The sequence below is a fragment of the Streptomyces sp. NPDC088810 genome (genome assembly GCF_044750305.1).
Taxonomy (GTDB): Bacteria; Actinomycetota; Actinomycetes; order Streptomycetales; family Streptomycetaceae; genus Streptomyces.
Genome location: NZ_JBIVJQ010000003.1, coordinates 306,437 through 360,132, shown reverse-complemented (window position 1 = coordinate 360,132; position 53,696 = coordinate 306,437). Strand labels below are relative to the sequence as shown.

Annotated in this window: 58 protein-coding genes (2 of these 58 running past the window's edge); 28 read left to right on the top strand and 30 right to left on the bottom strand. The window is 72.9% G+C overall.

Features of this window, described 5'->3' with window-relative positions:
• Positions 1-290, bottom strand: partial view of an ROK family protein gene (locus tag ACIP4Y_RS12485; RefSeq protein ID WP_401391479.1) — the 5' end (the start) only. The gene continues 958 nt to the left of window position 1, outside the view; 290 of the gene's 1,248 nt are visible here — the first part of the coding sequence; the start codon lies at positions 288-290; the stop codon falls past the left edge of the window.
• A 47-nt stretch (positions 291-337) separates the two neighbouring features.
• Positions 338-988, bottom strand: a complete 651-nt coding sequence (locus tag ACIP4Y_RS12480; RefSeq protein WP_401391476.1) for an alpha-ketoglutarate-dependent dioxygenase AlkB family protein — start codon at positions 986-988, stop codon at positions 338-340.
• A 67-nt stretch (positions 989-1,055) separates the two neighbouring features.
• Here ACIP4Y_RS12480 and ACIP4Y_RS12475 point away from each other — a divergent pair, with 67 nt between their 5' ends.
• Entirely contained in the window at positions 1,056-2,189 is a 1,134-nt protein-coding gene (locus ACIP4Y_RS12475; RefSeq protein ID WP_401391474.1) for a methyltransferase, read from the top strand.
• Here the strand turns inward: ACIP4Y_RS12475 and ACIP4Y_RS12470 are convergent, their stop codons facing one another.
• Both ACIP4Y_RS12470 and ACIP4Y_RS12465 read right to left on the bottom strand, forming a co-directional pair.
• Complete coding sequence (locus ACIP4Y_RS12470; protein ID WP_401391471.1) at positions 2,190-3,050, bottom strand: ketose-bisphosphate aldolase; 861 nt, start codon at positions 3,048-3,050, stop codon at positions 2,190-2,192. It lies immediately after the preceding gene.
• A gap of 33 nt (positions 3,051-3,083) precedes the next feature.
• Positions 3,084-3,965, bottom strand: a complete 882-nt coding sequence (locus ACIP4Y_RS12465) for an SIS domain-containing protein (protein ID WP_401391468.1) — start codon at positions 3,963-3,965, stop codon at positions 3,084-3,086.
• Positions 3,966-4,095: 130 nt separating this feature from the next.
• Here ACIP4Y_RS12465 and ACIP4Y_RS12460 point away from each other — a divergent pair, with 130 nt between their 5' ends.
• Entirely contained in the window at positions 4,096-4,875 is a 780-nt protein-coding gene (locus ACIP4Y_RS12460) for a DeoR/GlpR family DNA-binding transcription regulator (RefSeq protein WP_358645827.1), read from the top strand.
• 15 nt (positions 4,876-4,890) lie between these two features.
• Here ACIP4Y_RS12460 and ACIP4Y_RS12455 read toward each other — a convergent pair whose 3' ends face one another.
• Complete coding sequence (locus tag ACIP4Y_RS12455) at positions 4,891-5,286, bottom strand: luciferase family protein (RefSeq protein ID WP_401391464.1); 396 nt, start codon at positions 5,284-5,286, stop codon at positions 4,891-4,893.
• A gap of 459 nt (positions 5,287-5,745) precedes the next feature.
• Here ACIP4Y_RS12455 and ACIP4Y_RS12450 point away from each other — a divergent pair, with 459 nt between their 5' ends.
• The 3 genes from ACIP4Y_RS12450 to ACIP4Y_RS12440 all read left to right on the top strand — a co-directional run bounded on the left by ACIP4Y_RS12450 (position 5,746) and on the right by ACIP4Y_RS12440 (position 9,238).
• A complete protein-coding gene (locus ACIP4Y_RS12450; protein WP_401391461.1) occupies positions 5,746-6,942 on the top strand; it encodes an MFS transporter in 1,197 nt (398 codons plus the stop codon).
• Between the two features lie 139 nt (positions 6,943-7,081).
• Positions 7,082-8,443, top strand: a complete 1,362-nt coding sequence (locus ACIP4Y_RS12445; RefSeq protein WP_401391458.1) for an aminopeptidase C — start codon at positions 7,082-7,084, stop codon at positions 8,441-8,443.
• A 54-nt stretch (positions 8,444-8,497) separates the two neighbouring features.
• On the top strand, positions 8,498-9,238 hold the full coding sequence (locus ACIP4Y_RS12440) for a maleylpyruvate isomerase family mycothiol-dependent enzyme (protein WP_401391455.1): 741 nt from the start codon (positions 8,498-8,500) through the stop codon (positions 9,236-9,238).
• Between the two features lie 7 nt (positions 9,239-9,245).
• Here ACIP4Y_RS12440 and ACIP4Y_RS12435 read toward each other — a convergent pair whose 3' ends face one another.
• Positions 9,246-9,644 (bottom strand): MarR family winged helix-turn-helix transcriptional regulator, encoded by a 399-nt coding sequence (locus ACIP4Y_RS12435; protein ID WP_401391452.1) that lies wholly within the window; start codon positions 9,642-9,644, stop codon positions 9,246-9,248.
• Between the two features lie 85 nt (positions 9,645-9,729).
• On the opposite strand from ACIP4Y_RS12435, the gene ACIP4Y_RS12430 reads away from it, so the two are divergent.
• Together ACIP4Y_RS12430 and ACIP4Y_RS12425 are read left to right on the top strand one after the other, a co-directional pair.
• Complete coding sequence (locus tag ACIP4Y_RS12430) at positions 9,730-11,220, top strand: MFS transporter (protein ID WP_358645839.1); 1,491 nt, start codon at positions 9,730-9,732, stop codon at positions 11,218-11,220.
• Positions 11,221-11,293: 73 nt separating this feature from the next.
• Positions 11,294-11,578, top strand: coding sequence for a DUF6332 family protein (locus tag ACIP4Y_RS12425; protein WP_401391449.1), 285 nt, complete (start codon positions 11,294-11,296; stop codon positions 11,576-11,578).
• On the opposite strand, the gene ACIP4Y_RS12420 is transcribed toward ACIP4Y_RS12425, so the two are convergent.
• The 3 genes from ACIP4Y_RS12420 to ACIP4Y_RS12410 form a co-directional block, all read right to left on the bottom strand.
• Positions 11,539-12,204 carry a response regulator gene (locus ACIP4Y_RS12420; protein WP_401391446.1) on the bottom strand — a complete coding sequence of 222 codons (666 nt, stop codon included), beginning with the start codon at positions 12,202-12,204 and terminating at the stop codon, positions 11,539-11,541. The two genes, ACIP4Y_RS12425 and ACIP4Y_RS12420, sit on opposite strands and share 40 nt — an antisense overlap.
• The gene (locus ACIP4Y_RS12415; protein ID WP_401391443.1) at positions 12,201-13,421 is read right to left on the bottom strand and encodes a sensor histidine kinase; all 1,221 of its coding nucleotides are present in this window, start codon (positions 13,419-13,421) and stop codon (positions 12,201-12,203) included. The genes ACIP4Y_RS12420 and ACIP4Y_RS12415 overlap by 4 nt, the downstream gene beginning before the upstream one ends.
• Before the next feature lie 82 nt (positions 13,422-13,503).
• Positions 13,504-14,199 carry a TetR/AcrR family transcriptional regulator gene (locus ACIP4Y_RS12410; RefSeq protein WP_401391440.1) on the bottom strand — a complete coding sequence of 232 codons (696 nt, stop codon included), beginning with the start codon at positions 14,197-14,199 and terminating at the stop codon, positions 13,504-13,506.
• 145 nt (positions 14,200-14,344) lie between these two features.
• Between ACIP4Y_RS12410 and ACIP4Y_RS12405 the strand changes: the two genes are divergently transcribed.
• Positions 14,345-14,800: a nitroreductase family deazaflavin-dependent oxidoreductase gene (locus tag ACIP4Y_RS12405; protein WP_401391437.1), complete on the top strand. Its 456-nt coding sequence runs from the start codon at positions 14,345-14,347 to the stop codon at positions 14,798-14,800.
• Here the strand turns inward: ACIP4Y_RS12405 and ACIP4Y_RS12400 are convergent.
• Positions 14,790-16,040: a geranylgeranyl reductase family protein gene (locus ACIP4Y_RS12400; RefSeq protein WP_401391434.1), complete on the bottom strand. Its 1,251-nt coding sequence runs from the start codon at positions 16,038-16,040 to the stop codon at positions 14,790-14,792. The genes ACIP4Y_RS12405 and ACIP4Y_RS12400 overlap by 11 nt on opposite strands.
• Positions 16,041-16,170: 130 nt before the next feature.
• On the opposite strand from ACIP4Y_RS12400, the gene ACIP4Y_RS12395 reads away from it, so the two are divergent.
• Positions 16,171-17,526 (top strand): dipeptidase, encoded by a 1,356-nt coding sequence (locus ACIP4Y_RS12395; protein ID WP_401391431.1) that lies wholly within the window; start codon positions 16,171-16,173, stop codon positions 17,524-17,526.
• A 62-nt stretch (positions 17,527-17,588) separates the two neighbouring features.
• Entirely contained in the window at positions 17,589-18,317 is a 729-nt protein-coding gene (locus tag ACIP4Y_RS12390; protein WP_401391428.1) for an MBL fold metallo-hydrolase, read from the top strand.
• On the opposite strand, the gene ACIP4Y_RS12385 is transcribed toward ACIP4Y_RS12390, so the two are convergent.
• Positions 18,287-19,330 (bottom strand): NUDIX domain-containing protein, encoded by a 1,044-nt coding sequence (locus tag ACIP4Y_RS12385; protein ID WP_401391425.1) that lies wholly within the window; start codon positions 19,328-19,330, stop codon positions 18,287-18,289. The two genes, ACIP4Y_RS12390 and ACIP4Y_RS12385, sit on opposite strands and share 31 nt — an antisense overlap.
• Positions 19,331-19,484: 154 nt before the next feature.
• Positions 19,485-19,676 (bottom strand): hypothetical protein, encoded by a 192-nt coding sequence (locus tag ACIP4Y_RS12380; protein WP_401391422.1) that lies wholly within the window; start codon positions 19,674-19,676, stop codon positions 19,485-19,487.
• A gap of 89 nt (positions 19,677-19,765) precedes the next feature.
• On the opposite strand from ACIP4Y_RS12380, the gene ACIP4Y_RS12375 reads away from it, so the two are divergent.
• The 3 genes from ACIP4Y_RS12375 (at position 19,766) to ACIP4Y_RS12365 (ending at position 22,924) form a co-directional block, all read left to right on the top strand.
• On the top strand, positions 19,766-20,158 hold the full coding sequence (locus ACIP4Y_RS12375) for a hypothetical protein (RefSeq protein ID WP_401392502.1): 393 nt from the start codon (positions 19,766-19,768) through the stop codon (positions 20,156-20,158).
• A 162-nt stretch (positions 20,159-20,320) separates the two neighbouring features.
• Positions 20,321-20,650 (top strand): hypothetical protein, encoded by a 330-nt coding sequence (locus tag ACIP4Y_RS12370; protein ID WP_401391420.1) that lies wholly within the window; start codon positions 20,321-20,323, stop codon positions 20,648-20,650.
• Positions 20,651-20,884: 234 nt separating this feature from the next.
• Positions 20,885-22,924, top strand: coding sequence for an NPCBM/NEW2 domain-containing protein (locus tag ACIP4Y_RS12365; RefSeq protein WP_401391417.1), 2,040 nt, complete (start codon positions 20,885-20,887; stop codon positions 22,922-22,924).
• Positions 22,925-23,076: 152 nt separating this feature from the next.
• Here the strand turns inward: ACIP4Y_RS12365 and ACIP4Y_RS12360 are convergent, their stop codons facing one another.
• A complete protein-coding gene (locus tag ACIP4Y_RS12360; RefSeq protein ID WP_401391414.1) occupies positions 23,077-24,030 on the bottom strand; it encodes an ROK family protein in 954 nt (317 codons plus the stop codon).
• Positions 24,031-24,229: 199 nt separating this feature from the next.
• Here ACIP4Y_RS12360 and ACIP4Y_RS12355 point away from each other — a divergent pair, with 199 nt between their 5' ends.
• Complete coding sequence (locus ACIP4Y_RS12355) at positions 24,230-25,279, top strand: LacI family DNA-binding transcriptional regulator (protein ID WP_401391411.1); 1,050 nt, start codon at positions 24,230-24,232, stop codon at positions 25,277-25,279.
• 75 nt (positions 25,280-25,354) lie between these two features.
• On the opposite strand, the gene ACIP4Y_RS12350 is transcribed toward ACIP4Y_RS12355, so the two are convergent.
• The 5 genes from ACIP4Y_RS12350 to ACIP4Y_RS12330 form a co-directional block, all read right to left on the bottom strand.
• Positions 25,355-26,653 (bottom strand): DUF6986 family protein, encoded by a 1,299-nt coding sequence (locus ACIP4Y_RS12350; protein ID WP_401391408.1) that lies wholly within the window; start codon positions 26,651-26,653, stop codon positions 25,355-25,357.
• A gap of 175 nt (positions 26,654-26,828) precedes the next feature.
• Positions 26,829-27,791 carry an electron transfer flavoprotein subunit alpha/FixB family protein gene (locus tag ACIP4Y_RS12345; protein WP_358643049.1) on the bottom strand — a complete coding sequence of 321 codons (963 nt, stop codon included), beginning with the start codon at positions 27,789-27,791 and terminating at the stop codon, positions 26,829-26,831.
• Between the two features lie 53 nt (positions 27,792-27,844).
• Positions 27,845-28,630, bottom strand: a complete 786-nt coding sequence (locus ACIP4Y_RS12340; RefSeq protein WP_401391405.1) for an electron transfer flavoprotein subunit beta/FixA family protein — start codon at positions 28,628-28,630, stop codon at positions 27,845-27,847.
• A gap of 228 nt (positions 28,631-28,858) precedes the next feature.
• Positions 28,859-29,368, bottom strand: a complete 510-nt coding sequence (locus ACIP4Y_RS12335) for a flavin reductase family protein (RefSeq protein ID WP_401391402.1) — start codon at positions 29,366-29,368, stop codon at positions 28,859-28,861.
• A gap of 207 nt (positions 29,369-29,575) precedes the next feature.
• Positions 29,576-29,989, bottom strand: coding sequence for a thioredoxin family protein (locus tag ACIP4Y_RS12330; protein ID WP_358643064.1), 414 nt, complete (start codon positions 29,987-29,989; stop codon positions 29,576-29,578).
• 76 nt (positions 29,990-30,065) lie between these two features.
• On the opposite strand from ACIP4Y_RS12330, the gene ACIP4Y_RS12325 reads away from it, so the two are divergent.
• The 4 genes from ACIP4Y_RS12325 (at position 30,066) to ACIP4Y_RS12310 (ending at position 32,698) form a co-directional block, all read left to right on the top strand.
• On the top strand, positions 30,066-30,485 hold the full coding sequence (locus tag ACIP4Y_RS12325; protein WP_401391400.1) for a DUF4395 domain-containing protein: 420 nt from the start codon (positions 30,066-30,068) through the stop codon (positions 30,483-30,485).
• A gap of 188 nt (positions 30,486-30,673) precedes the next feature.
• A complete protein-coding gene (locus ACIP4Y_RS12320; protein WP_401391397.1) occupies positions 30,674-31,402 on the top strand; it encodes a lysophospholipid acyltransferase family protein in 729 nt (242 codons plus the stop codon).
• Positions 31,403-31,478: 76 nt separating this feature from the next.
• Positions 31,479-31,988 (top strand): RNA polymerase sigma factor, encoded by a 510-nt coding sequence (locus tag ACIP4Y_RS12315; protein ID WP_401391395.1) that lies wholly within the window; start codon positions 31,479-31,481, stop codon positions 31,986-31,988.
• Positions 31,988-32,698 (top strand): hypothetical protein, encoded by a 711-nt coding sequence (locus tag ACIP4Y_RS12310; protein WP_401391392.1) that lies wholly within the window; start codon positions 31,988-31,990, stop codon positions 32,696-32,698. Before ACIP4Y_RS12315 ends, ACIP4Y_RS12310 begins: the two co-directional genes overlap by 1 nt.
• A 61-nt stretch (positions 32,699-32,759) precedes the next feature.
• On the opposite strand, the gene ACIP4Y_RS12305 is transcribed toward ACIP4Y_RS12310, so the two are convergent.
• From ACIP4Y_RS12305 to ACIP4Y_RS12280, 6 genes are all read right to left on the bottom strand, one after another.
• The gene (locus ACIP4Y_RS12305; protein ID WP_358643035.1) at positions 32,760-33,431 is read right to left on the bottom strand and encodes a hypothetical protein; all 672 of its coding nucleotides are present in this window, start codon (positions 33,429-33,431) and stop codon (positions 32,760-32,762) included.
• Entirely contained in the window at positions 33,428-33,958 is a 531-nt protein-coding gene (locus ACIP4Y_RS12300; protein WP_358643033.1) for a hypothetical protein, read from the bottom strand. Before ACIP4Y_RS12300 ends, ACIP4Y_RS12305 begins: the two co-directional genes overlap by 4 nt.
• Before the next feature lie 335 nt (positions 33,959-34,293).
• Positions 34,294-34,884, bottom strand: a complete 591-nt coding sequence (locus ACIP4Y_RS12295; protein ID WP_401391388.1) for a transglutaminase family protein — start codon at positions 34,882-34,884, stop codon at positions 34,294-34,296.
• Between the two features lie 78 nt (positions 34,885-34,962).
• Positions 34,963-36,033 (bottom strand): threonine aldolase family protein, encoded by a 1,071-nt coding sequence (locus tag ACIP4Y_RS12290; protein ID WP_401391385.1) that lies wholly within the window; start codon positions 36,031-36,033, stop codon positions 34,963-34,965.
• Positions 36,030-36,785 (bottom strand): SDR family oxidoreductase, encoded by a 756-nt coding sequence (locus tag ACIP4Y_RS12285; RefSeq protein WP_358643027.1) that lies wholly within the window; start codon positions 36,783-36,785, stop codon positions 36,030-36,032. Before ACIP4Y_RS12285 ends, ACIP4Y_RS12290 begins: the two co-directional genes overlap by 4 nt.
• 38 nt (positions 36,786-36,823) lie before the next feature.
• Entirely contained in the window at positions 36,824-38,221 is a 1,398-nt protein-coding gene (locus ACIP4Y_RS12280; protein WP_401391382.1) for a DUF6421 family protein, read from the bottom strand.
• Between the two features lie 404 nt (positions 38,222-38,625).
• Here ACIP4Y_RS12280 and ACIP4Y_RS12275 point away from each other — a divergent pair, with 404 nt between their 5' ends.
• Positions 38,626-39,309: a glycerophosphodiester phosphodiesterase gene (locus tag ACIP4Y_RS12275; RefSeq protein WP_401391379.1), complete on the top strand. Its 684-nt coding sequence runs from the start codon at positions 38,626-38,628 to the stop codon at positions 39,307-39,309.
• A 24-nt stretch (positions 39,310-39,333) separates the two neighbouring features.
• On the opposite strand, the gene ACIP4Y_RS12270 is transcribed toward ACIP4Y_RS12275, so the two are convergent.
• Positions 39,334-39,873 carry a GNAT family N-acetyltransferase gene (locus tag ACIP4Y_RS12270; RefSeq protein ID WP_401391376.1) on the bottom strand — a complete coding sequence of 180 codons (540 nt, stop codon included), beginning with the start codon at positions 39,871-39,873 and terminating at the stop codon, positions 39,334-39,336.
• Between the two features lie 70 nt (positions 39,874-39,943).
• Between ACIP4Y_RS12270 and ACIP4Y_RS12265 the strand changes: the two genes are divergently transcribed.
• Together ACIP4Y_RS12265 and ACIP4Y_RS12260 are read left to right on the top strand one after the other, a co-directional pair.
• Entirely contained in the window at positions 39,944-40,336 is a 393-nt protein-coding gene (locus tag ACIP4Y_RS12265; protein ID WP_401391373.1) for a VOC family protein, read from the top strand.
• A 1,145-nt stretch (positions 40,337-41,481) separates the two neighbouring features.
• Entirely contained in the window at positions 41,482-42,246 is a 765-nt protein-coding gene (locus tag ACIP4Y_RS12260; RefSeq protein ID WP_401391371.1) for a VOC family protein, read from the top strand.
• Positions 42,247-42,508: 262 nt separating this feature from the next.
• On the opposite strand, the gene ACIP4Y_RS12255 is transcribed toward ACIP4Y_RS12260, so the two are convergent.
• Together ACIP4Y_RS12255 and ACIP4Y_RS12250 are read right to left on the bottom strand one after the other, a co-directional pair.
• Entirely contained in the window at positions 42,509-43,090 is a 582-nt protein-coding gene (locus ACIP4Y_RS12255) for a MarR family winged helix-turn-helix transcriptional regulator (RefSeq protein WP_401391368.1), read from the bottom strand.
• On the bottom strand, positions 43,087-44,787 hold the full coding sequence (locus ACIP4Y_RS12250; protein ID WP_401391365.1) for an FUSC family protein: 1,701 nt from the start codon (positions 44,785-44,787) through the stop codon (positions 43,087-43,089). The genes ACIP4Y_RS12255 and ACIP4Y_RS12250 overlap by 4 nt, the downstream gene beginning before the upstream one ends.
• A 162-nt stretch (positions 44,788-44,949) precedes the next feature.
• Here ACIP4Y_RS12250 and ACIP4Y_RS12245 point away from each other — a divergent pair, with 162 nt between their 5' ends.
• On the top strand, positions 44,950-45,501 hold the full coding sequence (locus tag ACIP4Y_RS12245) for a DUF5134 domain-containing protein (RefSeq protein ID WP_401391362.1): 552 nt from the start codon (positions 44,950-44,952) through the stop codon (positions 45,499-45,501).
• 67 nt (positions 45,502-45,568) lie between these two features.
• On the opposite strand, the gene ACIP4Y_RS12240 is transcribed toward ACIP4Y_RS12245, so the two are convergent.
• Positions 45,569-46,552, bottom strand: coding sequence for an aldo/keto reductase (locus tag ACIP4Y_RS12240; RefSeq protein ID WP_401391359.1), 984 nt, complete (start codon positions 46,550-46,552; stop codon positions 45,569-45,571).
• Positions 46,553-46,674: 122 nt separating this feature from the next.
• Entirely contained in the window at positions 46,675-47,520 is an 846-nt protein-coding gene (locus ACIP4Y_RS12235; RefSeq protein ID WP_401391356.1) for an SDR family oxidoreductase, read from the bottom strand.
• 130 nt (positions 47,521-47,650) lie between these two features.
• Between ACIP4Y_RS12235 and ACIP4Y_RS12230 the strand changes: the two genes are divergently transcribed.
• The 6 genes from ACIP4Y_RS12230 (at position 47,651) to ACIP4Y_RS12205 (ending at position 53,265) form a co-directional block, all read left to right on the top strand.
• Positions 47,651-48,241: a TetR/AcrR family transcriptional regulator gene (locus ACIP4Y_RS12230; protein ID WP_401391353.1), complete on the top strand. Its 591-nt coding sequence runs from the start codon at positions 47,651-47,653 to the stop codon at positions 48,239-48,241.
• Positions 48,242-48,492: 251 nt separating this feature from the next.
• On the top strand, positions 48,493-49,428 hold the full coding sequence (locus ACIP4Y_RS12225; protein WP_401391350.1) for a M56 family metallopeptidase: 936 nt from the start codon (positions 48,493-48,495) through the stop codon (positions 49,426-49,428).
• A gap of 46 nt (positions 49,429-49,474) precedes the next feature.
• On the top strand, positions 49,475-50,194 hold the full coding sequence (locus ACIP4Y_RS12220) for a phosphatase PAP2 family protein (protein ID WP_401391348.1): 720 nt from the start codon (positions 49,475-49,477) through the stop codon (positions 50,192-50,194).
• Positions 50,195-50,204: 10 nt separating this feature from the next.
• Positions 50,205-50,894, top strand: a complete 690-nt coding sequence (locus tag ACIP4Y_RS12215; protein ID WP_401391345.1) for an HAD family hydrolase — start codon at positions 50,205-50,207, stop codon at positions 50,892-50,894.
• A gap of 162 nt (positions 50,895-51,056) precedes the next feature.
• Positions 51,057-51,725 (top strand): TetR/AcrR family transcriptional regulator, encoded by a 669-nt coding sequence (locus ACIP4Y_RS12210; RefSeq protein ID WP_401391342.1) that lies wholly within the window; start codon positions 51,057-51,059, stop codon positions 51,723-51,725.
• A gap of 205 nt (positions 51,726-51,930) precedes the next feature.
• Positions 51,931-53,265 (top strand): FAD-dependent oxidoreductase, encoded by a 1,335-nt coding sequence (locus ACIP4Y_RS12205; protein ID WP_401391339.1) that lies wholly within the window; start codon positions 51,931-51,933, stop codon positions 53,263-53,265.
• A 164-nt stretch (positions 53,266-53,429) separates the two neighbouring features.
• Here ACIP4Y_RS12205 and ACIP4Y_RS12200 read toward each other — a convergent pair whose 3' ends face one another.
• Positions 53,430-53,696, bottom strand: the 3' portion of a protein-coding gene (locus ACIP4Y_RS12200) for an ArsR/SmtB family transcription factor (RefSeq protein ID WP_401391336.1). It continues 144 nt past the right edge of the window; only the last 267 of its 411 coding nucleotides appear in the window; the start codon falls outside the window, past its right edge; its stop codon occupies positions 53,430-53,432.

Genomic DNA, 53,696 nt, shown 5'->3' with positions numbered 1-53,696 from the left:
ACGGGCCCGTCCTCGGCGACCTGGAGCCGGTGCGAGGGGCGACCCTGGGAGCCGGCCGCCGCGCCGGGCCGGGCGTCCACCCGGATCAGGCCCAGCGCCTCCAGCTCGGCGGCCACCGCGCCGGCCGTCGCCCGGGTGACGCCGAGTTCGGCGGTGAGCACGGCCCGGGTCGGTGCCCGTCCGGTGTGCACCAGCTCCAGCGCGGGCCCGAGCGCGCCGCGCCCCCGGTCCAGCCGAGCCCTCGAGGTGGTCCTCTCCCCCGCTGTCCGGGGATCCGCCTTGCCGCTCATGAGGGCGAGTCTCCCATGATCCGCACCCGGTGTGGCCGCGCCGCCGACTACAGGCCGCTGACCCGCAGGGTGATGTTCAGCCGGCCGGCGAGGCCCAGCCGGGCCGGGCCCGTGCCCGGGCGGACGCGGGGCACGCCGTGGTAGGCGAACCGGGACGGGCCGCCGAAGACGAACAGGTCGCCGCTGCGCAGCTCCACGTCGGTGTACGGCTGCCCGCGTGTCGCGGTGTTGCCGAAGCGGAACACGCAGGTGTCGCCGAGGCTGAGCGAGACCACCGGCGCGTCCGTCTTCTCGTCGCCGTCGCGGTGCATGCCCATCCGGGCGTCGCCGTCGTAGAAGTTGATCAGCGCGATGTCGTACGGCGCGGCCGGTACGGCGTCCGGGCCGAGCGCGTCGGACACCGCACGGCGGCCCAGCTCCCCGAGCCGGTCCGGGAAGGGCTTCACCGGGCTGCCGTCACCGTCGACGACGGTGCGGGCGTAGGCGTACGGGTACCAGTGCCAGCCCAGGCAGACCTGCCGGGCGGTCATGGTGCCGCCGCCCGGGGTGCGGACGGTGCGCAGCCCGGCGGGCGGCCGCGCCCAGTCCCGGCAGGCGGTGAGCAGGGCGCGCTGCCGCTCGCCGTCCAGCCAGTCCGGGACGTGCACGGCGCCCGGCGCGACCTCCGTGCGCTCCCGGCCGAACAGCTCGTCCTCCATGCCCCCATCCTGCCCCACGGCCTCTGATCTGCGGCTCCGCTAGCCTGGACGCACGATGAGCGACCGTATGACGACACCGTGGGGCGAGGTCGAGCTGACCCGCTTCCCCGAGGACCCCCGCGACCCGCTGCGCGCCTGGGACGCCTCCGACGCGTACCTGCTGCGGCACCTGGACGAGGAGAAGGTGCCGCTCACGGGCACGGTCGTGGTGGTCGGGGACCGCTGGGGCGCGCTGGCCACCGCGCTGGCGGAGCACCGGCCGGTGCAGATCACCGACTCCTTCCTCGGCCAGGAGGCGACCCGGGCGAACCTGGCGCGGGCCGGCGTGGAGCCGGGTGCGGTGCGGCTGCTCACCACGCAGGACCCGCCGCCGGAGCGGGTGGACGTGCTGCTGGTGCGGGTCCCGAAGAGCCTGGCGCTGCTGGAGGACCAGTTGCTGCGGCTGGCGCCCGCCGTGCACGCGGACACGGTCGTGGTCGGCACCGGCATGGTGAAGGAGATCCACACCTCGACGCTCCAGCTGTTCGAGCGGATCCTCGGGCCGACCCGGACCTCGCTGGCCCGGCAGAAGGCCCGGCTGATCTTCTGCACCCCCGACCCGGCGCTGGAGCGGCCCGCGAACCCGTGGCCGTACAGCTACGCCCTGCCGGACGGCGTCGGCGCGGTGTCGGGGCGCACGGTGGTGAACCACGCGGGCGTGTTCTGCGCGGAGCGACTGGACATCGGCACCCGTTTCTTCCTCCGGCACCTGCCCGGCCCCGGCGCCGGGCGCGTGGTGGACCTCGGCTGTGGCAACGGTGTGGTCGGTACGGCGGTGGCGCTGGCCGATCCGGCGGCCGAGGTGCTGTTCGTGGACGAGTCGTTCCAGGCGGTGGCCTCGGCCGAGGCGACGTACAAGGCGAACGGGGTGCCGGGGCACGCCGAGTTCCGGGTCGGGGACGGGCTGGCCGGGGTGGCGCCCGGCAGTGTGGACCTGGTCCTGAACAATCCGCCGTTCCACTCCCACCAGGCGACCACGGACGCCACGGCGTGGCGGATGTTCACCGGGGCGAAGCGCGCGCTGCGGCCGGGCGGCGAGCTGTGGGTGATCGGCAACCGCCACCTCGGTTACCACGTGAAGTTGCGGCGGTTGTTCGGGAACAGCGAACTGGTGGCCTCGGACCCGAAGTTCGTGGTGCTGAAGGCGGTCAAGAGAGGGTGATCAGCGCCCCGTCCGGGACAGCACTCCGATGATCCGCCGTACCTCCGAAGCCATCGCCTCCCGCCCCACGCTGAGGTACTGGCGCGAGTCGACGGCCTCGGGACGCGCGGCGAGGAATTCCCTGATCGCACCGGTCATGGCCGCATTGAGCGCCGTGCCGATGTTGACCTTGGTGATGCCGCCGCCGACGGCCGCGACGAGTCCGCCGTCCGGCACCCCGGAGGAGCCGTGCAGGACGAGCGGCACGGACAGCGCGGCGGACAGCCGCTTGAGCAGGCCGAGGTCGAGCACGGCGGTGCGGGTGGTCATGGCGTGCACGCTGCCGACGGCGACGGCCAGGGCGTCGACGCCGGTACCGGCCACGAAGTCCCGCGCCCGGGCCGGGTCGGTGCGGGCGCCGGGCGCGTGCGCGTCCAGCGGGGGTCGGCCGTCCTTGCCGCCGATCTCCCCCAGCTCTGCCTCGATCCACAGGCCTCGGGCGTGCGCCCAGTCGGCGGCGGCGCGGGTCGCGGCGAGGTTGCCGGCGTACGGCAGGCGGGCCGCGTCGAACATCACGGAGCTGAACCCGGCGTCGGACGCCTGGCGCAGCAGGTCGTCGCTCTGCACGTGGTCCAGGTGCAACGCGACGGGTACGGCGGCCCGTTCGGCGGCGGCGACGGCGGCGCGGGCCAGCGGCAGCAGCCGTCCGTAGCGGAACTTGACGGCGTTCTCGCTGACTTGGAGGACCACGGGGGAACCGGCGGTTTCGGCGCCGGCGATGACGGCCTCGATGTGTTCCAGGGTGATGACGTTGAACGCGGCGACGGCGGAGCGGGCGGCGGCGGCCCGGGTGATCAGCTCGCCGGTGGACGCGAGGGGCACGTGAGGTGTCCTTCCGGGACGGGGCCGGCGGGTTCAGGGGGCGAGGATCACCGAGCGGGTGAGGTGCCGCGGCCGGTCGGGGTCGAGGCCCCGGGCGGCGGCGACGGCGACCGCGAGCCGCTGTATCCGGACCAGTTCGGCGAGCGGGTCGAGTGCGCCCTGGAGCCAGCGCCCGCCGGTGGCGCGGACCTGTTCGGCCAGCCCGTCGGGCGCGGTGCCGAGCATCCAGGTGGCCGTGCCCGCGGTGGTGACGCTGATCGGGCCGTGCCGGTACTCCATCGCCGGGTAGGCCTCGGTCCAGGACAGGGAGGCCTCGCGCATCTTCAGTCCGGCCTCCTGGGCGAGACCGACGGTCCAGCCGCGCCCGAGGAAGGTGAACTGCGTGCAGGCCACGAGGCCTTCGGGCAGTGGGGTGGCGAGGGCGGTGCGCGCGTCGGCGACGACGGTGTCCGTGTGCAGGCCGAGGTGGGCGCGCAGCAGGGTGAGCGCGGTGGTCGCGAACCGGGTCTGGACGACGGAGCGTTCGTCGGCGAAGTCCAGGACGACGAGGTCGTCGGCGGCCGGCCCGACCGGGGTGTGGGGGTCGGCGGTGACGGCGGTGGTACGGGTCCGGCCGCTCAACCGGTCCAGCAGCTCCAGCACTTCGGTGGTGGTGCCGGAGCGGGTGAGGGCGAGGACCCGGTCGTACGACCGCCCGTACGGGAACTCGGAGGCGGCGAACGCGTCGGTCTCGCCCTGTCCGGCGCCCTCGCGCAGGGCGGCCACCGCCTGGGCCATGAAGTACGAGGTCCCGCACCCGACGACGGCGACCCGCTCCCCCGGTTCCGGCAGCGCGCCCCGGTGCCGCCCCGCCTGCTCGGCCGCCCGTGTCCAGCACTCGGGCTGGCTGTTCAGCTCGTTCTCGACATGGGTCATGGCCCACACCCTCCCCTAGCTGATTGTTCCTGCAAGATATAGCGATCTTTCGAGCACAATCAAGCATTCGCGCGCAGGGACGGGTGCGCTAGGGTCACCGCAGAGAGATCGGGGAACGGAGGGCCACGCGATGTCCCGGGACGCCCGTTGGAAGGCGCTGCTGGAACTGCTCGTCGAGCGCGGCCGCCTGGAGGTCGAGGAGGCGGCGGCCGAGCTGGAGGTGTCGGCGGCCACGATCCGCCGCGACTTCGATCAGCTCGCCGAACAGCAGATGCTGGTCCGCACCCGGGGTGGGGCGGTGGTGCACGGGGTGTCGTACGAACTCCCGCTGCGCTACAAGACGGCCCGGCGCGCCTCGGAGAAGCAGCGCATCGCCAAGGCGGTCGCCGAACTCGTCGCCCCGGGCGAGGCGGTGGGGCTGACCGGCGGCACGACCACCACGGAGGTGGCCCGCGCCCTGGCCGTGCGCGGGGACCTCGGCACCGGCTCACCGGCCCTGACCGTCGTCACCAACGCGCTGAACATCGCCAACGAGCTCGCCGTGCGCCCCCAGTTCAAGATCGTGGTGACGGGCGGGGTGGCGCGTGCGCAGTCGTACGAGCTCATCGGGCCGCTCGCCGACGGGGTGTTGAGCCAGATCACGCTCGACGTGGCCGTGCTCGGTGTCGTCGGTTTCGACGTCACACACGGGGCGGCGGCGCACGACGAGGCGGAGGCCGCGATCAACCGGCTGCTGTGCGAGCGCGCCGAGCGGGTGGTGGTGGCCGCCGACTCCAGCAAGCTGGGCCGGCGGGCGTTCGCCCGGATCTGCGGGGCGGAGCTGGTGGACACGCTGGTGACGGACACGGCGGTGGACCCGGAGACGGTACGGCGGTTCGAGGAGGCAGGCGTCCACGTGTTGACGGTGTGACCCGCGCCGGCCGGCTCAGAAACGGCGCAAATCGGCCTTCACGAACCCCGCACCCCGCTGGTCGTTGCAGCCCGTCGCCGCACGGTCGGCCGGGTCGGGCCAGCTCTGCTGGGCCTGGAGCGCCACGCTCACCAGCGTCAGCAGCAGGTCGACGTCGCTGGCCGCGTCCAGGCGCAGGGTCACCCACTGCGAGCCGGGCACGATCCGGATCGCACCCGAGTCCCTGAGGTCCTTGGCGAACCGCCGGATGGCCCGGTCGGTGAGCCGCAGGTCCACATCCCGCTCGGAGTGGAAGTGGACGACCTCACCCTGGACCGAAGTCACCGCCCGCCCCAGGCCGCAGCTCGGGACGGCCCGTCTCAGGTCCGGCCAGGTCGCCAGTTGCGCGAACGCGCGCGAGGCCAACGTCATGGGCCCATCATGACGCGCTCACCCGCCCGCAACCAGCTCGTGAGCGAGCATTAACCAACCTGTATCCACCACACGTTCAACAATCCGCACACGAATCGCCCTCTCGAACAGGTCCACTCCGGATCCTTCAGGGCTTGTTCCTGCGGTCGCGCCACCTCCGCGGTACGGCGCGCAGGGCCGCTAGCGTCCCGGGACGCGCCACGAACTCCGCCAACGCGTCGGCGTCGGCGGCACACAGCCGGCGGAGCGCGACCGGGCACGGCATCCGGAGTCGGGGGGCCGGCGGTCGGCCGGTAGGGCACCGAGCAGCGAGAGCCCCTCGTCGGGGGCGCCGTGCGCCGCGTACCGCCGCGGACAGTCCAGCATCAGCCCGGCCGGCGACTCGGACCGCTCGTCACCCGGCCCAGCAGTCGGCGGCACTCCTTGCCCATCTCCCCGCCCACCCCCTACCCTGACTTTGTGCCGCAAATAAACAAAACCCGTTCGCACAGTGTCGTGCCGGGTCCGGGGCTCGGTGCGTTGCGGGCGGCGATCACCGCCTTCTTCGCGCTGGACGGTTTCCTCTTCGCGGGGTGGGTCGTCCGGATCCCCGACATCAAGCACCAGACGCACGCCTCGGCCGGTGCCCTCGGCCTCGCTCTGCTCGGCGTCTCCGCGGGGGCCGTGCTCACCATGACGCTGACCGGCCGGCTGTGCCGTCGCTACGGCAGCCATCCGGTGACCGTGGTCTGCATGGTGGTGCTCGCATGCAGCGTGGCACTGCCTCCGCTGACGCACTCGGCGCCGGTCCTGGGTGCCGTACTGCTGCTGTTCGGCGCGGCCTACGGCGGGGTCAACGTGGCCTTCAACAGCGCCGCCGTCGACCTGGTCGCCGCCCTGCGCAGGCCGATCATGCCCAGCTTCCACGCCGCGTTCAGCCTGGGCGGCATGGTCGGCGCGGGCGTAGGCGGGCTGGTCGCCGGCGCCCTCTCCCCGACCCGTCATCTGCTGGCGCTCACCGTGATCGGGCTGCTCGTCACGGCCGTCGCCGGGCGCACCCTGCTGCGCCACGAACCACCGGTGCCGCCGGAGCGGACACCCGGGTCGGCGGCGACGCCGGACGGCGGGCCGGGCAGGCGCGGGGTGGTCGTCGTCCTGGGGCTCGTCGCGCTGTGCACGGCCTACGGCGAAGGCGCGATGGCCGACTGGGGTGCGCTCCACCTCCAGCAGGACCTCGCGGCCACTCCTGGCACCGCGGCCGCCGGATACGCGTGCTTCGCGCTCGCCATGACCGTCGGCCGGCTGACGGGCACGGCACTGCTGGCCCGCCTCGGCCGGGCCCGTACCGTGATCGCCGGCGGCACCGTCGCCGCTGCCGGCATGCTGCTCGGCGCGCTGGCACCCTCCGCCTGGGCCGCGCTGACCGGATTCGCGGTCACCGGGCTGGGACTGGCCAACCTCTTCCCGGTCGCCGTGGAGCGCGCCGGCGCGCTGGCCGGCCCGTCCGGCGTCGCCGTCGCCTCCACCCTGGGGTACGGCGGCATGCTGCTCGGGCCGCCCGCCATCGGTTTCATGGCCGACTGGTTCTCCCTGCCCACCGCCCTCACCAGCGTGGCCGCGCTGGCCGCCGTCGCCGCCGTCATCGGAATCTCCACGCGCCGGGCGCTGGGCCGCTGACGTTCCCACGCGGCTGTCCGCAGCGCCTGTTCGATCGCTACCGCTCACCCTCGTTACTCCGTTGACTCCGGCCGAACGGCCGTGCGACGGTGAGGTTGCGCTCGTCTCGAGCATCCCGGGGAACTGGAGGCAGACCGCTGTGACCTTCGGAAACGATGACTCCCGCCAGGCCATGGACCGCAGTCTGACGCCGGATCAGCTGGAGCTGTTCGAGAAGGAGTTCGCCGCCCGCCCGGTGAACCGGCTGATGCAGAACGCGGTCACCCAGACGCCCGTGGACGACGTCGCCCTGGACCGGCGGGTGCTCACCGGCATCGACCACTCGGTCTCCCACCACCTGGACGACTGGAAAGCCACCAACCAGAAGCAGAGCGGCCGGTGCTGGATGTTCGCCGGGCTCAACCTGCTCCGGGTCGGCGCCGCGCGGAAGCTGGGCGTGAAGGACTTCGAGTTCTCCCAGAACTACCTGCTGTGGTGGGACAAGTTCGAGCGGGCGAACCACTTCCTGGAGGCGATCATCGATACCTCCGGCCGGGAGGTGGACGACCGCACGGTGGCGCACCTGCTGGCCGATCCGATCGGTGACGGCGGGCAGTGGAACATGTTCGTGGCCCTGGTCGCCAAGCACGGCCTGGTGCCCAAGTCGGCCATGCCGGAGACCGAGAGCTCCTCCTCGACCCGGGCGATGAACCGGGCCCTGCAGACGCTGCTGCGCCAGGGCGCCCGCGACCTGCGCGGCCTGGCCGGCGAGGGAGCCCAGGCCCAGCGGGCGCACAAGCGCGAGGTGCTGGCCGCCGTCCACCGGGTGCTCGGCATCCACCTCGGCACGCCTCCGCAGCGGTTCCTGTGGCAGTGGGAGGACAAGAACAAGGAGTTCCACCGCGACGGCTGGCTCACCCCGGCGGAGTTCGCCGCCGCGTACGTGCAGCTCCCCCTGGAGGAGTACGTCTGCCTGGTGCACGACCCGCGCGAGTCCAGCCCGGTCGGCCGTACGTTCACGGTCGAGTACCTGGGCAATGTCGTGGACGCCCCGCCGGTGGTCTACCTCAACGCGCCGATCGAGCTGCTGAAGCGGCTGGCCATGGAGACGATCGTCGGCGGCGAACCGGTGTGGTTCGGCTGCGACGTGGCCAAGATGATGCGCGCGGACGCCGGCGTCTGGGACGCCGCCCTCTTCGACTACGCGGCCGTCTACGACGCCCCCTTCACCCTGGACAAGGCCGACCGGCTGCTGCACCACGACACCCAGATGACCCACGCGATGCTCTTCACCGGTGTCGACGTGGTGGACGGGAACCCGCGCCGTTGGCGGGTGGAGAACAGCTGGGGCGAGGAGAAGGCCGACAAGGGCTTCTGGACCATGAACGACTCGTGGTTCGGCGAGCACGTCTTCGAGATCGCGGTCCGGCGCTCGGCGCTGCCGCCGGAGCTGGCCGCCGCCCTCGACCAGCCTCCGATCGTCCTCCCCGCCTGGGACCCCATGGGCGCCCTCGCGGACTGAGCGTCTCCCGTAATTCCCCCCGCTGGAGTGCACTCCATCCGGCACACTCGCCCCATGGAGACTGCCGAGTTCCTTGAGATCCTGGACCGCGAGGGCCGATTGCTGGCGGCGGCCGCCGCCGTGGCGGGCACCGACGCCAAGGTGCCGACGTGCCCGGAGTGGCAGGTGCGGGACCTGGTGCGGCACACCGGATCGGTGCACCGGTGGGCCGCCGCCCTGGTCGCCGACGGACACACCGCTCCCCGGCCCATAGGTGACCCGCCGGAGCTGGACGGCGCCGAGCTGGTGGACTGGTACCGGGACAGCCACCGGCTGCTGGTGGACACCCTGGCCGCCGCGCCCGCCGACGTGCGGTGCTGGACCTTCCATCCCGCGCCCAACCCCTCGCCGCTGGCCTTCTGGACCCGCCGGCAGGCGCACGAGACGACCGTGCACCGCTACGACGCCGAGGCGGCGCGCGGCGGTACGCCGTCCCCGATCGCCCCGGACTTCGCGGTGGACGGCATCGACGAGCTGCTGCGCGGCTTCCACGCCCGCTCCCGGAGCCGGCTGCGCAGCGAGGAGCCGCGTGTGCTGCGGGTGCGCGCGGTGGGCGCGGGGGCGGACGCGGTGTGGACCGTACGGCTGACAGCCGAGCCGCCGGTGACCGTGCGGGCGGCGGAGGGACCGGCCGAGGCCGAACTCTCGGGTCCCGCCGATCAGTTGTACCTGGCGCTGTGGAACCGTACAGCGGTGCCGCAGGTGACCGGCGACGCGTCGCTCGCTGCGCTGTGGCGGGAGCGCTCCGGGATCTGACGCCCGGTCAGCCGGCCTCGGACAGCATCCGGGCCAGCACCGCGCGCTGCACCGGCCGTACCTCGCCGTGCAGCGCGCGCCCCTTCTCCGTGAGCACCACCCGCACCCCGCGCCGGTCCTCCGGACACATGGCCCGCTCGACCAGGCCGTCCTTCTCCAGACGGCCGATGAGCCGGGACAGCGCGCTCTGGCTGAGGTGGACCCGGTCGGAGATGTCCTGGACCCGGTAGGCGGAGCCGCCGTCCGCCGCCATGCCCTCGGCCAGCAGGTCGAGGACCTCGAAGTCGCTCGCGCACAGACCGTGCCCGTGCAGTGCCCGGTCCAGCTCGCACTGGGTGCGGGCGTGCAGGGCCAGGATGCCCCGCCACTCCTCCACGAGCGCCTGCTCGGCCTTCTTCGCCGCCATGCCCGCACCGTAGCAGAGAACCGAGTTCATTGCACCGTAATTAAATGCGTTTGCATCTCATGCACGCGCATGTATTCTCACCGCCATGACCTCTCCGCTCACCACCTCCGCGGCCCCGTCCCCGGCAGGCCGCTGGACTCCCCGGCTGTGGGGCACCCTGCTGGTGCTCTGCGCCGCGATGTTCCTGGACGCGCTGGACGTGTCGATGGTCGGCGTGGCACTGCCGTCCATCGGTGCCGACCTCGGTCTGTCCACGTCGACCCTGCAATGGGTCGTCAGCGGCTACATCCTTGGCTACGGCGGCCTGCTCCTCCTCGGCGGCCGGACCGCCGACCTGCTCGGCCGGCGCCAGGTGTTCCTGGTCGCGCTCGGCGTCTTCGCGCTGGCCTCGCTGCTCGGCGGGCTCGTGGACTCCGGCCCGCTGCTGATCGCCAGCCGCTTCATCAAGGGCCTGAGCGCGGCCTTCACGGCACCGGCGGGCCTGTCGATCATCACCACGACGTTCCCGGAGGGCCCGCTGCGCAACCGCGCCCTGTCGATCTACACCACCTGCGCCGCCGCCGGTTACTCCATGGGCCTGGTCCTCTCCGGCCTGCTCACCGAGGCCAGCTGGCGGTTCACCATGCTGCTGCCCGCCCCGGTCGCCCTGCTGGCCCTGCTCGTGGGCATGAAGCTGCTGCCGCGCAGCGAGCGCGAACGCGACCACGGCGGCTACGACGTCCCGGGCGCCGTCCTCGGCACCGCCTCGATGCTGCTGCTGGTGTTCACCGTCGTCCAGGCGCCCGAGGCGGGCTGGGCCTCGGCCCGGACGCTGCTGTCCTTCGTCGCCGTAGGCGTCATGCTGGTCGCCTTCGTGCTCGTCGAGCGGCGCAGCCCGAGCCCGCTGGTCCGGCTCGGGGTGCTGCGCTCCGGTCCGCAGGTCCGTGCCCAGCTGGGTGCGTTGACGTTCGTGGGCAGCTACACGGGGTTCCAGTTCCTGGTCACGCTCTACATGCAGCAGGTGCTGGGCTGGTCGGCCCTGCACACGGCGCTGGCGTTCCTGCCGGCGGGCGCGCTGGTGGCGCTCTCCGCGACCAAGGTCGGGGACATCATCGACCGGTTCGGGACCACGCGGCTGATCGTGCTCGGGTTCGTCCTGCTGACGGCCGGATACGTGCTGTTCCTGCGCATCGACCTGCACCCGGTCTACGCGGCCGTGATCCTGCCGACCATGCTGCTGGTCGGCTCGGGCTTCGCCCTGACCTTCCCGTCCCTCAACGTCCAGGCCACCAACGGCGTGGAGGAGCACGAGCAGGGCATGGTCTCCGGTCTGCTCAACACCTCGGTGCAGGTGGGCGGCGCGATCTTCCTGGCCGTCGTGACGGCGGTGGTGACCGCGCACGCTCCCGCGAAGGCCACCCCGCAGGCCGTCCTGGACAGCTACCGCCCCGGCCTGGTCGTGACCGCGGTCATCGCCGTCGTGGGCCTGCTGCTGTCGCTCTCCGGACTGCGCCGGTCCGGTGCCGGCCGGTCCGTCGTGGTCGCCCAGTCCACCGTGAAGGAGGCGGAGACGGAGCGCGTACCGGTCCGCGACTAGGGGGACCGCCTCCCCGCGTGCGCCCGGCCGGAGTTGCTTGCTCCGCCGGGCGCACGTCTGTGAAACTGACGGAATGTACGCATACGGGGGCCGCCGTACCAGGGCGGAGCAGGACGCGGCGACGGTCGAGATCGGGTACGCGCTGGTCAGCGCCGCGTTCGCGGCGGCGGTGCTGTTCGGGGCCGTGGCCGGGCCCACGTTCCTCTTCGACCTGCCCGGCCCGGTGTCCACGGTTCTGCTGCGGCTCGGCATGACGGTCGCGCCGCTCGTGTTCGTGGCCCGCGTGGTCAGCGTGCTGGTGCGTTTCCGGCAGTCGGCTCAGCCCAGCCAGCCCGGCCGCACCAACCCCGACTCGTAGGCGAGGACGACGAGTTGGGCACGGTCCCGGGCGCCCAGCTTCACCATGGTCCGGCTCACGTGGGTCTTGGCGGTGAGCGGGCTGACCACCAGCCGGCGGGCGATCTCCTCGTTGGACAGGCCGATGCCGACCAGGGCCATCACCTCCCGCTCCCGCTCGGTGAGCCGGGCGAGCGCGTCCGCCGTCGCCGGCTGCTTGGAGCGGGCCGCGAACTCGGCGATCAGCCGGCGGGTCACACCCGGCGAGAGCAGCGCGTCGCCTGCGACCACCGCCCGTACGGCGCGCAGGAGTTCGTCCGGCTCGGTGTCCTTCACCAGGAAGCCGGAGGCGCCCGCGCGGATCGCCTCGAAGACGTACTCGTCCAGTTCGAAGGTGGTGAGCATGACCACCCTCACCTCCGCAAGACCCGCGTCCGCGGTGATGCGCCGGGTCGCGGCCAGGCCGTCCAGCTGTGGCATGCGGATGTCCATGAGGACGACGTCCGGCCGCAGTTCGCGCACCCGGCGCAGCGCCTCCTCGCCGTCGGCGGCCTCGCCGGCCACCTCGATGTCCGGCTGCGCGTCGAGCAGCGCCCTGAAACCGGCCCGCACCAGCGACTGGTCGTCGGCGAGCAGTACCCGGATCACTGGTCCTCCCTGAGGTGCGACGGCAGCACGGCGAGTACCCGGAAGCCGCCGTCGGGGCGCGGGCCCGCCTCGATGGTGCCACCCAGCGCGGCGGCCCGCTCCCGCATGCCGGCCAGCCCGTGCCCGCTGCCCCCGGCGTCCGCGCCGGTCGCCGGTCCGTCGTCGTCGATCCGCAGCCGCAGCACGCCGTCGCCGTACCCGAAGCGCACGCGCGCGTGCCGCGAACCGGAGTGCCGTACGACGTTGGTGAGGGCCTCCTGCACGATGCGGAAGGCCGCGAGGTCGGCGCCGGGCGGCAGCCGGGGCGGCTCGCCCTCGGTCTCGACGGTCAGGCCGGCCGCCGCGGCCTGTTCGACCAGCTCCGGCAGCCGGTCCAGGCCCGGTGCGGGGGCGCGCGGTGCGGCGCCCGGCGCGCGCAGGGTGCCGAGGACCTGGCGCACCTCGCCGAGCGCCTCCTTGCTGGCGGCCTTGATGGTGGTGAGCGCGGACCGCGCCTGCTCGGGGTCGGTGTCGAGCAGCGCGAGGCCCATGCTCGCCTGGACGTTGATGACGGAGATGCTGTGCGCGAGGACGTCGTGCAGCTCGCGGGCCATGCGCAGCCGCTCCTCGTCCGCGCGCCGGCGCGCCGCCTCGGCCCGGTCCGCGCGCTCCCGCGCCCACTGCTCGCGCCGCACCCGGACCAGCTCGGAGAGGGCGGCGACGGCCACCACCCAGGTCGCGATCACGATCTCCTGGCCCGGGCCCGCGGCGCGGTCCCCGGCGGGCGGGAGCCAGTGGTACAGCCAGAGCGCGACCAGGAGGTGTCCGGCCCACAGCAGTCCGACGGCGGTCCAGGCGGCCCGCCGGTGCCCGGCGACGACCGCGCCGAAGCAGCCGACCGCGACGGCCAGGAAGACCGGCCCGTAGGGGTAGCCGAGGACGAGGTAGGCCAGGGCCGCCGCCGCCGTGCCGTACGCCACGGCCACCGGGTGGCGGTGCCGCCACAGCAGCGGGACGGACGCGGCGAGCAGCAGCACACGCGCGTAAACGTCGAGGGGCACCCGGTCCGGCTGGCCGTGCTCGGCAAAGGTGGTACCGATCAGCACGAACGCGGTGAGCAGCGCGGTGGAGCGCCAGGGCAGGCGGGCGCGGTGCGCCTCGGGGTCGTCCGGGCGGTGGCGCCACGGGGGCCCGTACCGCCACCCGCGCCAGGGGCCGCCGCCGTGCTGCTCTTCCATGCGGGCCACGCTAGACGCCGACGGGCCGGGGCGGCGTCGGCCGGGCGGGGTGATCAGGCGTACTCCCCGGGGAGTACGCGGTTCACGCGCGGGTGAGGCCCACCCCCTCGCCGAGCCGGCCGACCGCGTGCCGGAAGAACGTCTCGCGGTCCTCCACGACCCGGTTGAACTGCCCGAACAGCTCGAAGCCGATCAGTCCGAACAGCTGGGCCCAGGCCGCCACCATGTGTGCGGCCACCTCGGCCGGCAGATCGGGGGCGAGGTCGGCGGCCATCCGCTCGGCCTCGGGCCGCAGGGCGGCGGGGAGCGGCGGGGCGGCCAGGCCCCCGGGGCTGCGGTGGGCGTCCCGGAGGATGCCGATGAGGGCCAGACCGACACGGGAGGCGGCCCGGACGGTGGTCTGGGGGGCGGAGTAGCCGGGCACGGGTGAGCCGTAGATCAGCGCGTACTCGTGCGGGTGGGTGAGCGCCCAGCCGCGCACCGCCTCGCACACGGCCGTCCAGCGGGCCGGCGGCGGGACGTCGGCAGCGGCGTCCCGGGCCTGTTCGGCCGCCTCTCCGAGGGAGTCGTAGGCGTCGATGATCAGGGCGGTCAGCAGATCGTCCCGGCTGGGGAAGTAGCGGTACAGGGCCGACGACACCATGCCCAGCTCGCGGGCGACGGCCCGCAGGGAGAGCTTCGCCGCGCCCTCCGCGGCCAGTTGTCTGCGTGCCGCGTCCTTGATGGCCGCGGTGACTTCCTGCCTGGCCCGCGCGCGGGCGCCCTGTGCGGTGCTCATACCAGCAGTGTGCCACGTGGGAGAGCGGTGCACACAAACAAGAGCGGTGCAACAAAAAGAGAGCACCGCTCTTGCTTGGAAGCACTTGTCTGCCCCACACTGAAGCCAAGCGAGAGCACCGCTCTCTCACACCGTGGGGGTCACCATGTCGTCGTCTTCGCCGTACTACCTCAAGGGCAGCCCGCTCAACGTCCGCCTGAACAGCGTGATCGGCTGGCTCGCCCGGCACGGGCTCAGCCTGGCGGGCACCGCCGAGATGTCCGTGCCCGGCCGCAAGAGCGGCAAGATGCAGCGCATCCCGGTCAATCCGCACCGCTACGACGGCGGCCGGTACCTGGTCTCGGCGCGCGGCCACTCGCAGTGGGTGCGCAACATGCGGGCCGCCGGCGGCGGGGAACTGCGCGTGGGCCGCACGGTGCGCGCCTTCACCGCGGTGGAGCTTCCCGACGCGGAGAAGCTCCCGATCCTGCGGACCTACCTGGAGAAGTGGGGCTGGGAGGTCAACCAGTACTTCGCCGGGGTGACCGCCAAGTCCTCCGACGAGGAGATCATCGCCTGCGCCGGGGACCACCCGGTCTTCCGTATCACCGTCACGGACTGACGGGTTCCTCCGCCGGAGCGGCCTGCCCGGCCGGCCCCCGGTCCAGCGCGGTCAGCGCGCGCTGGGCGATCGGGTGGGCGCGGACGAGCTCGCCCAGCGAGGTCGAGCCCTGCGTGATCTCCCGGAACGCCCGCCAGGCAGGGCGGAAGCCGGTGAGGGCCGCGTGGAAGAGTCCGGGGCGCTTCTCGAACACGCCCAGCAGCCGCTTGCCGACGGCCATCTCGACGCCGAGTCCGGCCTTGACCGCGAAGGCGTAGTTCAGGGCCTGGCGCCGGGTGTCCACGGCGTCGTGCGCCTCGGCGATGCGGACCGCCCACTCCCCCGCCAGCCGGCCCGAGCGCAGCGCGAAGGAGATGCCCTCGCGGGTCCACGGCTCCAGCAGCCCGGCCGCGTCCCCGCAGACCAGCACCCGGCCCCGGGACAGCGGGGAGTCGTCGGCGCGGCAGCGGGTCAGGTGCCCGGAGGAGAGGGACGGCTCGAAGCCGGCGAGGCCCAGCCGGGCGATGAAGTCCTCCAAGTACCGCTTCGTTGCGGCGCCTTCACCGCGCGCGGAGATCACGCCGACCGTGAGCGTGTCGCCCTTCGGGAACACCCAGCCGTAACTGCCCGGCATCGGGCCCCAGTCGATCAGGACCCGCCCCTTCCAGTCCTCGGCGACCGTCTCCGGGACCGGGATCTCCGCCTCCAGGCCGAGGTCCACCTGGTCGAGCTTCACACCGACGTGCGCCCCTATCCGGCTGGCGCTGCCGTCGGCACCGACGACCGCGCGGGCCAGCACGGTCTCCCCGCCCTGCAGGACCACGGCGACCGTACGGCGGTCCGGCACCGCCGAGCCGTGCTGCTCGACCCGCTGGACCGTGACCCCCGTGCGCAGCTCGGCGCCCGCCTTCTGGGCGTGCTCGACCAGCTGCTGGTCGAACTCGGCGCGGTTGATCAGTCCGAACAGCATCTGCTTGGAGCGGCGGGTGCGGGTGAAGCGGCCGTTGTGGGAGAAGGTGACCGCGTGCACCCGGTCCCGGAAGGGCAGCTCGAAGCCGGGCGGCAGCGCGTCGCGCGAGGGGCCGATGATGCCGCCGCCGCACGTCTTGTAGCGGGGCAACTCGGATTTCTCCAGCAGGAGCACGCGCCGTCCCGCGACCGCCGCCGCGTAGGCGGCCGAGGCGCCCGCGGGGCCCGCGCCGACCACGACGACGTCCCACACCCGCTGCACGTCGTCCGCCGAAGAATTCTCGCCGCTCACGATGGTCTACCGCTCCGATCAAGCCGCTGCCAAGTGTCCCTCGCATCCTACGGCGGCCGTCCGTGCAGGCCGCTGTGCGAGGATCGGTGTACTCACCCCGTACAACGTCGCACCCACGAGGAGCGTGCCCATGCCGACGAATCCGCTCGCCGAGACCGTCGCCTCGCTGCTGCCCCGGGCCAAGGCGGAGCTGACCGAACTGGTCGCCTTCAAGTCGGTGGCGGACTTCACGCAGTTCCCGAAGAGCGAGAGCGACGCCGCCGCGGGCTGGATCGCCGACGCGCTGCGCGCCGAGGGCTTCACGGACGTGGCCCTGCTGGACACCCCGGACGGCACGCAGTCGGTGTACGGCTACCTGCCGGGCCCGGCGGGCGCGAAAACGGTTCTCCTCTACGCGCACTACGACGTGCAGCCCCCGCTGGACGAGGCCGGCTGGACCACCCCGCCCTTCGAGCTGACCGAGCTCGACGGCCGCTGGTACGGCCGCGGGACCGCCGACTGCAAGGGCGGCTTCATCATGCACCTGCTCGCGCTGCGCGCCCTCAAGGCCAACGGCGGCGTCCCGGTGCACGTCAAGGTGATCGTGGAGGGCTCGGAGGAGCAGGGCACGGGCGGCCTGGAGCGGTACGCCGAGCAGCACCCCGAGCTGCTGGAGGCGGACACGATCGTGATCGGCGACGCGGGCAACTTCCGGGTCGGCCTGCCGACGGTGACCACCACGCTGCGCGGGATGACCCTGGTCCGGGTGCGGATCGACACCCTGGCCGGCAACCTGCACTCCGGCCAGTTCGGCGGTGCCGCCCCGGACGCGCTGGCCGCGCTGGTCCGGGTCCTGGACTCGCTGCGCGCCGAGGACGGCTCGACCACGGTCGACGGCCTGGACGCCACGGCCCGGTGGGACGGCCTGGAGTACACCGAGGAGCAGTTCCGCGCGGACGCCAAGGTGCTGGACGGCGTCGAGCTGATCGGTGACGGTTCGGTCGCCGACCGCCTCTGGGCCCGCCCGGCGGTCACCGTCCTCGGCATCGACTGCCCGCCGGTCGTCGGCGCCACCCCGTCGGTGCAGGCGAGCGCCCGCGCCCTGATCAGCCTGCGGGTGCCGCCGGGCGTGGACGCGGCGGAGGCCACCAAGCTGCTGCAGGCGCACATCGAGGCGCACACCCCGTGGGGCGCCCGGGTCACCACCGAGCAGATCGGCCAGGGCCAGCCGTTCCGCGCCGACCCTTCGAGCCCCGCCTACCAGGCGATGGCCGACGCGATGGCGGTGGCCTACCCGGGCGAGACCATGAGTCACGCCGGCCAGGGCGGTTCCATCCCGCTGTGCAACACGCTCGCCGGTCTCTACCCGCGCGCGGAGATCCTGCTGATCGGCCTGAGCGAGCCGGAGGCGCAGATCCACGCGGTCGACGAGAGCGTGTCCCCCGAGGAGCTGGAGCGGCTGTCGGTCGCCGAGGCGCTGTTCCTGCGCAACTACGCGGCGGGCTGAACCGTTCTGCCGACGGCAGAGGGCCCTCGTCCCCGGGCGGGGGCCCTGCCTACGGTCGGTGCATGGATGTCATCGAACTGCTGCCCCGCCTGCACCTGTTGCGCTTCCCGGTCGGCCAGGCCTACCTCTGGCACGACGACGCCGAGCTGACCCTGATCGACGCGGGCACGATCGGCTACGGCCGGGCCGTCGCCGACGCCATCACCGCGCTGGGGCGCGCCCCGGAGGACGTACGACGTGTCGTGCTGACCCACTTCCACGAGGACCACGTGGGCGCCGCGGGCGAGTTCGCCGCGCTGAGCGGGGCCGAGGTGCTGGCCCACCCCCTGGACGCACCGTTCGTCCGCGGTGAACGGCCGGGTCCGCCGCCGCGGTTCGAGGAGTGGGAGCTGCCGATCCACGCCGAGGCGGTCCGGCAGCTGCCCGAGGGACCGCCTCTGCCGCCGTCCTCGGTCACCGAGGTGACGGACGGGGACGTACTCGGTTTCGGCGGCGGCGCGCACGTGGTCCACGTCCCGGGGCACACGGACGGCAGCATCGCGCTGTTCCTGCCCGCCGAGGGCGTGCTGTTCACCGGGGACACGGTGGCGTCGGCCGACGGCATCCCGATGCCGGGGGTGTTCAACCTGGACCGGCAGCAACTCCTCGCTTCGGTACGGCGGTTGGCCGGTCTCGGCGCGGAGGTGGCCTGCTTCGGCCACGGCGATCCGGTCATGAGCGGCGCCGCCGCCGCGCTCCGCTCGATCGTCGAGGCGCCGGGTCAGCCGACCGGCACGCCGGCCTCCAGGTAGAGGGCGGTGCCCCGCTCGCGGGCGCGCAGGGCCCAGCGCAGGCGTTCGTAGCGGACCGGCGGCAGCATCGCGGCGGCCTCCTGTTCCGTGGCGAACCGCCAGCCGCGCAGCTCGGGGCCGGGCAGCAGCACCCGGGACGCCTCGCCGGACTCCAGCCGGCCGCCGTCGAACAGCAGCCGCAGCCCGCCGAAGCCGGGCGGGGCGGGCCGTTCCCAGTCCACGACGAGCAGCCGGGGCACCTCCCGCAGCCGTATCCCGGTCTCCTCGGCGACCTCGCGCATCCCGGCGCGGGCCGGCGCCTCGCCCCGCTCGACCACGCCGCCGGGGAACTCCCAGCCGGGCTTGTAGGTGGGGTCGACCAGCAGCACGCGGTCCCGCTCGTCGAAGAGCAGCACCCCGGCGGCGAGCGTCTCGGCGGTCGGCTCCGGGGTCTGCACGATGTCGCAGGCGGGTACGGCACCGCTGCCGACGGCGTCGGCGATGCGGACGGCGGTCTCGTACGCGGTGAGCGCGCTGGTGTCGACCGGGTGGGCGTCGGCGGTGAGCCAGGAGGCGAGAGCGGCGCGGTAGGGCTCGATGTGGTCGTACGACCACTGCCGTATGCGTATCTCGCCGTCGGGCAGGCCGGGCGGGATCTCCCGCCCGGCTATCCGCTCGCGCAGGATCGTTTCGGCCGGGGCGAGCAGCAGATGGTGCACGGTGATCCGGCGGGCGGCGAGGCCGCCGAAGATCTCGTCGCGGTACTCCTGGCGGAGCAGGGTCATGGGCACCACCAGGGTGCCGCCCAGCTCGGCGAGCATCGCGGCGGCGGTGTCGACCACCAGCCGGCGCCAGATCTGCAGGTCCTGGAAGTCGCCGACCTCGGCGAGGCGCTTGGGCGGCAGCAGGTGCGTGAGCGCCCCGCCGATGACCTCGGGGTCGAAGAGCGCGCTGTTCGGGATCAGTTCGATCAGTTCACGTGCGGTGGTGGTCTTCCCCGCACCGAACGCGCCGTTGATCCAGACGACGGTCACGGACTCCCCCTCTTGTGTTGGCCCCCTGAGGCTTGCCCGCTCCACCCTGCCACGGAAACCCCCCGCCGTTGAGGGCGCCTGTCCGCGCGCACACCGGGGTGCCGGCGCCCCCTGCGGCGGGGGCACCGGCACGCACGCCGTACGCCGTGGGGGGTTACTCGTGTCGGAGGGCGCCGTGGTCGACGTCCAGGCTGTCCTGGGCGACGAGGCGGCCGGCCGAGTCGAGCGTGTCCGAGACGTTGAGGTCACCGCGGGGTCGCTCGTCCGCCGCTTGGGGCGGGGTGACGGCGGCCACGACGAATCCGGTGGCGAGGGTGGCGAGGGCGAGCATGCTGCGTTTCTTCATGCGCTGATCAACTGCGCGCACGGCCAGGAGTCACGCGGGAGACCGCGTTTTGCTCGGGTCGGGGAGTGCGAAAGCTCGTGGCCCGGGTGATGGGCCGGAGGATAGGGTCCGGGCAGCCCGGTGCCACCGGCACCGTGCGACCCGACCGACCGCCAGGAAGGCGACAGCCATGCCGGGCCTGGCCGCCCCGGCTGCCGGAACAGCCGACCTTCTATCCGGTGCTGAACGAGAACTACGCGATCCGCATCGCCCGGGACTGGAACGTCAAGCACGACGGCGCCGGCTACGTCACCCGCTTCGAGGTCGACACCGCGTTCCTCGCCCGCTACCCCGCCCGGCAGGCCGGTGGCGAGACGATCCTGGAGCTGTGGGTGCCCGCGGAGGAGCTGTCCCCCGGGTCCGGCGCCCTCGCCCGGGAGTACGTCGAGGACGTCGTACGGTCCGGCGAACGGTTCGTCCGGAGCGCGGCCGGCCTGTCCTAGGCCGGGCTGCGGGCCCCCTCCGGACCGGCCACGTGGACGCGCGGCCATGTGCTCGCGCATGTCCGGCAGGTGAACCGGCCGAGGCTCTCCCGCAGCAGGCCGGCGTGCCGGCCGGCGGGCAGCACGGCGTCGCGCACGGGCGCACGGCCGGTGCCAGGCCGGATGGCGCCAGCCGGCCAGTGCCGGCACGATCCGGTCCCAGGCCGCTACGGGCGTACCGGTTACCTGCTGCTGCGCTGTCTGCGCGAGCTGGAGACGCACCACCTGGACCTCGGCGACGGGTACGGCAGCGAGAACTGGCCGGAGCGGTACGTGCGGTGGGCGCTGGACGACACCCTGGGCACGCTGCGGGAGCAGGCTTTCCCGCTCGCCTCCGCGGCGGCCACCGACCTCGGCACGGGCTGGGCCCCGGCGGAGGACGGCGCGTCGGTCGCCGGGGCCGGACACCGGCCGCTCGGCTGGCTCACCGGCAGGCTGACCGCCGGGCGCTGATCGTGGCCGGCCCGGCGGGGTCGCCGTCCCGGCCGCCCCTCTGGCCGCAGCCGCCACTGCCCGGCTGGGGGCGAGTCGGCGAGGTGCCGTAGCGGGCCGAATGAACATTTCCGCACGGCCCAACCGGATCGGCTCCGCCCCCTTCCAACACACTCCGACACGTCCTACCGTAAACGCGCACAGATGACGCGTACATGCCGTCATCCCGGTTCGCGAGTCGGAGGAACGTCAACGATGCGTCACCCTCACACCCGCACGACCCGCACCACCCACCGAAAACTGGCCGCAGCGCTCACCGCCGGGCTGTTGTGCGCGGCGGGCCTCGCCACCCCCGCCCTGGCGGCCCCCGCCGAGACCCCGGCGGCACCGGCCGCCCCCGCCCTGGGCGACGGGCTCGCCCTCTCCCCGCCGATGGGCTTCAACAACTGGAACTCCACACACTGCCGCGCCGAGTTCAACGAGTCCATGGTCAAGGGCATCGCGGACCTCTTCGTCCAGAAGGGCCTGAAGGACGCGGGCTACCAGTACGTCAACCTGGACGACTGCTGGGCCCTGCCGAACCGCGACGCCGACGGCAAGCTGGTGCCCGACCCCGTCCGGTTCCCCAACGGGATCAAGGCGGTTGCCGACTACGTCCACGCCAAGGGGCTCAAGCTCGGCATCTACACCAGCGCCGGCACCAAAACCTGCAACAGCGCGGGCTTCCCGGGCGCCCTGGGCCACGAGTACAGCGACGCACGGCAGTTCGCCGGCTGGGGCGTGGACTACCTGAAGTATGACAACTGCAACAACCAGGGCGTGGACGCCAAGCAGCGCTACCGGACCATGCGGGACGCACTGAAGGCGACCGGCCGCCCCATCGTCTACAGCATCTGCGAATGGGGCGAGAACAAGCCCTGGGAATGGGCCGCCGACGTCGGCCACCTGTGGCGGACCACCGGTGACATCAGCGACAGCTGGAGTTCGATGCTGTCGATCCTCAAGCAGAACCTGCCGCTCGCTCCGCACGCCGGCCCCGGCCACTGGAACGACCCCGACATGCTGGAGGTCGGCAACGGCGGCATGACGGACACCGAGTACCGCTCACACTTCTCGCTCTGGTCGGTCATGGCCGCACCGCTGCTCATCGGCACCGACCTGCGCAAGGCCTCCCAGGCGACCTACGACATCCTGGGCAACAAGGAGGTCGTCGCCGTCGACCAGGACCCGCTCGGCAAGCAGGGCACGGTCGTCTCCTCCGCGGGCGGACGCTGGGTCGTCGCCAAGGAGATGAAGGACGGCAGCCGCGCGGTGGCCCTCTTCAACGAGTCCGGCACCGCCCAGCGGATCGTCACCGGCGCCGGCGCCGTCGGCCTGCCCGCCGCCGACGGCTACACCCTGCGCGACCTGTGGCAGCACCGCACGTACAACACCGCCGGCACCATCGCCGCCACCGTCCCCGCCCACGGCACGGTCCTGCTGCGCGTCCAGGCCGACCCGCGCTGGGCCGCCCAGCCGCCCGCCGTCGAACTCGGCGCGGACGGCAGCCCGTTGCTGGAGGCGGCCACCCCGGCCACGCTGACCAGCACCGTCACCGACCTCGGCCGCACACCCGCGCAGCAGGTGTCCGTGACACTGACCGGCCCCGCCGGCTGGACCGTACGGGCCGCCTCGGCGACTACGGCAGCCGCCCTCCCCACCGGCGGCACGCTGCGCACCGACTGGCGGGTGACCGCCCCGGCCGGCACACCGACCGGCACCTACGGCCTCACGCTGCGGACCAGTTACCGCTCACCGTCCGGGACGGCGGTCAGCAACGAGGTCCCGCTGACCGCGTCCGTCGTCGTGCCGCCGCCCGGCGGGACGTCGTACCTCGGCGACCTGCCCCGGCTGTCGGCGGCCAACGGCTGGGGGCCGGTGGAGCGCGACACCAGCAACGGGGAGAGCGCCGCCGGCGACGGCCACCCGCTCACCGTCGGCGGCACGGTGTACGCCAAGGGGCTCGGCGTCCACGCGCTCAGCGACATCTCCTTCTACACCGGCAAGGCCTGCGAGAAGGTCACCGCGGACGTCGGCGTGGACGACGAGAAGGACACGAAGGGCACCGTCGCCTTCGAGATCTGGGCGGACGGCACGAAGGCCGCGTCCACCGGCGTCCTGACCAACGCGATGCCCGCCCGGTCGCTCAGCGCCGACATCACCGGCGCCGAGGTGGTCCGGCTCGTCGTCACCGACGGCGGCGACGGCATCGACTCGGACCACGCGGACTGGGCGAACGCACGGCTCAGCTGCTGAACCGCCCCCGCGGCGGGGCCGGGAACACCCCGGCCCCGCGACCGCTCGACGAGGCGGCTGGTCCGCCCCGCCGGCCAGGTGACGGGCCGCCGTCCGCCGCCGAGGCGCCCAGGGGGTGTTTCTGGCAGCCGACCTGATCCGGACGACACCCCCTAGTGGCTCACCGCCGGCACGTCCGGGGTGCGGGTCAGGGCTGCCGCCGCGGCGCCGACCAGTCCCGCGTCGGTGCCCGTCTGCGCGGGTACGACGGTGAGCCGCTGCACGAAGGACAGGGTCGCGTAGTCGGTGAGGGCCTTGCGCAGCGGCGTGAACAGGACGTCGCCCGCGTTGCCGACGCCCCCGCCGATCACCGCTATGTCGATCTCGACCAGGGTCGCGGTGGCCGCGATCCCGGCGGCCAGCGCCTGCGCGGCCCGCTCGAAGGAGGCCACCGCGACCGGGTCGCCCGCGCGGGCGGCGGCGGCCACCGCGGCGGCCGAGGTGTCACCGTCGGGGCCGGGAAGCCAGCCCTGCTCCAGGGCCCGGCGGGCGATGTTGGGACCGCTGGCGATGCGCTCCACACAGCCGCGTGAGCCACAGGGGCAGGGATCGCCGTCGAGGTCGACGCTGATGTGGCCGATGTGCCCGGCGTTGCCGGTCGGTCCGGGGTGCAGCCGCCCGCCCAGCACCAGGCCGCCGCCGACACCCGTCGAGACCACCATGCACAGCGCGTTGTCGTGGCCGCGCGCCGCGCCCTGCCAGTGCTCGGCCGCCGTGATCGCGACCCCGTCGCCGATCAGCTCCACCGGCAGGCCCCCGGTGACCGCACGGACCCGGTCGACCAGCGGGAAGTCCCGCCAGCCCGGCACGTTGACCGGGCTGACGGTGCCGGCCGAGGCGTCCACCGGACCGGCGCTGCCGATACCGACCGAGCGCGCGCGTCCCCACAGGGGCGACCCGGCGAGATCGCCGAGCACCGCCGCCACGGCCCGCATGACCGTTTCGCCATCCTGCTGGGCGGGCGTGGCGCGCTGGGCCCGGACCAGGATCCGTCCGTCGCCGTCCACCAGCGCGCCGGCGATCTTGGTGCCGCCGATGTCCAGGGCCGCCACGAGGTCGGTGTGCATCAGAGTCAGATCTCCCCGTTGAAGCTTGAAAAACCAAAGAAGGCAGGCCGGTCAAGCGGTGGGGGCGCAGGCCGGAGACAGCGGTGGACAGTCTCTCTCGCATCTGACAACGTTGTCCAGGCTCTATGCTCGACGCCACATCCTCATACAAGCCCACCACATCCCGCACCTCCCCCGTACGAGACAGGACAGACGCATCGTGCCCGAGACCACCCGCCGCGCAGACCGCCTTCCCGGGAACCGGTACGGCAACCGCCCGACGATGAAGGACGTGGCGGCGCGCGCCGGGGTCGGGCTCAAGACGGTCTCCCGCGTGGTCAACGGCGAACCCGGGGTCACCCCGGACACCGAGCGCCGGGTGCAGGAGGCGATCGAGGCGCTCGGCTTCCGCCGCAACGACAGCGCGCGGGTGCTGCGCAAGGGCCGTACGGCGAGCATCGGCCTGGTCCTGGAGGATCTCGCGGACCCGTTCTACGGCCCGCTCAGCCGAGCCGTCGAGGAGGTGGCCCGCGCCCACGGCGCCCTGCTGATCAACGGCTCCAGCGCCGAGGACCCCGAGCGCGAGCAGGAGCTGGCGCTGGCCCTGTGCGCGCGCCGGGTGGACGGGCTCGTGGTGATCCCGGCCGGGGACGACCACCGCTATCTGGAGCCGGAGATCAGGGCCGGCGTGGCGACCGTGTTCGTGGACCGCCCGGCCGGCCGGATCGACGCCGACGTGGTGCTGTCCGACAACTACGGCGGCGCCCGCGACGGCGTGGCCCACCTCATCGCGCACGGCCACCGCCGGATCGGGTTCATCGGCGACATGCCCCGCATCCACACCGCGGCCGAGCGGCTGCGCGGCTACCGGGCGGCGATGGAGGACGCGGGCATAACCGTCGAGGACCGCTGGATGTCCCTGGGGGCGACGAACCCGCAGCGGGTGCGCCGGGCCGCGGAGGAGATGCTGTCCGGACCCGACCCGGTGACCGCGGTGTTCGCCGGCAACAACCGGGTGACGGTCACCGTGATCCGGGTCCTGGCCGAGCAGGCGCGCCGGGTCGCGCTCGTCGGCTTCGACGACATCGAGCTGGCCGACCTGCTCCAGCCGGGCGTCACGGTCGTCGCCCAGGACGCCGCGGCCCTCGGCCGTACCGCCGCCGAGCGCCTCTTCCGCCAGCTGGACGGCACCCTCATCGTCCCCGAGCGGATCGAGCTGCCGACCCGCCTGATCACGCGCGGCTCGGGCGAACTGCCGCCGGCGGACTGAGCGGGCCCGCGCGGTGGCGGCTGCTGCGGTCAGCGTCCCCGCCGTCGGTCGCACCCGCTCCCCCGGCCCTCACGCCTACTGCCCGGAGGCCGTCAGATCGCCGCGGCGGGGTGCCGCAAAGCTCTCCAGGTCGGCGCGGGTCAGGCCGGTGAGGCGGGCGACCTCGGCGATGTCCAGGGCGCCGCAGTCCAGGCCGCGCAGCAGGTAGCCGCTCAGGGCCTTGGCGGTGGCGGGCTCGTCCATGACGTCGCCGCCGGCCCGGTTGGCGTACCGGGTGAGGCGGGCCGCCGCCTGCTCGAAGCCCTCGCGGTAGAAGGCGAAGACGGCCGCGTAGCGGGTCGGGATGTGGCCGGGATGCATGTCCCAGCCCTGGTAGTAGGCGCGGGCGAGGGCGCGGCGGGTGAGGCCGTAGTGGAGGCGCCAGGCGTCGTGCACCTTGGCGGTCGGGCCGACCGGGAGGACGTTGGTGGAGCCGTCCGAGACGCGGACGCCGGTGCCGGCCGCCGCGACCTGCATGACCGCCTTGGCGTGGTCGGCGGCCGGGTGGTCGCTGGCCTGGCAGGCGGCGGAGACACCGAGGCAGGCGCTGTAGTCGAAGGTGCCGTAGTGCAGTCCGGTGGCGCGGCCCTCGGCGGCCTGGATCATGCGGGCGACGGTGGCGGTGCCGTCGGTGGCGAGGATCGCCTGGCTGGTCTCGATCTGGATCTCGAAGCCGAGGCGGCCGGCGTCCAGGCCGTGCGCCTTCTCGAAGGCCTCCAGGAGCCGGACGAAGGCGCCGACCTGCTCGGGGTACGTCACCTTGGGCAGGGTGAGGACCAGGCCCTCGGGCAGGCCGCCGGCCTGCATCAGGCCGGTGAGGAAGACGTCGAGGGTGCGGATGCCCCGGTCGCGTACGGCGGCCTCCATGCACTTCATGCGGATGCCCATGTACGGCGCGGCCGTGCCGGTGCGGTACGCCTCGGCGATCAGGCGGGCGGCGCGGGCGGCCGTCGCGTCCTCCTCGGCGTCGGGCCGAGGGCCGTAGCCGTCCTCGAAGTCGACGCGCAGGTCCTCGATGGGCTCGCGCTCCAGCTTGGCGCGGACGCGGGAGTAGACCGGCTCGGCCAGTTCGTCCGACAGCCCGAGGACGGCCGCGAAGGAGGCGGCGTCGGGGGCGTGTTCGTCGAGGGCCGCGAGAGCCTGGTCGCCCCAGGAGCGGAGGGTGTCGGCGGCGAAGGCGTCGCCGGGGACGTACACGGTGTGGACGGGCTGCCGGGTGCCGGGGTCCCCGGGGTAGCGGCGCTCCAGCTCCGCGTCGACCGGTGCGAGGGAGGCGCTGATCTCCTCGCTGACGGCGCCCGCGAGGCTTGTCGCCACCTGCTCCTGCTGACCCATCCCACACCCTCCAATTTTCCGCTGTGCGGAATCAACAATCCGTAGAATGAAGTTATCCGGGGTGGTTCCCGCTGGTCAACACCCTCTCGCACGGTGGTCGGTACCGTCTTCAGGATGCACCGAGGCCCCCGTGACCGCGCCGGTCACAGGGGCCTCGTGCTGCGCCTCGGGAGGATCAGCCCTTGCGGGTCTTGATCTCCTCGGTCAGCTGGGGCACGACGTCGAACAGGTCGCCGACCACACCGAAGTCGACCAGCTCGAAGATCGGGGCCTCGGCGTCCTTGTTGACGGCCACGATGGTCTTCGAGGTCTGCATACCGGCGCGGTGCTGGATCGCACCCGAGATGCCGTTGGCGATGTACAGCTGCGGCGAGACCGACTTACCGGTCTGGCCGACCTGGTTGGTGTGCGGGTACCAGCCGGCGTCGACGGCGGCACGCGAGGCACCGACGGCCGCGCCGAGCTGGTCGGCGAGCGCCTCGATGATCGAGAAGTTCTCGGCGCCGTTCACACCGCGGCCACCGGAGACCACGATCGCGGCCTCGGTCAGCTCCGGGCGGCCCGTCGACTCACGCGGGGTGCGGCCGGTGATCTTGGTGCCGGTGGCCTTGTCGGAGAAGGTCACGGACAGGGCCTCGACGGCGCCGGCGGCCGGGGCGGCCTCGACGGCGGCCGAGTTCGGCTTGACCGTGATGACCGGGGTGCCCTTGACGACGCGGGACTTGGTGGTGAAGGACGCGGCGAACACCGACTGGGTGGCCACCGGGCCCTCGTCGCCGGCCTCCAGGTCGACGGCGTCGGTGATGATGCCGGAGCCGATGCGCAGCGCCAGGCGGGCGGCGATCTCCTTGCCCTCGGCGGAGGACGGGACCAGCACGGCGGCCGGGGACACGGCCTCGTAGGCGGCCTGCAGGGCGTCCACCTTCGGCACGACCAGGTACTCGGCGTACTCGGCCGCGTCGTGGGTGAGGACCTTCACCGCGCCGTGCTCGGCGAGCGTGGCGGCGGTGTCGGCGGCGCCGTTGCCGAGCGCGACGGCGACGGGCTCGCCGATGCGGCGGGCCAGGGTCAGCAGCTCGAGGGTCGGCTTGCGGACGGCACCGTCCACGTGGTCGACGTAGACGAGGACTTCAGCCATGGGATTGCTCTCCTGCGTAACGAAGTTGAGGGGCGGTCAGCGGGGGCGAGCCCTTAGATGAACTTCTGGCTCGCGAGGAACTCAGCGAGCTGCTTGCCGCCCTCGCCCTCGTCCTTGACGATGGTGCCGGCCGTGCGCGCCGGACGCTCGGTCGCGGTCTCGACCTTGGTGAAGGCGCCGTCCAGGCCGACCTCCTCGGCCTCGATGTCCAGGTCGGACAGGTCCCAGGACTCCACCGGCTTCTTCTTGGCCGCCATGATGCCCTTGAAGGACGGGTAGCGGGCCTCGCCGGACTGGTCGGTCACGGAGACGACCGCCGGGAGCTGGGCCTCGAGCTGCTCGGAGGCGGCGTCGCCGTCGCGGCGGCCCTTCACCGTGCCGTCCTCGACGGAGACCTGGGACAGCAGGGTGACCTGCGGGACGCCCAGGCGCTCGGCGACCAGCGCGGGGACGACGCCCATGGTGCCGTCGGTGGAGGCCATGCCGGAGATCACCAGGTCGTAACCGGCCTTCTCGACGGCCTTGGCCAGCACCAGGGAGGTGCCGATGGCGTCGGTGCCGTGCAGGTCGTCGTCCTCGACGTGGATGGCCTTGTCGGCACCCATGGAGAGGGCCTTGCGGAGCGCGTCCTTGGCGTCCTCGGGGCCGACCGTCAGGACGGTGACCTCGGCGTCGTCCGCGTTCTCCGCGATCTGGAGGGCCTGCTCGACCGCGTACTCGTCCAGCTCGGAGAGCAGGCCGTCGACGTCGTCGCGGTCGACGGTCAGGTCATCGGCGAAGTGCCGGTCGCCAGTGGCGTCGGGCACGTACTTCACAGTGACAACGATCCTCAAGCTCACGCCGGCTCTCCTACTGCATCGTCATTTCGGGCTGCCTCTTGCAGGCAGCATAGGCGCCTCAAGCGGCCGATCCCGGTCGGGGCGTCCGCGCGCTCCGACCGAAATATTACTCGTCAGTACACCCAGTTCCTGCCCGCTAAGCAAGCGCTTTGAACTGTGACCTTCGCAACGCAGCGTAACCGGAACTCGACGGCTCCGCAGGAGGGGGTGGCGCGATCCGGGACGTGATCAATCCCGCAGGCCGTTGAAGCGGCCCTGGTGGTAGAGGAGCGGGCGGCCGGCGCCCGAGGGGTCGCCGAGGACCACCTCGGCGAGCACGATCCGGTGATCACCGGCAGGCACCCGTCCGACGATCCGGCAGACCAGCCAGGCGAGCACGTCGTCCAGCACCGGTACGCCTTCCGGGCCCTCCCGCCAGGCGGTGGGCGCGCCGAAGCGGTCGGCGCCGCTGCGGGCGAAGGTGGCGGCCAGGTCGCTCTGGTGCTCGCCGAGTATGTGCACGCCCACGTGGTCGGCCTCGGCTATCGCGGGCCAGCTGGAGGCGCCCGTGCCGATGCCGAAGGAGACCAGCGGCGGCTCGGCGGAGACGGAGGTCAGGGAGGTGGCGGTGAAGCCGACCGGGCCGGAGGCGCCACGCGCGGTGATCACCGCCACACCGGCGGCGTGCCGGCGGAAGGTGGAGCGCAGGAGATCGGGGGAGGCGAGCTGGGGCGTGCCGAGGTCGGGCGTGGCCGTCATGCGGGTGTCCTTCTGCGAGGAGGGAGAACGGGTCCGTGGCTGCTCAGCAACCCGGACAGCGCGCGCTCGCGGTGCGGGCGAGGTCGACGTGGACCCGCCCGTAGAGAAGGAGTTCGATCGGCATACGGTCAGACTGACGATAGGTGGTGCGCACAGTCAAGCCGCTTCCGGAATCCGGAAGATGTCCCACCGTTGCCTGAAACCCGCTCACACGGCCTCTCCCAGGGCGGCGATGACGTCGGCCTTCCGCGGCTGTCCGGTGGCGCGCCGCACCACGCGGCCGTCGGCGTCCAGAACCAGGACGGTGGGGGTCTTGAGGATCTCCAGTTCGCGTACGAGGTCCAGGCGGGCCTCGGCGTCGATCTCCACGTGGGTCACGCCCGGGACCATCCCGGCGACCTCGCCGAGGATGCGCCGGGTCGCCCGGCAGGGCGCGCAGAAGGCGCTGGAGAACTGCACGAGCGTGGCCCGCTCCCCCAGTTCACCGCCGAGTTCGGCCACCCCGAGCCGCTTGCCGTCGTCGCGCCCGCGCACCCGTACCCTCCCGTTCCGCCGCTTGTGCAGCACTCCGCAGGCGCTCGCCGCAGCGAGCACCGCCAGGCACACCACCAGTCCGGTCATCCTCAGCACAAGCATTCACGGGACTGCAAAGATTCCCGCCTCCCGCGGAGAGCCGTCCCTGCGGAATGCTTGCTGCATGGACATCGACGCACGGGGGCCGCGGTATGCAGCGGCCGTGACCACGGTGGTACTGGTGGTGGCGCTCGGCACGGAGAACGCCTGGGTGCTGGGCTGGCAGACGCTGGCCTTCGCGCTCGGCGCGGCCGGGGGCGTGAGCCGCTCGCCGTACGGCTGGGCGTTCCGCACGGCGGTGCGGCCGCGGCTCGGGCCGCCGAAGGAGTTCGAGCCGCCGGAGCCGCCGCGGTTCGCGAAGGCGGTCGGGCTGCTGTTCGCGGGCCTCGGCCTGACCGGGTTCACCGTGGGGCCGCAGTGGCTGGGGTTCGCGGCGACCGGGGCGGCGCTCGCCGCCGCGTTCCTGAACGCCGTGTTCGGGTACTGCCTCGGCTGCGAGATGTTCCTGCTGCTGAAGCGGGCGGCGGCGACACGGGTGGAGTAAAGGGGCCCTGAGCGGGCAATGCGGGATGTAGGCCGACGTGACGAGGATCTCGCCGCCGCGGGGCACCAGGACTGGCTCCCCGTCCGTTCTTCGGGCACGATCTGCGATACGTCGTAAACCTACGGCTGCGTAACTTTCCCGCCGGGAGCCCCCTTTCCCGAGCAGAGCAGAAAGGGCCCACCCCGCCCATGGCAGAGCTGGTCTACCGTCCCGTCATCGGTTTCGCCAAGACGCTGTTCAAGGTCTGGGATCTGAACATCGACTGCCAGGGGTCGGAGAACATCCCGCGCTCGGGCGGCGCGGTGCTGGTGAGCAACCACATCAGCTACCTGGACTTCATCTTCAACGGCCTGGCCGCCCTGCCGCAGAAGCGCCTGGTGCGGTTCATGGCGAAGGAGTCGGTCTTCCGGCACAAGGTCTCCGGGCCGCTGATGCGCGGGATGAAGCACATCCCGGTGGACCGAGGGCAGGGCGAGGCGGCATACGCGCACGCACTGGACTCGCTGCGCTCCGGCGAGATCATCGGGGTGTTCCCGGAGGCGACGATCTCGCAGTCCTTCACGCTGAAGAGCTTCAAGTCGGGCGCGGCCCGCCTGGCCCAGGAGGCGGGGGTCCCGCTGATCCCGATGGCGGTGTGGGGCACGCAGCGGCTGTGGACGAAGGGCCACCCGCGCAACTTCAAGCGCAGCCACCTGCCCGTCACCATCCGCGTCGGCGAGGCCGTGGAGGCGCCCCGCGACCAGTACGCCGGCGCCATCACCCGCCGGCTGCGCGAGCGCGTCCAGGAACTCCTGGAGGCCGCCCAGCGCGCCTACCCGGGCCGCCCCAAGGGCCCCGAGGACACCTGGTGGCTGCCCGCGCACCTGGGCGGCACGGCTCCTACGGCGGAGGCACTGCGCACGGCGGAAGCCCTCTGACCCGTCGCGACGGCGTCCGCCGGAACTCTTCGCACCGATCGGTAAGGATGCACCGGGTCTCCGACATATAAGAGGTGTGGAGACCCTGAAGACCCGCACCGACCGTGACCGCGCCGCGCGGTTCACGGCCTTGTACGTCCGTGAGCATGCGCGGGTGTGCGCGTACGTGCACCGGCGTGCCGGCGACCGGGGAGCGGCGGAGGAACTCACCGCGGAGGTCTTCCGCACCGCGTGGGAGCGCATGACGGCCGGTCAGGACGTGGGCATCGGCTGGCTGTTCGTCACCGCGCGCAACCTGCTGAGCAACCACTACCGCTCGATGGCACGCCTGACGGAGATACACCGCACCATCGCCGACACGATGGGCAGCGCTCCGGCGTCGAGTCAGGACAACGCCGTACTCGACGCCCTGGACCGGCTTCCGCCCGCGCACCGCGAGGTCCTCCTGCTGAGTTACTGGGACGGGCTGAGCGCGGCGGAGGTCGGTGAAGTCCTCGGATGCAGCACATCCGCGGTCTGGGTCCGGCTGCACCGAGCACGCAAAGCGTTCCGTGCCGTTTACGATCTGCCCCAGGAGCCAGTCTGATGCGTGTGAAGCCTCTGATCACGGACGCCAACCCGGTCCCGGACACCGCGCACGAGACCCTGTCGGCGCGCGCCGCCGACGAACTCGCCACGCTGGTCGGGCCCGACGGCACCCCGCCTCCCGCGGCCCCGCGCCGGGCGCCCCGGCGGGGATACCTGATGGCCGCCGTGGCGTGCGGCGCCGCCGTCGCCATCGGCGCCGTCACCCTGTTCAGCCTGCAGGGCGACCCGGCCGGGCCGAGCGGCCACCAGGCCGGGCGGAGCAGCGAGTCGGCCGGAGCGGGCGAGGGCACGGACGGCGGCATCAGCGCCGACGAGCCGTACTTCGACAGCACGGCCGAGCTGGAAGGAGCGGCGAACGTGATCGTACGGGCGCGGCTCGGCTCCGGGCACGAGACGACCGGCGACGGTGTCCGCACGACGGTGGCCACGGCGAAGGTGGTCGCCACCGCCAAGGGCGAGACACCGGGCGACGCGATCCAGGTCTCCTACACGACCCCGGGTTCCGGGCCCGAGACCGCCGGCCTCACCGCCGGCAAGGAGTACGTCCTGCTGCTCGACAAGGCCGAGGGCGGCGACTACGTCCTGGTGAACACCACGCAGGGCTGGTACGAGGTCGAGGGCGGCGCCGCGGTGGCCGCGAAGGACAACGGTGTGGCCCTGAGCCCGGGGGTGCGCAAGGCGCTCCGGCTGGCACCTCAGGGCCGGTGACACGACGCCGGTGCGCCACGGACGATCCGTGGCGCACCGGCGGGGTGGGGCGGCGATGTGCTTACCGGGTGCGGTTCTCGGCGATCCGGTCGGCCTTGACGGCCAGCTGGTCGACCTTGCCCGCGTTGGCGAAGCCGCCGACGGACACGGCCTTGACCGTGCCGTCCGCCTTGACGGAGTAGAGCGCCTGCTCGGGGTTGAGCAGGTCGTACGGGCTCTTGCCGTGGGCGGCGAGCATCAGCACGTACCGCTGACCGCCCTTGGCGAGCATGGTGGTGTCCTTCTCCTGGTACGCCACACCGTTGTAGGTGCCGCCGAGCTGGCTGACCTCGATGGTGTCGCCGACGGCCACCTTGCCGGCGAGGGCCCGGGTGACCTTCACCTTGGAGACGGTGACGATGACCGGGTTCTCCTCGGCCGCCTTCTTGGCCGCCTTGGCCTCGGCGGGCGACAGGCCGGCCTGCGGGTTGGTGGCGGGGTTGTCACCGGCGGGCGCGTCGGGCAGCACCTTCTGCACCCGGCTGCCTACGACGGTGCCCTCGACGACGGCGTCGGACTTCTTGATGACGTCGTCGAGCGAGGAGTACGCGGGGTAGTCCGCGTGGTAGGTCACGGTGTCCGGAGCCGCTGCGGACTTGGCCCCGTCGGAGGAGCCGTCCGCGGAGCAGCCGACAGCGGCGAACGCGGCGAGCACCGCGGTCCCGGCGACGAGAATGTTCCGTCTGGCGTTCATCGGTAGATCCTCTTCACCTCGGACTTGTCATAGGGCTGCGGCGTCTGCACCCTCGAGCGGTCGCGGCTGTGCTTCATCAGCGAGACCTTGCTCGTGTTCGGGTTGTCGGCGAGGCTGAGCCCGTGCCCCAGTTCGTGGGTGCTGGTGCTGCGCACCCACTTGTCGTACTTGGGGATGCTCTTCGTGTCCCGCCAGAGGGTCGTGGCGTTGACCTTGATCTGGAAGGAGCGGTGCGCCCGCGTTCCGGACGGCGCGTACAGGCCGTACCAGCTCTGGCTGTAGTTGCCGGCCGTGAAGCTGGGCTTGGCGCTGGAGCTGCGCTTGATGTTCGCCCCGACACCGGCGCGGTTCCAGTTGCCGCGGGCGGTGTCGAAGTACTTGACCCACTCGCCGTTGATGCCGACGGTCTTGACGCTGAACGACCGCTTGGGCATGCCCCCGCTGTAGTACGTCGCGTGGGCGGGGGCCGTGACGGCCAGGGTGCCGGCGACGGCCAGCGCGGCACTCGACGTCAGGCCGAGTGACACTCGTGCGATTCTTCGATTCAACTGTTCTCCCCGTGAATTGAGCAGGCGGCAGGGCCGAGTACGAACTGGCATCGCTCCACGGTCGGCGCAGCGTGATACATCCACGTCCTGGATGTCAGGTCGCAGGAAAGAACGCGAAAGGAACGGGGACGCGGATAGTCGACGCGCCCCGGAAAAGACTGATTTCCCCCTTGTGGATCCCCCGTTGACCGGCCGCACCGTGATGCCGCCTGTGATCGAGATCTAGCCTCACAGGCGGTGCAGGTCTCGGCATCGGTCTCAAGTAGGAAAAGATTTCTCCTACTTGAGGCGGATGTTTTGCAAGTGCCGTGGATTCAGAGCGAGTCGGGGAGCGTCTTCCAGAGGTACCGCCGGTCGGGGGCGGCTCGCAGGGCGGCGATGACGAGCGGGTGCGGTTCGGCGTACAGGACGGGGTGGTCCAGCTCGCCGGCGGCGGGGTCGGGGATCCAGGCCAGCCGCTCGCCGGTCAGGGAGAACCGGGCGTCGACGCCCGGTTTGTTGCCGCGCGGGTCCTGCCGGTGCCAGGCCCCGTTGAAGCGGACGGCGACCAGGCCGTGGAGGGCATGGCCGCCCTCGTCGTGGGCCAGGCGCTGGTAGCACAGGGCGGTCGGGATGTCCTCGGCCCGCAACAGCGCGGCGAGGGCGTGGGACTTGGCGTAGCAGATGCCGGTGCCCAGGGTCAGCACGTCGGAGGCGCGCCAGGTGACGCGGAGGTCGCCGGAGTCCTGGGAGTGCGGGATGGCGTCCCGGACGAATTCATAGGCGGCCCGTGCATAATCATACGAGTCCGTGGCCTCGGCAGCCAGGCGGGCGGCCGTCTCCCGCACCACCGGATGATGGTGGTCGATGGCCTCGTAGGCGGCCAGGTAGGCAGAGAGGTCGGCGGTGTTCTGGATCAGCTCCATGCCCGCAGAGCATAGGAATGCGATCACCCGAGCGTCAATGACTTTTCGGGTGACCGCATATCTATGCATAGCTTGGGACTAGCGGGCCATCTCCTCCTTGAGCGCCGCGACAAAGGTGTCGACGTCGTCCTCGGTGGTGTCGAAGGAGCACATCCAGCGCACCACTCCGGCGGCCTCGTCCCAGAAGTAGAACCGGAACCGCTTCTGCAGCCGCTCGCTCACGTCGTGCGGGAGCTTGGCGAAGACGCCGTTCGCCTGCACGGGGTAGAGGATCTCCACGCCGTGCACCGCGCGGACGCCCTCGGCGAGCCGCTGGGCCATCTCGTTGGCATGACGGGCGTTGCGCAGCCACAGGTCCTTGGCGAGCAGGGCCTCCAGCTGCACGGAGACGAAGCGCATCTTCGAGGCCAGCTGCATCGACATCTTCCGCAGGTGCTTCATCTGCCGCACCGCGTCCTGGTTGATGACGACGACCGCCTCGCCGAACAGCGCGCCGTTCTTCGTCCCGCCCAGGGAGAGGATGTCGACGCCGACCGCATTGGTGAACGTCCGCATGGGCACGTCCAGGGAGGCGGCGGCGTTGGCTATCCGGGAGCCGTCCAGGTGCACCCGCATGCCGTGCGCGTGGGCGTGCTCGCAGATCGCGCGGATCTCCTCGGGCGTGTAGAGGGTGCCCAGCTCGGTGCTCTGGGTGAGCGACACGACCTGCGGCATGGCGCGGTGCTCGTCCTCCCAGCCCCAGGCCTGCCGGTCGATCAGCTCCGGCGTGAGCTTGCCGTCGGGCGTGGGCACGGTGAGCAGCTTCAGCCCGCCCATGCGCTCGGGAGCGCCGCCCTCGTCCACGTTGATGTGCGCGCTCTCGGCGCAGATCACCGCGCCCCAGCGGTCGGTGACCGCCTGGAGCGCGACGACGTTCGCGCCGGTGCCGTTGAAGACCGGGAAGGCCTCCGCGGTGGCACCGAAGTGCCTGCGGATGATCCCCTGGAGGTTCTCGGTGTAGTCGTCCTCGCCGTAGGCCACCTGGTGGCCGCCGTTGGCCAGGGCCAGGGCGGCCAGCACCTCGGGGTGGGCTCCGGCGTAGTTGTCACTGGCGAAACCGCGGACCTGCGGGTCGTGATGGCGACGCGCGTCGGTCTTGGGAGGGTTCACGGCTTCTCGGTCAGCCACAGACGGTTTCCGTTCACTTCGGCGGCGGACTTGCTCCAGACGCCCTCGATGGCCTCGGCCAGGTCCTTGACGTCCGTGAAGCCCGCGAACTTCGCGTTGGGGCGTTCGGCGCGCATCGCCTCGTGCACCAGCGCCTTCACCACCAGGATCGTAGCCGCGGACGTCGGCCCCTCGGCGCCTCCCGCCTTGCGGAAGAAGTCGGCCATGGCGAGCGTCCACGCCTCGGCGGCGGCCTTGGCCGCGGAGTAGGCCGCGTTACCGGCGGTCGGCTTCGAGGCGCCGGCCGCGCTGATCAGGACGTACCGGCCGCGCTCACTGCGCTGCAACGCCTCGTGGAACGCCAGGGAGGTGTGCTGCACGGTCTTGACGAGCAGCAGCTCCAGGAAGTCCCAGTCGTCGAGGCTGGTCTTGGTGAAGGTCTCGCTGCCGCGCCAGCCGCCGACCAGGTGCACCAGGCCGTCGACCCGCCCGAAGTCCTTCTCGATGTGCGCGGCCCAGTCCCGGGTGGACTGCAGGTTCAGCAGGTCCACCGTGTCGCCGGTGACGGAGGCGCCACCCGAGGCGTAGCGGGCCGCGTCCACGGCCTCCGACAGCCGCTGCGGGTCGTTGTCCGCGCCGACGACGGTCGCCCCGGCCTCGGCCAGGCGCAGCAGGGTCGCGCGGCCGGCGGGTCCGCCCGCGCCGGCCACCGCGATCACCGCACCGCTGAGAGGCCCGTTCGCGCCGTTCCTCATGTTCTTCCCCTCTGAAGCAGTGTCCTGGACGCGGTCGCTCACGCGGCGACCCGCTCGGCGCTGTCCGCCGTGATGCCCTTGGTGGAGGCGATCACATTCTTCAGCTTCTTGGACAGGGCCTCATAGAACATGCTCAGCGGAAACTCGTCGGGAAGCACGTCGTCCACGAGCTTGCGCGGGGGCTGGGTCAGGTCCAGGGCGTCCGGGCCCTTGGCCCACTTGGAGCCGGGGTGCGGGGCGAGGTAGGTGGCGACCAGCTCGTAGCCGGCGAACCAGTGCACCAGCTTCGGGCGGTCGATGCCGTCCTTGTAGAGCTTCTCGATCTCGGCGCACAGCTGGTTGGTGACCTGCGGGGCGCGCTCCCAGTCGATGGAGAGCTTGTTGTCGGTCCAGCGGACGACGTCGTGCTTGTGCAGGTAGGCGAAGAGCAGCTGGCCGCCGAGGCCGTCGTAGTTGCGGTTGCGGTCACCGGTGACGGGGAAGCGGAACATCCGGTCGAAGAGCACCGCGTACTGCACGTCACGGGCCTGCGGGACGCCGTCCGTCTGGAGCTTCACGGCCTCCTTGAAGGCGGTGAGGTCACAGCGCAGCTCCTCCAGGCCGTACATCCAGAACGGCTGGCGCTGCTTGATCATGAACGGGTCGAACGGCAGGTCGCCGTGGCTGTGGGTGCGGTCGTGGACCATGTCCCACAGTACGAAGGCCTCCTCGCAGCGCTTCTGGTCGTGGACCATCGCGGCGATGTCCTCGGGCAGTTCCAGGCCCAGGATGTCGACGGCGGCCTCGGTCACGCGGCGGAAGCGGGCGGCCTCGCGGTCACAGAAGATGCCACCCCAGGAGAAACGTTCCGGCGCTTCGCGGACGGCGATGGTCTCCGGGAAGAGCACCGCGGAGTTGGTGTCGTAGCCCGAGGTGAAGTCCTCGAAGGTGATGCCGCAGAAGAGCGGGTTGTCGTAGCGGGTGCGCTCCAGCTCGGCCAGCCAGTCCGGCCAGACCATGCGCAGCACGACCGCCTCGAGGTTGCGGTCCGGGTTGCCGTTCTGCGTGTACATCGGGAAGACGACCAGGTGCTGCAGGCCGTCCTTGCGGTTGGCGGCGGGCTGGAAGGCCAGCAGGGAGTCCAGGAAGTCCGGCACCTGGAAGCCGCCCTCGGCCCAGCGGCGGAGGTCCTTCACCAGCGCCTGGTGGTAGGCGGCATCGTGCGGGAGGAGCGGGGAGAGCTGCTCGACCGCGTCCGCGACACGCTCGACGGCCGCCACGACGTCGGCCCGCTGCGGGGCGCCCTCGGCGTCGAAGTCGATCGATCCGTCCTTCGACTGCCATGGCCGGATCTGCTCCACGGCATCCTTGAGCACGGGCCAGGCCGGGTGCTCCACCACCCTGGTCAGCGGAGAAACCCGATCCTCCGCACCCGACTGCACAAGAATTTCCGTCATGTCCCATCCTCCACAGGAGAACCTCGCGTCATGGACACCGTATGCATACCCGGATCCTCTCAGCAAGAGCGGAGTCGGGAAATTTTTCTGTCACTCCCCTTGGTCACGGATGTTTTTCCTGTCGTAAACCGTGACGACGCTCACTTCCGTCGACGGCGTGCGGCGCCGACGAGGCCGTGATCCGGTCGGTCAAGGCAAGCGGGGACGCGCCCACGGGAGGGTGACAGCCGGGGCGGATACCGGCCAGCCGGCGCCTGGCCGTGCTCCCGAATGCCCGGCGCAGCTGCGGGTCCAACGCGCGGCCCGGCCGTTAGGCTGCGAGCCTGCCGCGTGGACGACGACGTCCGGACGGGTCCGTCGGTCCGCGCGCCGCCGAGCCGCCGTCGACGGAAGCGAGTTGAACCTTGAACTTCCTTACCATCGGTCACCGCGGTGTCATGGGCGTCGAGCCCGAGAACACCCTCCGTTCCTTCGTCGCCGCGCAGCGGGCCGGCCTCGACCTGATCGAACTCGATCTGCACCTGAGCAAGGACGGCGCCCTGGTCGTCATGCACGACGCCGAGGTGGACCGTACGACCGACGGGTCCGGACCGATCGCCGAGAAGACCCTCGCCGAGCTGCGCGCCCTGGACGCGGGCCGCGGGGAGCGGGTGCCGGTGTTCGAGGAGGTCCTGGACGCGGTGCACGCGCCGTTGCAGGCCGAGATCAAGGACGTGGCGGCGGCGCGCGCGCTGGCCGAGGTGATGCGCGCCCGCGACCTGACCGCTCGGGTGGAGGTGTCCTCGTTCCACGACGAGGCGGTCGCCGAGATCGCGCGGCTGGTGCCGGGCGTGCGCACGGCGCTGGTCGCAAGCCGGTACGGCACCGACGTGGTGGACCGCGCCGTCGCCGTGGGTGCCGCGACCGTGTGCCTCAACATCCGCCGGCTCACCCTGGAGGTCGTCGAGCACGCGCGCGCGTCCGGGCTGCGGATCATCGGCTGGGTGGTCAACACGCAGGACCACCTGCGGCTGGTCCGCGCGCTGGAGCTGGACGGGGCGACGACGGACTATCCGGAGATCAAGCGCACGGGGCGGTTCACGGCCTAGCGTGCACCGGACCGACCGGGTTGCTCAGGCGAGCTTCTTGACCAGCAGCTCGAACTGCAGGTCGTCGCGCTGCGGGATGCCGAAGCGCTCGTCGCCGTACGGGAACGGGGTCATCCGTCCCGTACGGCGGTAACCGCGGCGCTCGTACCAGGCGATCAGGTCGTCGCGGACCGAGATCACCGTCATGTGCATCTCGGTGGCTCCCCAGGTCTGCCGGGCCTGCCGCTCCGCCTCCGCGATCACGGTCTTCCCGAGGCCCGCGCCCTGGAGGGACGGGCTGACGGCGAACAAGCCGAAGTAGGCGTGGTCGCCGCGGTGCTCCAGCTGGCAGCAGGCGACGACACGGCCGTCCTGTTCCACGGTCAGCAGCCGGCTGTCGGGCGACTTGATGACCTTCAGCACGCCCTCCGGGTCGGTCCGCTGGCCCTCCAGGATGTCCGCCTCGGTGGTCCACCCGGCCCGGCTGCTGTCCCCCCGGTACGCCGACTCGATCAGGGCGACCAGGGCGTCGACGTCACCGTCGGTGGCGTCGCGGAAGGTGAGTCCGGTGGCGGGTGTGTCCATGGCGGCGGTCTCCGATCTCGGGCGTGGCTGAGCCAGGGACGAGGGTAACGCTGCCGCTAGCCTCCGGTGCATGGTGCATGTACTCAGCAGCCGCACGCTTCTCCAGCCGACCGATCCCGAGAGGTCCCGCGCCTTCTACGGCGAGCAGCTGGGCCTGGCGGTGTACCGGGAGTTCGGTACGGGCCCCGAGCGCGGGACGGTGTACTTCCTCGGCGGCGGGTTCCTGGAGGTCTCCGGCCGGTCCGACACCCCTCCGTCGCCCGCTGTGCGCCTGTGGCTCCAGGTCGAGGACGTGGCGGCCGCGCACGAGGAGCTGCGGGCCAAGGGAGTCGAGATCCTCCGGCCTCCGCAGCAGGAACCCTGGGGCCTGATCGAGATGTGGATCACCGACCCGGACGGCACGCGGATCGTCCTGGTGGAGACCCCGGGGGACCATCCCCTGCGGTACCGGCCCGGGGTCTGACCGGGGCCTCGGGTGGGCCCGGGTCATCGGCCGGGAGTCTGACCGGGGGCCTCGAGTGGGGGCCAACGTCGCCGGCCGGCCGGTGTCCGAACGCCTCGCCTCGGCAACCCCGATCGCCAGCCAGCCGAAGTCCGAACGCCTCGCCTCGGCAACCCCGATCGCCGGCCGGCCGGTGTCCGAGCACCTCGCCTCGGCAACCCCGATCGCCAGCCGGCCGAAGTCCGAACGCCTCGCCTCGGCAACCCCGATCGCCGGCCAGCCGGTGTCCGAACGCCTCGCCTCGGCAACCCCGGTCGCCGGCCAGCCGAAGTCCGAACACCTCGCCTCGGGAACCTTGATCGCCGGCCAGCCGGTGCCCGAGGACCTCGGCTCGGGAACCCCGGTCGCCAGCCGGCCGAAGTCCGAACACCCCGCCTCGGGAACCCAGGTCACCGACCGGCCAGTGTCCGAGCACCTCGCCTCGGGAACCTTGATCGCCGGCCAGCCGGTGTCCGAACACCTCGGCTCGGGAACCCCGGTCGCCAGCCGGCCGAAGTCCGAACACCTCGCCTCGGGAACCCCGGTCACCGACCGGCCGGTGCGCACCGACCGAAAGCCGCGGCCGGGACCGGCCGACACCGGCTGCACGGCACCGGCCGCGGTCCCCGCCAGGACCTTGCTCGGCTCCGGTGGTACGACCCGCCGGAAACCCCGCCACGGGTCTTCTGCCGCGCCGGCCGTGCTTCACACCGACCGGCCGAGAGCCGGAAACCGCGCCACAGCACCCCGCTCCACGCCGGCCGCACAGCACGACAACCCACCGACAGCCGGAAACCCCGCCCGAGGCCTTCCGCCGCACCAGCCCAGCCGCACACCTACCGGCCGACAGCCGGCAACCCCGCCACAGCACCCCGCGCAACACCAGCCGCACAGCCTGCCAACCCACCGACAGCCGCAAACCCCGCCAGGGCGCCTTAGCCGGCACCGGCCGTTGCGGCCGACAGCCGGAAACCCCGCCGAGACACCCGTCAGCGCCGCATGTGCGACACCGGCCGGCCGGACGGCTGCCCCCCACCAGGCCACGGCCCCGCACCCGGCCTAGCCGGATGGCCCCGGTCGAACGCTCGGGTTAGCGTGCGAGAGGGGATCGCCGGGAAGGAACCGCCATGAAATTCGACAAGCCGGTCACCGGCGGGCCCTGCTGGACCGAGCTGGGGACGAACGACCTGGAGGGGGCGAAGCGGTTCTACGCCGAGTTGTTCGGCTGGCGGCCGGAGACCGACCCGCGCCAGGAGGCGGGCGGCTACACGGTGGCGCACCTGGGGGACGCCCCGGTCGCCGCGCTCAGCCCGCTCTACCAGGAGAGCCAGCCGGTGGCGTGGAACGTCTCCTTCGCGGTGACGGACGCGGACGCCATGGCACGGCGCGTGGCGGAGGCGGGTGGCACGGTGCTCCTCGGCCCGATGGACGTGTTCGACGTGGGCCGCTTCGCGGTGGCCGCCGATCCGGCGGGCGCGGTGTTCCAGCTGTGGCAGGCACGGTCCTTCCCGGGCGCCGGGCTGTTCAACGCGCCCGGCACGCTCGGCTGGGTGGAGCTGGCGACCCGGGACACCGACCGGGCCCAGGACTTCTACACCACGGTGTTCGGCTGGAGCGTCAACGCCTCGCAGTGGTACACGCAGTGGGGCATCGGCGGGGAGGACTTCGGCGGCATGGCCGACATGGGCGACCGGTTCCCGCCCGAGGTGCCGCCGCACTGGATGCCGTACTTCGCGGTGGCCGACGTCGACGCGACGGCGGAGGCCGCCGAACAGGCGGGCGGCGCCGTCCTCATGCCCCCGACAACGGTCCCGGCCGGCCCGCGCATCGCGGTGCTGCGGGATCCGCAGGGGGCCGCGTTCGGAGTGCACCGGGCGGGCGAGGAGGGCTGAGCGCCGGCCTGCCCGCGGAGGGCGCTCCAGCCTTTGGCGTCGGCCCGCCGATCCGTGGACCGGCCGGCGCTGTCGGCGGCAGCCGTCGGATTGTGACGGTGGGACCTCTCGGCTCCGGAAGTGCTGCTGTATGCGGGGGTGGATTCGACAAGGCGAATGGACGTTCGACCTGACGGTTCCTGGCGCTGCTGCGCCGCCTGCTGTCCCGGTCGGCGGTGGACGACGTCCTCACCTGGTGGCCGTGAGCACCGGCCGGTGCCGGTCACGCACGCAGTGCCTCGATGCGGCCTTCCAGTCGGCTGAGCAACTCGGCCAGCAGGCCGGCCAGTTCCTCCTGTCCCTCGGGAGCCAGGACGGACAGGACGGCGGCCTCGTAGGCGAGTTGCTCGGGGAGGATGCCGTCGACCAGGTCGCGGCCGGCGTCGGTGAGGCGGAGGTGGGCGACGCGGCGGTCTCGGGTGTCGCCGCGCCGCTCGACCAGCCCGCGCTCGGTCAGCTGCTTGACCCGCTTGGTGACGGCGGCCCCGGAGGAGAAGGTCTCCCGGGCCAGCTCTCCCGGGGTCAGCTCGTGCCCGGTGCGGCGCAGCGCGCCGAGCAGGTCGAACTCGGGGCGGCTCAGACCGGCCCGGCGCAGCGGGGCGTCCTCGGCCTGCTGGAGCAGCGCGGCGCAGCGGTTGATCCGGCCGATGATCTCCATCGGCCCGGTGTCCAGGTGCGGGTGGACGGCCCGCCACTGGCGGACGACGGCGGAGACGGTGTCGCCGCGCGCGGGGTCGGTACCGGCCCCCGGCCGGGCACCGGCCGTGTCGCTGCCGGGCGTCGGTCCGCCGTTCGTCGCCGTCATGGCCGTATGTCCTCCGTCGTCCTGCCCGGGCCCTGGTCACGGTCGCGCTCCCGGCCCGGGTCCTCGTCCCGGTCCTGCGGTACGAGCCCCTGACGCCGTACCGTCGCCGCGAGCGTACGGTGTCCGGACTGTTCGGTGAGCACGACCCGCTCCTCGGGCAGGGCGCGCTGCCACCATTCGCCGGCGGCGGCGTCGGCGGTGGCGCGCAGGTCGACGAGGGCGGCGGCGAGGCTGCGGCGGGCGGACTCCAGGGCGTGCGGGGCCGGGTGCGGCTCGGCGAGCAGGCGGGCGGCGTTCTCACGGGCGCGCTCGGCCGCGGTCAGCGCCTGCTGCAGGCGATCGCCGGCGCGCCGGTTGGTGACGGCGACGGCGGCGACGAAGCCGACCAGGACGCCCACGAGGGTGTCCGCGATCCGGTCGGTGATCAGCTCGGCGGGGTTCTGGGCGCGAGCGAACTCGGTGATGAGCAGCGCCATCGGGGTGACGCAGACGCTGCCCAGCCAGTAGTTGCGGCCGATGAGCGCCTCGGCGCCGAAGTTGAGGGCGAGGCAGCACAGCACCAGGGCGGCGGGGTGGAGATGGGCGAGCGGGGCGAGGGCGGCGAAGACGAGGACGCCGACGAGGTTGCCGACGACCCGCTGGACACCCCGGTTCCAGGTGAGGCTGACGTTGGCCTGGTAGAGGGAGGCCGCGGTGACCAGCGCCCAGTACGGGCGGCCGACGCCGAGCGCGAGGGCGGCGTATCCGGCGAGGGCGCAGCCGAGCGCGGTGCGTGCGGCGAGCGGGGCGAGCGGGGCGAGGCGGTGCCACGGGGAGCGGGGCGGCAGGGCCTGTTCGGCGGCCAGGCCGAGGAGTTCGTCGGCGGCCTCGCGCGGCGCTTGCACGCGCGGGATGCGGCCGGTGCCGCGCAGGTCGCCGGCCCAGGCGCGCAGCCGTGCGGGGTCGGTGTCGGCGGGTGCGGCCAGGGCGACCTCGGCGCGGACGAGGAGCTGTTCGAGGGCGCGCCGAGTGCGGTCGGGGCGGGTGCCGGCGGCGAGCAGCGACTGCCAGGCGGCGTGGATCGCGGCGGCGCACGCGGCGCGGGCCCGGGAGTGGCCGTCGGCGGTGCCGCGCGTGCCTGCGTATACGGCGGCGGCGTTCAGGGCCTGGGCGGTGGCGCGGCGCTCGGGGCCGTGCGGGCGGAGCAGCCCGGGTGCCATGCCGACGAGCCAGGCCCAGGCGCCGGCGGCCAGGGCCAGGCCGAGGTGCCCGGGGATCCGGCCGGGTGTCTGCGGGACGAACAGCGAGGCGGAACTGATGAAGGTGAGGACCACGTTGCCGGGCGGTCCGATCCGGGTGGCGTCGCACACGGTCTTCTGGACCGCCGCGAGGACGGCGCCGACGGTGACGAGGACGACGGCGTTCGCGGTGAGCGCCGCGGCGAGCAGGGCGACGGCGAGGCCGCCGACCATGCCGAGCACCACCCAGGCCAGGGCGCGGGCCCGGGCGGCGTAGGGCCGGTTGTGGCCGTACAGCGCGCAGAGCGAGCCGGCCATCGTGTACATCGCGAGGTCGAGGCGGCCGAGCGCGAGGAGGGCGAGGTTGGGCGGGGCGACCGCGGCGACCACGCTCAGCGCGGGCTTGAACCAGATGTCGGAGGGGCGTCCCAGGCGGAGCACTCCGGCGAGGGGAAGACGGTGGTGGATCGCACTGCTCATACCATCAATTTAGCATGTGTTTTACTTGTAAAAGAGATGCCACAAGGGTGGTGCCTTGCCGCGCTCCCCCGCATGCTCCCCGTGTACCCCCTTGCGCTCGCGTGCGCTCCGCCGGCCGCGGGCATCGCATCCCTCGACCGACCGTCGAGCGTGGAGGTGCGCGTGCACGGACCGGTGACGACCGCCTGGCCGCTGGTCGCGCTGTGCGCGGTGACCGGGGCCTACTGCTTGCTCCGGATGCGCAGCGCCGTCGAGGAGCAGCGCCGGGCCGCCGGCGGCGAGGCGCTGATGGGGTTCGGCATGGCCGCGATGGCCGTACCGGCAGCCGTGTTCACGCCGCCGAGGTGGGCGTGGCCGGTGTACGCGGCCGTGTTCGGCGCGGCGGCCCTGCGGGCGCTGTGGGATGCGCGCGGCGCCCCGCACCACCTGCACCACCTGGTGGGCAGCGCCGCGATGGTCTACATGGCGGTGGCGATGGCCGCGTCCCCGCCCGCCGCCCACCACGCGCACGGCGGCACCGGCGTGCCGCTGCTGACCGGCGCGCTCCTGCTGTACTTCACGGGGTACGTGCTGCTCTCCGCCACCCGTCTGGTACCCGCCGCCGCTCCCGCGGCCGGAACCGGCCCGGCCCGCTGGGGCGACCGCCCGGAACTGGCCCGGGCGTGCCGCCTGTCGATGGGGATCGGCATGGTGGCGATGCTGCTGACGATGTGAGCCGCAGGCCGCTCGGACGCCCACGGCGGAGGTCGACCGGGCTGCCTTTCCCGGCACGCCCCGGGGGTCAGCCGTTGAGGCTCTGCATCAGCTCGGGGGCGTAGCGGTCACCCGAGACGATGCCGCGCGGGGCGACGGCTTCGATGGCGGCCACGTCCTCATCGGTGATCGTCACGGTGGTGGCGGCGACGTTCTCCTCGAGGTAGCGGCGGCGCTTGGTACCGGGGATGGCGACCGCGCCCTGGTGCAGTACCCAGGCGAGAGCCAGCTGGGACGGCGAGACCTCCTTGGCGGCGGCGATGCGGCGGACCTCGTCGACCACGGCCAGGTTGCGGGCGAAGTTCTCGCCCTGGAAGCGCGGGTCGGTACGGCGGAAGTCGTCGGCCGCAAAATCGTCCGGGCTGGTGATCGCACCGGACAGGAACCCGCGTCCGAGCGGCGAGTAGGCGACCAGCCCGATTCCGAGCTCGTTCAGGGTGGCGATGACCCCGTCGCCCTCGATGCCGCGCTCGAAGAGCGAGTACTCGGTCTGGACCGCCGTGACCGGGTGGACGGAGTGGGCGCGGCGAATGGTCTGCGGGGCCACCTCCGACAGGCCGATGCAGCGGACCTTGCCGGCGGCCACCAGCTCGCCCATGGCGCCGACGCTCTCCTCGATCGGCACCTGCGGGTCGACCCGGTGCAGGTAGTACAGGTCGACGTGGTCGGTGCCCAGGTGGCGCAAGGAGCGGTCCAGGGAACGACGGATGTACTCGGGGCTCCCGTTGTGGCCGACGAGCGTGCCGTCGTCGGTGAACTCGACGCCGGTCTTGGTGGCGACGACGGCCTGCTCGCGGCGGCCGGCGAGGGCCTTGCCGAGGAGCTGCTCGTTGATGAACGGGCCGTAGCTCTCGGCGGTGTCCAGCAGGGTCACGCCCAGTTCCAGGGCGCGGTCGATGGTGGCGAGGGACTCGGTCTCGTCGGTGCTGCCGTAGAAGGCGCTCATGCCCATGCAGCCGAGTCCTTCGGCGGAGACGGTCAGGCCCTGGCTGCCGAGGGTGCGGAGTTCCATGATGATCTTCCTTGCTGTTGCGGGTCGCCCCGCGGTGTGTGAGTGGTCGGTTGTGCGTCCGGTGCGCTGCGGCCCTCGGCCCGGGCCGGGGTCGGCAGAGCACCCACCGGGACGCGGGGAGGTCAGCGCACCCAGGTACCGGTGAGGGCCTGGACGGCGGAGCCGTCGAGGTCGGTGAGGGTGGTGGCGACGAAGTCGCGGGCCCACTGCGAGGTCTGGATGCGGAAGGACGGGCGGGCGACGGTCAGGGCGTCGACGATCGGGGCGGCTGCCTCGGCCGGGGTCTGGGCGTTGCCGAACGACTGCCGGGTGCGGGTGATGTAGGCCTCCAGCGCCGGGCCGTAGGGCCCGGCGGCGGCGAGCAGCGCCGGGACGTCCAGGCCGAGATTGGCGACGAACTCGCTCGCCACCGCGCCCGGCTCGACCACGGTGACATCGACGCCGACGGTGGCGGCGACCGGCGCGAGGGACTGCATGAAGCCCTCGACGGCGAACTTGGCCGCGCAGTACGCCTCGTTGAAGGGCTGGCCGACGACGCCGCCGACGCTGCTGACGGTGATCACCCGGCCCTTCGACGCACGCAGGTGCGGCAGGGCGGCCCGGGTCACCGCCACCACGCCGAAGAAGTTGACCTCCATGGCCGTGCGGACGTCGTCGACGCTGCTCTGCTCGATGGTGCCCAGCTGGGCGGCGCCGGCGTTGTTGACCAGCCCGTCCAGGCGGCCGTGCTCGGCGACGACCTCGTCCAGGCAGGCGGTGATGCTCGCGGAGTCGGTCACATCCAGGCGCTTCACCTGGATCCGGTCCGCGACACCCGCCTCGGTGGCGGCCTTGAGCAGGGCCTCGGCCTTGCCGGTGTCGCGCATGGTGGCGATGGTCGCCCAGCCCGCCCGGGCGGTGCCGATGGCAGCGGCCAGGCCGATACCGGAGGACGTACCGGTGATCAGAACCGTCTTCGGGGAGGTCATGAGGGTCTTCCTTGCATGGGGTACGACGGGCCGACGCCCGTAACCGGGGAGTTCCCCAGTTATCCGCAACGGTAAGTGGGGAACTCCCCGGTTGTCCAGCTAGACTGGTCGCCCGACGAAGGGAGCAGCCTTGACCACCAAGCCGAGCGCTTTGCGTGCCGATGCCCGCCGCAACCGGGAGCGCATCCTCGAGGCGGCCGTGCGCGCCTTCTCCGAGAAGGGTCCGGACGTCGCGATCGACACGATCGCCAAGGCCGCGGGCGTCGGCTCTGCCACGCTCTACCGCCACTTCCCCACCCGCGAGGCGCTGGTCGAGGCGGCCTACCGCAACGAGCTGGCCCGCGTCTGCGACAGCGCCGCGAAGCTGCTCGCCGACCATGCGCCGGACCGGGCGATCCGCCTGTGGATGGACGACTTCATCGACTATCTGGCGGCCAAGCAGGGCATGGCGGACGCGCTGCGGGCCGCGGTCGCATCCGGCGCGGACCCCTTCGCCGAGACCCTCGACAAGCTCGGTACCGCGCTCGGCACCCTGCTGCGCGCCGGCGCCGACGCCGGTCTCCTGCGCCCGGACATCGACCCCTTGGACGTCGGCTTCAGCCTGGCCGGCGTCGCGCTGATCACCAGCGCTCCCGACCAGCGCGAACGGGCCGGCCGCCTCCTCGACCTGCTCCTCGACGGCCTCCGGTACGGAGCGGAAGGGCCGGCGACCAGCTCCTGACCCGGCTCCGGCCGGCTGCAGCGCGGCCCTCCGGCACCCACACCTGCGGCAGAGGCGGCGGGCTGCGGCGGGGCTGCACCGGGACCGGGGAACCGGGCGATGACGCCGGCTGCGGCGCGCTGGCCGCGAACGTCCCGAGCAGGTACGGGGGACGATGTGAGCGCCGGGTCCGGGGCGGCCCGCGTTGACTGCGTCACTTCGGCACCTCGGGCCGTACCGCTGAGCGGTTCGGCGCTCATAGGGTGCTGACCATGATGGTCCCCGTGGCCCTGCTGCTGCTCGGCGCCCTGACCGCCGTCGTCGCCCCGCGGCTGCTCGCCCGGGCCGACTGGCCGGACCGCGAGCCGGTCGTCGCCCTCTGGGTGTGGCAATGCGTGGTGGCGGCCGTCCTGTTGTGCTGCGCGCTGTCGATGACCCTCAGTGCGGCGGCGGCCTGGCAGGCGGTGCGCGGGCACGTGTTCGCCACCGCCCCGCGCGGGGTCGTGGAGGCCTACGCCCTCGGCGCGGCCGGTCCCTGGGCGGCGCCCACCGCCGTACTGCTCGCCTGCGGCGGCCTGTGGAGTCTGGCGATGCTGGTGCGCGAGGTCGTACGGGCCCGGGTCCGGCGGCGCGGGCGCAGCGCGGAACTGCTGGTGCGTGCACCGCTGTTGCCGGGCGAGGAGCCGGCGAGCGGCCGGCTGGTGGTGCTGGAGGGCGACCGCTCGGACGCCTGGTGGCTGCCCGGCGCGGCGCCGCGGCTGGTCGTCACCACGGCGGCGCTGCGCCGCCTGAAGGGCCGTCAACTGGACGCACTGCTCGCGCACGAGCAGGGGCACGCGCAGGCCCGGCACGACTGGCTGCTGCACTGTTCGGCCGCGCTGGCGGGCGGCTTCCCGCAGGTCCCGGTGTTCGCCGCGTTCCGCGACGAGATGCACCGGCTGGTGGAGCTGGCCGCCGACGACATGGCCTCCCGGCGCTTCGGCCGGCTGACCACGGCCCTGGCCCTGGTCGGGCTGAACGAGGAGCGGGGCGTGTTCGGGCCCTGCCCGACCCCGCAGGCGCATGTACCGCAGCGGGTGCACCGGCTGCTGACCGCGCCGGACCGGCTGCCGGCGCTGCGCCGGCTGCGTCTGACGGCGGCCGCCGCGCTCGTGCCCGTGATCCCGGTGCTGGTGGCGCTGGTGCCCGGGCTGCGGGCGCTGGGCTGACCTCGGCCGCTTGGCCACGGGCCGCCCCGTCAACAAAGATCGCGGCATGCACCAATGCCCCACCGCTCCCCCCTCGCCCCCCACCCCCGAACCGCCGGCGGCGCTCCGCACGGCCGCCCGCGTGGCCGCGGCCCTCGGCGCCTGCTTCCTGGTGCTGCTGGTCCTCGTCGCCCTGCGCTGGCATCCCCTGCTCGCCGTGGACAGCCGTATCTCCCGCGCCACCCACCGCTGGGCGGTGCGCGACCACGAGCTGACCCATGTCCTCCGGGTGCTGACGGACTGGGTGTGGGACCCGCTCACCATGCGTCTGCTGGCCGGCGCGGCGGCGGTGTGGCTGGTCTGGCGGCGCGCGGCCTGGTGGACGGCGCTGTGGCTGGCGGTCACCTGCGCGCTGGCCGCGCTCGTGCAGCAGTCGGTGAAGGCCGTCGTCGCCCGCCCCCGCCCGGTCTGGCCGGACCCCGTCGACTCCGCCCACTACGCGGCCTTCCCGTCCGGTCACGCGATGACCGCCACCGTCGTGTGCGGCCTGCTGCTGTGGCTGCTGCACCGCCGCGGCGCGGGCCGCGCCCTGTGGCGTACGGGGGTGGCGGCGGCGCTGGTGTCGGTGGTGGGCGTGGGCGTGACCCGGGTGTGGCTGGGCGTCCACTGGCCCTCGGACGTGCTGGGCGGCTGGCTGGGCGGGGCGCTGCTGGTGGCCGTGGCGGTGCTGGTGTACGAGTGGCCGCGGAACGTGCGGACCCGGCTTCCGGCACGCCGGCGCCGGTAGAGTCCCGTCCATGGCTGCCGTGTTGTTCGACTTCTCCGGGACGCTGTTCCGCATCGAGAGCGCCGAGTCCTGGCTGCGCGCGGTGCTGGCCGAGACCGGCCACACCCTGCCGGAACTCGAACTGACCCGGGCTGCCCGCGCCTTGGAGGCGGCCGGCGGGCTGCCGGGCGGCCCGGAGCCGGTGGAGCTGCCGGCGGACCTCGCCGGGCTGTGGGCGGTGCGGGACGAGAGCGCGGAGCTGCACCGGGCCGCCTACACCGGCCTGTCCCGCCGGGTGCCGCTGCCCGGCCCCGGGCTGTACGACGCCCTGTACGACCGGCACATGACGCCCGCGGCCTGGTCGCCGTACCCCGACGCGGAGAAGGTGCTGCGCACCCTGCGCGAACGCGGCATCGGCGTCGGCGTGGTCAGCAACATCGGCTGGGATCTGCGTCCGGTCTTCCGCGCACACGGGCTCGACGCCTACGTGGACACGTACGTGCTGTCGTACGAGCACGGGGTGCAGAAACCCGATCCGCGGCTGTTCTCGGTGGCCTGCGAGGCGCTCGGGGCGGATCCGCGGCGGGTGGTGATGGTCGGCGACAACCGGGCGGCGGACGGCGGCGCCGCAGCGCTCGGCTGCCGGGTGCACTTCGTGGACCACCTGCCGGTGGACCGGCGTCCCGACGCACTGCTGCCGGTGCTGGACCTGGTGAGCTGAGCGGCGACTCGGGCGGGGAACGGGGCGGCCGGTGCCGTCCGTCCGGGGCGCTCCCCCGCGTCGCCCCAGACGAACGGCCGTTCCGGTCGGGCCCCAGGCAGAGGGGTGCCCCGCTGCGTTGAGTATAGTTGGCTGGCAGCCAGTCAACGCAGGAGTTACAGGATGTCCCCGCGAAGCGCCTCGGTCAATGAAGAATTGCGGCGGCGTTCCCGGGAACGGCTGCTGCAGGCCGCCGTCGAACTCGTCGGCGAACGCGGGTTCGAGGCCACGACGCTGGGCGACATCGCGGACCGGGCCGGTTCGGCGCGCGGGCTGGTGTCGTACTACTTCCCCGGCAAGCGCCAGTTGGTGCAGTCCGCCGTGCACCGGCTGATGCACCGCACGCTGGAGGAGGCGCTGGAGCGGGAGCCGCGCACCGAGGACGGCCGGGAGCGGCTGGCCCGGGCCATCGACGCGATCCTGGGCCTGGCCCGGGACCGGCCCGTGCTGATGCGCCAGCACATGGCGGGCCTGCTCCACGCCGAGGGCTTCGTGCGGTGCCCGGAGCAACGCCGGCTCGCGGAGCTGCTGAGCGACACCGTGACCCGGTACGGCGCGCAGAACGTGTCGGCCGACTACCCGATGCTGCGGGCCCTGTTGATGGGCGCGGTGTACGCGGCGCTGGTTCCGGGGGTGCCGATGCCCGTGCCGGTGCTGCGGGCCGAGCTGTTCCAGCGGTACGGGCTCGACTGGGAGATGGGGGTGCCCCCGGAGAGCGAGCCGGACCCGGCGGCGGGGGGCGGGGATCTGTCCCGGTTCTTCGCCACGGAGGAACGGCCGAGCAGCTCCTGACGGGTTCGACCCGTCCGGGCGCCGCCGAGCCCCGCGCCACCCATGGGCAACACCGGCCACAGGTGCCACACAGCCATGCGGAGGATGATCACATTCATCCGCACGGACCCGGCTCCGGGTCACCCCACCGGCCCCTGCCGCCGGGCGCCCGGCGGTGCCATGCTGGAGCCGTCCGCACACTCTCCTTCGGGCGAGGAGTACCGCTGTGCTGCGTGTCGCCGTCGTCGGTTCCGGGCCGAGTGGGTGCTACACCGCCCAGAGCCTGATCCAGCTCGATCCCGAGGTCCGCGTGGACGTCCTGGACCGGCTGCCGTGCCCCTACGGCCTGGTCCGCTACGGCGTCGCCCCCGACCACGAGAAGATCAAGTCCCTGCAGGGCAGCCTGCGGACGGTGCTGGAGCACGAGCGGGTGCGGTTCCTCGGCGGGGTCCGGGTGGGCGGCCCCGGCGGCCTGCCGGTGCAGCAGCTGCGCGGGCTCTACCACGCGGTGGTGTACTGCGTGGGCGCCGCCACCGACCGGCGGCTCGGGATCCCCGGCGAGGAGCTGCCGGGCAGCTGGTCCGCGACCGAGTTCGTGTCCTGGTACAGCGCCCATCCGGACGCGGCCGACGCGGGCTTCCTGCGCGGGGTGAGCTCGGCGGTGGTCATCGGAGTCGGCAACGTCGCGGTGGACGTCACCCGCATGCTGGTCCGGGGCGCGGCGGAGCTGCGCCCCACGGACATCCCGCAGGCCGCGCTGGACACACTGGCGGCGAGCGGCCTCACCGAGGTGCACATGGTGGGCCGGCGCGGCCCCGCCCAGGCCCGCTTCACCACCAAGGAGCTGCGCGAGCTGGGCGGACTGCCCGGCACCGACGTGATCGTCGACCAGGCCGAGCTGGCGCTCGATCCGGCCGATCCCGGCGCGCTGCCGGCCGGGCCGCGCCGCAACGTGGAGGTGCTGCGCGACTGGGCGGCCCGGCCGGCCACGACCGCCGCCCGGCGGATCCGGCTGCGGTTCTTCCTGCGCCCGGTGGAGCTGCTGGAGGACGGCGGCAGGGTGGGGGCCGTCCGCTTCGAACGGACGGCTCCGGACGCATCCGGCGGCGTGACCGGCACGGGCCGGTACGAGGACGTGCCCGCGCAACTGGTGCTGCGCTCGGTGGGCTATCGCGGAGTGCCGCTGGAGGGGCTGCCGTTCGACCCGGCGAGCGGCACGATCCCGCACCGGGAGGGCCGGGTGCTGCGCGACGGCGTGCCCTCGCCCGGCGAGTACGTCGCCGGGTGGATCAAGCGGGGCCCCACGGGGGTCATCGGCACCAACCGGCCCTGCGCCAAGGAGACGGTGACCACGCTGCTCGCGGACGCTCCCGCACTCGGCCGCGCGGACGTGCCGGAGGACTCCGTCGCGGCCCTGCGGGCGGCCGGCATCGCGCCCGTGCCCTGGGAGGGCTGGCTGGCGATCGAGCGGGCCGAGGCCGAGCTGGGGGCCCGGCTGGGGCGGAGCGTGGTCAAGCTGGCCGACTGGGACACCCTGCTCGGCGCGGCAGGAGGGTCGTAACGCGCGTTGCAGCACGCGCTCGCCATGTACGCGGGCGCCGCCGCGGTACCGCTGATCGTGGGCGGCGCGAGGGACAGGAAGGCGGGCGCGCACCGCTGCGTGCCGAGCAGCATGGCCGGGACGAAGCCCGCCGGCGCCAAGGGAAGGGTGGTCCGGCGGCCGGCTCAGGCGGAAGCGCCGATGCGGCCGGCCTGCCGGTCGGCGGCGGCGAGAAGGCTGTCGAGCAGTCCCGGGAAGAGGCCGTCCAGATCGTCCCGGCGCAGGCCGTTCATCTTGGCCGTGCCCCGGTAGACCTGCCGGATGACCCCGCTCTCCCGCAGCACCCGGAAGTGGTGCGTGGTGGTGGACTTGGTCACCGGCAGGTCGAACTGCGAACAGCTCAACTCCGCTTCCTTGGCGGCGAGTTCCCGCACGATCTGCAGCCGCATCGG

Excerpts from the sequence above, each read along its gene's own strand:
- ACIP4Y_RS12305 (WP_358643035.1), bottom strand. The coding sequence starts at position 33,431 with ATGAACGCCAGACGGAACATTCTCGTCGCCGGGACCGCGGTGCTCGCC.
- ACIP4Y_RS12250 (WP_401391365.1), bottom strand. The coding sequence starts at position 44,787 with ATGAGCAGTGCGATCCACCACCGTCTTCCCCTCGCCGGAGTGCTCCGC.
- ACIP4Y_RS12225 (WP_401391350.1), top strand. The coding sequence starts at position 48,493 with ATGATGGTCCCCGTGGCCCTGCTGCTGCTCGGCGCCCTGACCGCCGTC.
- ACIP4Y_RS12260 (WP_401391371.1), top strand. The coding sequence starts at position 41,482 with ATGAAATTCGACAAGCCGGTCACCGGCGGGCCCTGCTGGACCGAGCTG.
- ACIP4Y_RS12265 (WP_401391373.1), top strand. The coding sequence starts at position 39,944 with ATGGTGCATGTACTCAGCAGCCGCACGCTTCTCCAGCCGACCGATCCC.
- ACIP4Y_RS12440 (WP_401391455.1), top strand. The coding sequence starts at position 8,498 with ATGGAGACTGCCGAGTTCCTTGAGATCCTGGACCGCGAGGGCCGATTG.
- ACIP4Y_RS12345 (WP_358643049.1), bottom strand. The coding sequence starts at position 27,791 with ATGGCTGAAGTCCTCGTCTACGTCGACCACGTGGACGGTGCCGTCCGC.
- ACIP4Y_RS12210 (WP_401391342.1), top strand. The coding sequence starts at position 51,057 with ATGTCCCCGCGAAGCGCCTCGGTCAATGAAGAATTGCGGCGGCGTTCC.
- ACIP4Y_RS12370 (WP_401391420.1), top strand. The coding sequence starts at position 20,321 with ATGGCGCCAGCCGGCCAGTGCCGGCACGATCCGGTCCCAGGCCGCTAC.
- ACIP4Y_RS12330 (WP_358643064.1), bottom strand. The coding sequence starts at position 29,989 with ATGACCGGACTGGTGGTGTGCCTGGCGGTGCTCGCTGCGGCGAGCGCC.
- ACIP4Y_RS12375 (WP_401392502.1), top strand. The coding sequence starts at position 19,766 with ATGGGCCGGAGGATAGGGTCCGGGCAGCCCGGTGCCACCGGCACCGTG.
- ACIP4Y_RS12415 (WP_401391443.1), bottom strand. The coding sequence starts at position 13,421 with ATGGAAGAGCAGCACGGCGGCGGCCCCTGGCGCGGGTGGCGGTACGGG.
- ACIP4Y_RS12405 (WP_401391437.1), top strand. The coding sequence starts at position 14,345 with ATGTCGTCGTCTTCGCCGTACTACCTCAAGGGCAGCCCGCTCAACGTC.
- ACIP4Y_RS12235 (WP_401391356.1), bottom strand. The coding sequence starts at position 47,520 with ATGACCTCCCCGAAGACGGTTCTGATCACCGGTACGTCCTCCGGTATC.
- ACIP4Y_RS12360 (WP_401391414.1), bottom strand. The coding sequence starts at position 24,030 with ATGCACACCGACCTCGTGGCGGCCCTGGACATCGGCGGCACCAAGATC.
- ACIP4Y_RS12240 (WP_401391359.1), bottom strand. The coding sequence starts at position 46,552 with ATGGAACTCCGCACCCTCGGCAGCCAGGGCCTGACCGTCTCCGCCGAA.
- ACIP4Y_RS12350 (WP_401391408.1), bottom strand. The coding sequence starts at position 26,653 with ATGGGTCAGCAGGAGCAGGTGGCGACAAGCCTCGCGGGCGCCGTCAGC.
- ACIP4Y_RS12390 (WP_401391428.1), top strand. The coding sequence starts at position 17,589 with ATGGATGTCATCGAACTGCTGCCCCGCCTGCACCTGTTGCGCTTCCCG.
- ACIP4Y_RS12430 (WP_358645839.1), top strand. The coding sequence starts at position 9,730 with ATGACCTCTCCGCTCACCACCTCCGCGGCCCCGTCCCCGGCAGGCCGC.
- ACIP4Y_RS12455 (WP_401391464.1), bottom strand. The coding sequence starts at position 5,286 with ATGACGTTGGCCTCGCGCGCGTTCGCGCAACTGGCGACCTGGCCGGAC.
- ACIP4Y_RS12270 (WP_401391376.1), bottom strand. The coding sequence starts at position 39,873 with ATGGACACACCCGCCACCGGACTCACCTTCCGCGACGCCACCGACGGT.
- ACIP4Y_RS12465 (WP_401391468.1), bottom strand. The coding sequence starts at position 3,965 with ATGACCCATGTCGAGAACGAGCTGAACAGCCAGCCCGAGTGCTGGACA.
- ACIP4Y_RS12475 (WP_401391474.1), top strand. The coding sequence starts at position 1,056 with ATGACGACACCGTGGGGCGAGGTCGAGCTGACCCGCTTCCCCGAGGAC.
- ACIP4Y_RS12395 (WP_401391431.1), top strand. The coding sequence starts at position 16,171 with ATGCCGACGAATCCGCTCGCCGAGACCGTCGCCTCGCTGCTGCCCCGG.
- ACIP4Y_RS12320 (WP_401391397.1), top strand. The coding sequence starts at position 30,674 with ATGGCAGAGCTGGTCTACCGTCCCGTCATCGGTTTCGCCAAGACGCTG.
- ACIP4Y_RS12365 (WP_401391417.1), top strand. The coding sequence starts at position 20,885 with ATGCGTCACCCTCACACCCGCACGACCCGCACCACCCACCGAAAACTG.
- ACIP4Y_RS12220 (WP_401391348.1), top strand. The coding sequence starts at position 49,475 with ATGCACCAATGCCCCACCGCTCCCCCCTCGCCCCCCACCCCCGAACCG.
- ACIP4Y_RS12410 (WP_401391440.1), bottom strand. The coding sequence starts at position 14,199 with ATGAGCACCGCACAGGGCGCCCGCGCGCGGGCCAGGCAGGAAGTCACC.
- ACIP4Y_RS12280 (WP_401391382.1), bottom strand. The coding sequence starts at position 38,221 with ATGACGGAAATTCTTGTGCAGTCGGGTGCGGAGGATCGGGTTTCTCCG.
- ACIP4Y_RS12310 (WP_401391392.1), top strand. The coding sequence starts at position 31,988 with ATGCGTGTGAAGCCTCTGATCACGGACGCCAACCCGGTCCCGGACACC.
- ACIP4Y_RS12425 (WP_401391449.1), top strand. The coding sequence starts at position 11,294 with ATGTACGCATACGGGGGCCGCCGTACCAGGGCGGAGCAGGACGCGGCG.
- ACIP4Y_RS12295 (WP_401391388.1), bottom strand. The coding sequence starts at position 34,884 with ATGGAGCTGATCCAGAACACCGCCGACCTCTCTGCCTACCTGGCCGCC.
- ACIP4Y_RS12460 (WP_358645827.1), top strand. The coding sequence starts at position 4,096 with ATGTCCCGGGACGCCCGTTGGAAGGCGCTGCTGGAACTGCTCGTCGAG.
- ACIP4Y_RS12255 (WP_401391368.1), bottom strand. The coding sequence starts at position 43,090 with ATGACGGCGACGAACGGCGGACCGACGCCCGGCAGCGACACGGCCGGT.
- ACIP4Y_RS12285 (WP_358643027.1), bottom strand. The coding sequence starts at position 36,785 with ATGAGGAACGGCGCGAACGGGCCTCTCAGCGGTGCGGTGATCGCGGTG.
- ACIP4Y_RS12380 (WP_401391422.1), bottom strand. The coding sequence starts at position 19,676 with ATGAAGAAACGCAGCATGCTCGCCCTCGCCACCCTCGCCACCGGATTC.
- ACIP4Y_RS12435 (WP_401391452.1), bottom strand. The coding sequence starts at position 9,644 with ATGGCGGCGAAGAAGGCCGAGCAGGCGCTCGTGGAGGAGTGGCGGGGC.
- ACIP4Y_RS12335 (WP_401391402.1), bottom strand. The coding sequence starts at position 29,368 with ATGACGGCCACGCCCGACCTCGGCACGCCCCAGCTCGCCTCCCCCGAT.
- ACIP4Y_RS12215 (WP_401391345.1), top strand. The coding sequence starts at position 50,205 with ATGGCTGCCGTGTTGTTCGACTTCTCCGGGACGCTGTTCCGCATCGAG.
- ACIP4Y_RS12325 (WP_401391400.1), top strand. The coding sequence starts at position 30,066 with ATGGACATCGACGCACGGGGGCCGCGGTATGCAGCGGCCGTGACCACG.
- ACIP4Y_RS12480 (WP_401391476.1), bottom strand. The coding sequence starts at position 988 with ATGGAGGACGAGCTGTTCGGCCGGGAGCGCACGGAGGTCGCGCCGGGC.